Below are 56279 nucleotides of genomic sequence, written 5' to 3' on the forward strand. Positions count from 1 at the left end.
AACCTCAAGCCGTTCTCGTCCTCCGACTCGGCCGACAACGTGAAGGCCACCTACACCGTCAACGCCTCCAGCGAGGTCGCCAACGGCGCCTGGAAACTGCGGGCCCAGGACAGGGCCGCCCAGGACGCCGGCTACATCAGCGGCTTCAAGCTCACGTTCTGAGCCGAGTCCGCCGAAGAACTCCCGGGTGGGTCGGTGACCTCAAGCCCCGACCCACCCGGGGTCCCACTCACTTCGCCGCGTTCGCCGCGTCCACGAGCGCGTCCTGGGTGACCGCGCCGACGTAGACCTTGCCGTCGTCCGTCATCAGCGCGTTGACGAGCTTGGTCTTGAAGACCGTGCCCGAGCCGAACTCTCCGCTGACCTTGTCGCCCAGCGCGTCCAGGAAGCCCTTGACCTCCGCCGGGGCCTCGTCGGTCTTCGGCGCGGGGGCGCCGGTGTCCAGCGTCGCGATCGTCGTCCAGCCCTCGCCGATGACGTTCATGCCGCTGAAGTCCGCGAGGCCCTTCTCGAGCTCGTCGGCGGGCTTCCCGTGCTTCGCGGAGCCCCCGCCCTCCGTCACCTTCGCGCCCTTCGGCGCCTTGAAGTCGAAGGTCGAGGCGGCGGGCCTGCCGAAGTCGACCTTCGTGAAGCCCGCGTCCACGACGGGCTTCCCGCCGGCCGTCGACGCGAGCGTGAACTTCAGCGGGACGCCGTTCTCGGCGTCCACCGCCACCTTCACCGACTCGACCGTGGAGCCGCTCTGCTTCGGCTTGATCACCAGTTGGTACGCGTCCCGGCCGGCCACCTTCGCCGTGCCGCCCACCGTGATCGACGTCGTACCGTCGGCGGCCTTCAGGATCTCGTCCGCCATCTCCTTCGGGGTGCTCGGAAGCTTCTTCTCCTCCTTCGCCCCGCCGGTCTCGGTCTTCTCGTGGTGGACCTCGTTCGACTTGCTGTCGTACGCCCAGACGTCCGCGCCGTTGTGGATCAGGCTGTACTCGTCCGAACCGTCGAGGACGGTCAGCTTCTGGCGGTCCGGGCCGTCCGCCGCCACGCGCAGCGTGTGGGTGCCCGAGACCAGCTCGGTCAGCTTGTCCTGCGGGTCCGCCGAGGAGGTCCCCGGCCCGCCGCCGGCCAGGCCTTCCGCGAGGCCGGCGATCGACGGCAGCCCCAGGTCCGTGCTGATCTTGAACGTACCGGACACCGTCTGCGTGTCGGACGCGGCGATCTTCTCGACGAGCTCCTGGGCCGTGATCTCCGGCAGCTTCGGGTCTCCGGACGCCGCCAGGGCCGGCACGAGTCCGATGGTCGCCGCGGCCACTCCGGCCACCGCGACCGGGACGACGTAACGGCTCATCTTCCGGCTCGCGCGTCCGGTCGTGCGCTCGGTGGTCTCAGTGCTGTCGTTCGGTGCCATGGTCTGCCCTACCTCCGTGGTCGATGGCATCCATCTGACCAAAACGGCGGTACGGAAGCGTCAGACTCCGGGCGCAACCTCGCCTACTGCTACGGGATGACGGAACCCTGAGACGCACTAACCCGCGCGGTGGACCACCGCGTCGCACAGCTCCTCCAGCGCCGCCTTCGCGTACCCCGCGGGCAGCGGCGCCAGCATGGCCCGCGCCTCCTCGGCGTAGCGGACGGTGTCCCGCCGGGCCTGCTCGAGGGCCGGGTGGACGCGCAGCCGGCGCAGGGCCTCCGCGTGGCGTGCGTCGTCGGTGAGGTCGCTGTCGATGAGCTCGACCAGTTCGACGTCCTCGGGGCGCCCGTGCGCCGCCGCGGCGGCCCGCAGACGCAGCACGGGCAGGGTCGGGATGCCCTCGCGCAGGTCGGTGCCGGGGGTCTTGCCGGACTCGTGGGAGTCGGAGGCGATGTCCAGGACGTCGTCGGCGAGCTGGAAGGCGACGCCGAGCCGCTCGCCGTACTGGGTGAGGATGGCGACGGTGCTCTCGTCCGCGCCGGACATCATGGCGCCGAAGCGGCAGGAGACGGCGACCAGAGAGCCGGTCTTGCCGCCGAGGACGTCGAGGTAGTGGTCGACCGGGTCGCGGTCGCCCTGCGGCCCGGCGGTCTCCAGGATCTGGCCGGTGACCAGACGCTCGAACGCCTCCGACTGGATGCGCACGGCCTCCGGTCCCAGGTCCGCCAGGATGTGCGAGGCGCGGGCGAAGAGGAAGTCACCCGTCAGGACGGCGATCGAGTTGCCCCAGCGGGCGTTCGCGCTCGGGACACCGCGCCGCACGTCGGCCTCGTCCATGACGTCGTCGTGGTAGAGCGTGGCCAGGTGGGTGAGCTCGACCACGACGGCCGAGGGCACGACACCCGGCGCGTGCGGGTCGCCGAACTGGGCGGAGAGCATCACCAGGAGCGGCCGGAAACGCTTGCCGCCGGCCAGGACGAGATGCTGGGCGGCCTCCGTGATGAACGGGATCTCGCTCTTGGTGGCGTCGAGGAGACCTGCCTCCACAGCCGCCAATCCGGCCTGGACATCGGCCTCAAGAGCCTGGTCCCGCACGCTAAGACCGAACGGCCCGACGACGGTCACGAGGGGGTCTCCTGTCTGCTGACGCCTGCTGACGATCACACGGATTGTCGATGTGTCGCTCGATTCGCTCAAGTCAGCGTATCCGGTCGCGTTTCGATCACCATGGGCGCCTTCCCGCCACCCCCGGTATGTTCGTGATCAGCCGATACGACCAGAAGTAGGCCTTTTGTCCCGAACAGTGATCGATATCGATACCGGCGGCGAGCAGCCTCCGCCGGAGGACGAGCACGCCCCGCACCACGCACCCCGTCCACCGAGGCCCTGACATGCGCATCCGCACCGCGTTCCCGTACGAGACCACCCGCACCGACCTCCGCATCCCGCTGCCGGACGGCACCCGGCTGTACGCGCGCGTCTGGCGGCCGGTCACGGACGAGCCGGTACCGGCCCTGCTCGAATACCTGCCGCACCGCCTCACCGACTGGACGGCACCCCGCGACTGGCAGCGCCACCCCTGGTACGCGGGGCACGGCTACGCCTCCGTACGCGTCGACGTCCGCGGCCACGGCAACAGCGAGGGCCTGCCCGGCGACGCGTACGACGCGACCGAGCTCGCCGACGGCGTGGCGGTGGTCGACTGGCTCGCCGAGCAGCCCTGGTGCAGCGGCGAGGTCGGCATGTTCGGCATCTCCTGGGGCGGCTTCGACTCGCTCCGGATCGCCGCCCTCGCCCCCGAACCGCTCAAGGCGGTCGTCACCGTCTGCTCCACCGACGACCGCTACGACAACGACCTCCACTACATGGGCGGCTCGGTCCTCGCCGTCGGCATGCCCGCCTGGGCCGCCACCCTGCTCGCCTTCGTCTCCCGCCCGCCCGACCCGCTGTACGCGGGCGAGGAGTGGCGCGAGATGTGGCTGCGCCGCCTGGAGGCCGTGGACCCCTTCATCCACACCTGGCTCGCCCACCAGACCCGCGACGACTACTGGCGGCACGGCAGCGTCCGCGAGGACTACGGCGCCGTCCGGGCGGCCGTCCTGGCCGTGGGCGGCTGGCACGACCCGTACCGGGACACCGTGCTGCGGCTCGTCGAACACCTGCCCCCGGACCGGGTCCGCGGGATCATCGGGCCCTGGTCGCACCAGTACCCCGACCGGGGCCTGTCGCCGGGCCCGGCGATCGGCTTCCTCCAGGAGACCCTGCGCTGGTGGGACCACCATCTCAAGGGCGCCAGGAACGACGTCATGGCGGAACCGCTGCTCCGCTCCTGGATCAGCGAGTCCCATCCGCCCGCCACGGTGTACGAGGAGCTGCCGGGCCGCTGGGTCGCCGATCCCGCCTGGCCCTCGCCGCACGTCACCCCCGTGACGTACGCCTTCCAGGGCGAGCCGGTCCTGGTCGACTCGCCCCAGCGGACCGGCCTGGACGCGGGGCGCTTCCTCCCGTTCGGCGACGACGCCGACCTGCCGCCCGACCAGCGCGCCGAGGACGCCCACTCCGCCTGCTTCGACTTCGCCGTACCGGAGGACGGCGGGCCCGTCGAGATCCTGGGCCGGCCCCGGGTGAGCCTCTCGCTGCGCCCCGCGGCGGCGACCGGGCAGGTGATCGCCCGCCTCTGTGACATCGCCCCGGACGGCTCCTCGACCCTGGTCACCCGGGGGGCGCTCAACTTCTCCGCCCGCCACGGCCGCGACCGGGCGGTCCCGGCGCGGGCCGGCGAGAGCGAGGACCACGTCTTCGAGCTGAACGGCATCGGCCACGCCTTCCCGCCCGGCCACCGCGTCCGCCTCGCCGTCTCCTCCACGTACTGGCCGTGGATCTGGCCCCGGCCGGACGCGGGGGGCTTCACGCTCGACCCGGCCGCCTCGCACCTGACCCTCCCGGTCCGCCGGCCCACGGCCGGCGCGGTGAAGTGGGACGAGCCGGAGCAGTCCGCGCCACTGGGCGTCAGCGTCCCGGCGACGCTGGAGGAGCCCCGCCCGGCGCGGCTCGTGGTGCGTGACGTCGCCAAGGGCGAGTGGCGGCTGGAGGTCGACCCCCGGTACGGAGGTACGCGGGTCTATCCGGACGGCCTGGAACTCGGCGAGGACGCCCTGGAGACGTACACGATCGAGGAGAGCGGCCCGCTGAGCGCCCGTACCCGTTCGGACTGGTCGATCCGGCTGCACCGTCCGGATCTGGCGTGGGACGTCACGGTCGACACGCGTTCGGAGATCTCGTGCGACGCGGAGGTATTCCGCACGTCGAACGAAGTGGTGTGCAAGGAGGGCGGCGAAGTCCTCTTCCACCGCACTTGGGAGAAGCGGATTCCGCGAACAGCGGGGTGAAGTCCCGGTGCACGGAAGGGAAAGGGCCCGCATTCCTGAACGGAATGCGGGCCCTTTCTCAGACTGCGCGTCAGGCGTTCGAACCGGCCTTACGGCGACGGACGACGAACATCGCGCCGGCACCCAGGACGAGGGCCGCGCCACCCGCGAGGGCGATCTGCGGAATGACGTCGCTGGAACCGGTCTTGGCGAGCGAACCGTTGGTGGCGGTGTTGCCGTTGCCGCCGCCGGTCACCGGGGTGGTGGAGGTGCCGCCCTGCTCGGTGGTGTTGCCGTTGCCGCCACCGGTGGTGCCACCGGTGCCGGTGCCGGGCTTCGACTTGGCGACGATGTCGAACTCGATCGAGCCGGCCTCCTGCATCCAGCCGCAGGACCCGTCCTTGTTCTCGTAGCCGCCCGCGGCGAACAGGATGCCGTCGCCGGCCGGGGACTTGGCGTCGACCGTGAGGCGCAGCTTGATGTCGGCGTGGCCACCGGGCTTCACGGCGCCGGCGAGGGCGCCGGTCTCGTCGTCGAAGTCCTGCCACTTCGGGTTGGCCGCGGTGGACCAGCTCAGGTCGAGGTACTTGTCGAGGTCCTTGGCATCCGTCGAGTCCATGTTGAAGGCCTCGGCGTAGGCGCCCACCTCGTCCAGCGACTTGGCGGTGCCGTTGGTGATGCGCAGGGTGAAGACGGCGCTCGTACCGGCGACGACCTTCTTCGGGCCGGTGAGGCCGGCCTTCAGCTTGGACTCCTCCACGCAGTCGTCGCCGGGCTCCTCGCCCTCCTCGGCCTCGGCCTCGGCGAGCGCCTTCTCGGCGGCCTTGAGGGCCTTGAGGGCGTCCTCCTTGGCCTTGTCGGCGACGCTGACCTTCCGGACGGCGGCGACGCGCGCGTCGTCGATGGCCTCGGCCGCGTCCTTCACCTTGGCGTCGGCGGCGGTCTTGGCGGCGGCGGCCTCCTCGGCCGTCTTCTTCGCCTCGTCGAGGGCCTTCTGGGCCTCTTCCTTGGCCGTCTCGTCGGTGGCGGCGTCCAGCTTGGCCTGCGCCTCGACGACCGCGGCGTCGGCGGCGGTCTTCTTGGCGGCGGCCTCGTCGGCGGCCGTCTTGGCGGCGGCCTTGGCGACCTGCAGCGGGTGGTCGGCCTTGTCCAGGGCCTCGAGCGTCTTCTTGACCTCGACCTGGGCATTGGCGGCGGCGACGACGGCCTCGTCGTACGCCTTCTGCGCGGCGGCGACCTCGAGCTTCAGCTGCTCGATCGACGGCTTCTGGTTCTGCGTCTGGGCCCCGGCCGGCTTCGTGTCCGCGAAGGCGGGAGCGGCGGAGAGGAACACGACAGGCGTGGTCACGGCGGCGGCCACGGCGGTCGCGAGCATGCGGCGGATCTTCAAGGCGGACCTTTTCTGGTCGAGAAGATGAAAAGAGTTGTGGGAGTCGCGCCTGCGGATACGTCACGCGGCTCGACGCCGACGCGATCGTATGGCCCGCATAAGGCCACGGAATAGGTGGAATGCAGAGCCCGCACGGGCACAGGAGCTTCACAGGGTGAGCAAATGCCGCGAACACGGACAGTTGTGCACGGAGGCCTCAGTTTTTGTGTGATGCATGTCATCCCCATCCGGAACCGGGGCGCACGGCCTTTACCGCTACGCGCCGGCGCCGGTCCCGCGGCGGCGGGCGACGACCATGGCACCGGCACCGAGCGCGACGGCCGCGGCACCCGCGAGCGCGATCCGCGCTACGGCGTCGCTGGAGCCGGTCTTGGCGAGCGTGCCCCCGGTCGTGGTGCGGTTGCCCGTCACCGGAGTGGTGGGGTGCCGCCCTGCTGCGTGGTGCCGGTGTCGCCCCCACCGCCGGAGCCGGTGCCGTCGCCGCCGTTCGTCACGCGCAGCGTGAAGGGGACGGTGGGGGCGAGCGCCTGCGGGCACCTCACGCGGCGCTTCGTCCCGGCGATCGTATGACCCGAACAACCGGGCCGATCAGGGAACTTGATGCCCCGCTCGCCCCACAGGACCCTCACAGGAGGTACGAATCCTCCGAACATGGACAGTTGCCCACGGAGGGCACACTTCCTGTGTGACCCATGTCATCCGCGCCGCGCGGCCCGCCCCGTAACGTGTCCCCCACACCCGTGGAAAGCGAGGCAAGCACCGATGCCCGAGCAGTCCCCGCTCGACCTGGCCGAGGGCGATCCCTTCGGCCCGCACAACCTTCCGTACGGCGTCTTCTCCACCGCCGGCGAGCCCGACCGGCGGAGGGTCGGCGTCCGCATCGGCGGGCATGTCCTCGACGCGGGTGCCGCCGCGCACGCGCTCGGTTCGCCCTATGCCGCCCTGCTCGCGCAGCCCAGCCTCAACCCGCTGCTCGCCGCCGGGCGCACCGCCTGGCGTGATGTGCGCCGGGCGCTGACCGCCTGGGTCACGGTGCCCGCCCACCGGTCCGACATAGAGCCGCTGCTGCACCCGCTGGACTCCGTCACGCTGCACCTGCCGTACGAGGTCGCGGACTACGTCGACTTCTACGCGAGCGAGCACCACGCCACCAACGTGGGCCGGATCTTCCGCCCCGACGGCGACGCGCTCACCCCTAACTGGAAGCACCTTCCGATCGGTTACCACGGCCGCGCGGGCACGGTCGTCGTCTCCGGCACCGATGTCGTACGCCCCGCCGGGCAGCGCAAGGCGCCCACCGACCCGGCGCCGGTCTTCGGCCCCTCGGTGAAGCTGGACATCGAGGCGGAGGTCGGCTTCGTCGTCGGCACCCCCTCCGCCCTCGGCACGCCGGTCGCGCTCGGCGACTTCCGCGAGCACGTCTTCGGTCTCACGCTGCTCAACGACTGGTCGGCGCGTGACATCCAGGCGTGGGAGTACGTCCCGCTCGGCCCGTTCCTCGGCAAGTCGTTCACGACGTCCGTCTCGGCCTGGGTGACCCCGCTGGAGGCCCTGGACGCGGCCCGCGTCCGCCCGCCCGCCCGGGACCAGGACCTGCTGCCGTACCTCGACGACTCCACCGAGGAGGAGCCCGGCGGCTTCGATCTGCGGATCACGGTCCGGATCAACGGCGAGGTGGTCTCCGAGCCGCCGTTCTCGACGATGTACTGGACGGCCGCCCAGCAGCTCGCCCATATGACGGTCAACGGCGCCTCGCTGCGAACCGGTGACCTGTACGGCTCCGGTACGGTCTCGGGCCCCGAGGTGCACCAGCGCGGTTCGCTCCTGGAACTGACCTGGAACGGCCGCGACCCCCTCGAACTGCCCTCCGGGAAGCGGACGTTCCTGGAGGACGGCGACGAGGTCACCCTGACCGCCTGGGCTCCGGGGCCGGACGGCACCCAGGTCGCGCTCGGCGAGGTGACGGGCCGGATCGTGGCCGCGCCGGGCGTCTGAGCGGGGCCGTCCCGAATGGGTCACCCGGCGTGCGGTGACCCGGCCGGGCGGCCCATGCTGCTCTGTGGGAACAGGGGAGAGCCCGCTCGCATCCGGCGCCCCGAGGGGCGCGCGTCCCTTCCAAGGAGCAACGCAATGCCCGTACGACCCCGCGGCCGTTCCGCCAGGGCCGCCGTCGGTCTGGCCGCCCTCACCTCGATAACCCTGGGGGCAGCCCCCGCCGCGGCCTCCGACCCCGCACCCGATGCGACACACGGTGGCAACCCCTTCGAAGGGGACCTGGCGAGGGCCTACGACGCCACGGTGAAGTACAAGTCGGAACAGGCTGCCCTGGACGACGGCTACATCCGGACGGACGAGTGCGTGTTCTCGGACGAGGGCGGCATGGGCTACCACTACGTCAAGCCCGCGCACGTCGGCTCGATCGACCCGGCCAAGCCCGCGGCTCTGCTGTACGCGGACGACCACAAGGCTGACGAGAACGGCCACGAGACCGGCAAGCCCAACGGGCAGGAGACCGCCAAGCCCAACGGGCAGGAGACCGCCAAGCCGAACGGCCCCGAGAACGCCCGGATGAACGGCCAGGACAAGGGCCACGAGAAGGGCGAGCGGAAGCTGGTCGCGCTCGAGTGGGTCGTTCCCAACACCGGCCAGCCCCGGCCACAGATCTTCGGCCGCGGCTTCGACGACCCGGAAGTCATCCCCGGCGTGGGCGACGTGTACACCCTGCACGCCTGGCTCTTCAAGAAGAACCCGAAGGGTGTGTTCGTCCCGTACAACCCGCGGGTGAAGTGCTCCGACGAGGCGAAGCCGACGGCGTAGACACGCCGCAGGGCCCGGCCCCCGCCTTCGCGGGGGACCGGGCCCTGAGCGGTGTCGTACCGGCTAGCGGACGAACACGCCGGCCTGGCTCGCCAGGTCCAGGAAGTACTGCGGGGCGACGCCGAGCACCAGCGTCACCGCCACACCGACCGTGATCGCGACCGTCGTGAAGCCCGACGGCACGGCGACCGTCGGGCCGTCGGTCTTCGGCTCGCTGAAGAACATCAGCACGATCACCCGGATGTAGAAGAACGCGGCGACCGCCGACGAGACCACGCCGACCACGACCAGCGCGCCCGCGCCGCCCTCCGCCGCCGCCTTGAAGACCGCGAACTTCCCGGCGAATCCGGAGGTCAGCGGGATGCCGGCGAAGGCGAGCAGGAAGACCGCGAAGACCGCCGCCACGAGCGGCGAACGGCGCCCGAGACCCGCCCACTTGGACAGGTGCGTCGCCTCGCCGCCCGCGTCGCGCACCAGGGTGACCACGGCGAAGGCGCCGATCGTCACGAAGGAGTAGGCGCCGAGGTAGAACAGGACGGACGAGACACCCGTGGGCGTGGCCGCGATGACACCGGCCAGGATGAACCCGGCGTGGGCGATCGAGGAGTACGCGAGGAGCCGCTTGATGTCGGTCTGGGTGATCGCGACGATCGCGCCGCCCAGCATGGTGACGATGGCCACGCCCCACATGACCGGCCGCCAGTCCCACGTGAGGCCGGGCAGCACCACGTACAGCAGACGCAGCATCGCACCGAACGCGGCGACCTTCGTCGCGGCTGCCATGAAGCCGGTGACGGGGGTCGGCGCGCCCTGGTAGACGTCCGGGGTCCACATGTGGAACGGAACGGCGCCGACCTTGAACAGCAGCCCCATGAGGACCATGGCGAAACCGATGAGCAGCAGGATGTCGTTGCCCATGGTGGCGGCGAGCGCCGGGTCGACCGCGGCGACCGAGCCGTCGACGACGTTCGCGATGGTGGCGTACGAGACGGAGCCCGCGTAGCCGTACAGCAGGGCGATGCCGAAGAGCAGGAACGCCGAGGAGAAGGCGCCCAGGAGGAAGTACTTGACCGCGGCCTCCTGCGACATCAGCCGCTTGCGGCGGGCGATGGCGCACAGGAGGTAGAGCGGGAGGGAGAAGACCTCCAGGGCGATGAAGAGCGTCAGCAGGTCGTTGGCGGCCGGGAAGACCAGCATGCCGGCGACCGCGAACAGCGCCAGCGGGAACACCTCGGTGGTGGTGAACCCGGCCTTGACCGCCGCCCGTTCCTGGTCGCTGCCGGGGACGGCGGCGGCCTCGGCCGCGAAGGAGTCGACCTTGTGGCCGTGGTCGGCCGGGTCGAGCCTGCGCTCGGCGAAGGTGAAGACCGCGACGATCGAGGCGAGGAGAATGGTGCCCTGCAGGAAGAGCGCCGGGCCGTCGACGGCGATGGCCCCCATGGCGGCGATGTGCGCCTTGGTGGAGCCGTACCCGCCGGCCGCCAGGCCGACGATGGCGGCGAAGGCGACGACCAGGGCCAGGACGCTGAGGAACACCTGGCTGTAGTAGCGGCCCTTGCGGGGCACGAAGGCCTCGACGAGGACGCTGAGGACCGCGGCGCCGACCACGATGAGTACGGGTGAGAGCTGGACGTACTCGATGTGGGGTGCCGGGATCTTGTTCAACGGCTCGGCGGCCGTCGTCCACAGGCTGTGGACAGCTGGCGCGACGGCAGATGCGCTCACTTGGCCGCCTCCACTTCGGGTGCAGGGTCCTTCTGCTGGACGTCGGACATGGTGTGGGTGACGGCCGGGTTGACGATGTCGGTCAGCGGCTTCGGGAACACCCCGAGGAAGATCAACAGGGCGATCAGCGGCGCCACGACGGCCAGTTCGCGCACCCGCAGGTCCGGCATGGTGCGGACCTCCTCCTTGACCGGGCCCGTCATCGTCCGCTGGTAGAGGACGAGGGTGTAGAGCGCGGCGAGGACGATGCCGGTGGTGGCGATGATGCCGGCCACCGGGTAGCGGGCGAACGTGCCGACGAGGACCAGGAACTCACTGACGAAGGGCGCGAGGCCCGGCAGCGAGAGGGTGGCCAGGCCACCGATCAGGAAGGTGCCGGCGAGCACCGGGGCGACCTTCTGCACACCGCCGTAGTCGGCGATGAGCCGCGAACCGCGCCGGGAGATCAGGAAGCCGGCCACCAGCATCAGCGCGGCCGTCGAGAGCCCGTGGTTGACCATGTAGAGCGTGGCACCGCTCTGGCCCTGGCTGGTCATCGCGAAGATGCCCATGATGATGAAGCCGAAGTGGGAGATCGAGGCGTACGCGACCAGGCGCTTGATGTCCCGCTGGCCGACGGCGAGCAGCGCGCCGTACACGATGCTGATCAGGGCGAGCGCGATGATCACCGGGGTCGCCCACTTCGACGCCTCGGGGAAGAGCCCGAGGCAGAAGCGGAGCATCGCGAAAGTGCCGACCTTGTCGACCACGGCGGTGATGAGGACGGCGACCGGGGCGGTCGCCTCCCCCATCGCGTTCGGCAGCCAGGTGTGCAGCGGCCACAGCGGCGCCTTCACCGCGAACGCGAAGAAGAAGCCGAGGAAGAGCAGCCGCTCGGTGTTGGTCGCCATCTCCAGTTGCCCGCTCGCCCGCGCCTCGGCGATCTCCGTCAGGGAGAAGTTCCCGGCGACGACGTACAGGCCGATGACGGCGGCGAGCATGATCAGCCCGCCGACCAGGTTGTACAGCAGGAACTTGACCGCCGCGTACGAGCGTTGGGCCGCGGCATTCTCGTCGGAGCCCGCGTGCGCCCGGTCGCCGAAGCCGCCGATGAGGAAGTACATCGGGATGAGCATGGCTTCGAACAGGATGTAGAAGAGGAAGACGTCGGTGGCCTCGAAGGAGAGGATCACCATCGCCTCGACCATCAGGATCAGGGCGAAGAAGCCCTGCGTCGGCCGCCAGCGCGAGGACTTCGTCTCCAGGGGGTCGGCGTCGTGCCAGCCGGCCAGGATGACGAAGGGGATCAGCAGCGCGGTGAGCGCGATCAGCGCCACCCCGATGCCGTCGACGCCCAGTTCGTAGCGGACCCCGAAGTCCTTGATCCAGGAGTGCGATTCGACGAGCTGGTAGCGGTCACCGCCCGGCTCGAAGCGGACGAGCACGATCGCGGCGAGCACGAGCGTGACGAGCGAGACGGTCAGCGCCAGCCACTTGGCGGCGGTGCGGCGGGTGGCGGGAACGGCGGCGGTGAGGATCGCACCGACCGCCGGCACCGCCGCCGTCGCCGTCAGGAGCGGGAAGCCCGCGTTCACGATGGGGGACATCGGTTACACCGCCCTCATCAGCAGGGTCGCGGCGATCAGCACCGCAGTACCTCCGAACATGGAGACCGCATAGGAGCGGGCGTAGCCGTTCTGCAGCTTGCGCAGCCGGCCGGACAGTCCACCGACCGAGGCCGCGGTGCCGTTGACCACGCCGTCGACGAGGCTGTGGTCGACGTAGACCAGCGAGCGGGTGAGGTGCTCGCCACCGCGGACGAGGACGACGTGGTTGAAGTCGTCCTGGAGCAGGTCGCGGCGGGCGGCCCGGGTGAGCAGCGAGCCGCGCGGGGCGACCACCGGGACGGGCCTGCGCCCGTACTGGAGGTAGGCGATCGCGACACCGATCACCATGACGGCGACCGTGGCGGAGGTGATGGCTCCGGCGCTGATCGGCGGGTGTCCGTGCTCGAACTTCGTCACGGGCTCCAACCACTTCACGAAGCGGTCGCCGATTCCGAACAGGGCGCCCGCGCCGACCGATCCCACGGCCAGCAGGATCATCGGGATCGTCATCGACTTCGGGGACTCGTGCGGGTGCGGCATGTCGCCGGGCTTCGCCTCGGCTCCGGGCTCGATGCCCGGGGCGGTCGCCGGGTCGGGCGCCGGCTGCCAGCGCTTCTCACCGAAGAACGTCATGATCATCACGCGGGTCATGTAGTACGCGGTGATGGCCGCGCCGAGCAGGGCGACCCCGCCGAGGATCCAGCCCTCGGTGCCGCCCTTGGCGAAGGCGGCCTCGATGATCTTGTCCTTGGAGAAGAAGCCGGACAGACCCGGGAAGCCGATGATCGCGAGATAGCCGAGACCGAAGGTGGCGAAGGTGACGGGCATGTACTTCCGCAGCCCGCCGTACTTGCGCATGTCCACCTCGTCGTTCATGCCGTGCATGACCGAACCGGCGCCGAGGAAGAGCCCGGCCTTGAAGAAGCCGTGCGTCACCAGGTGCATGATCGCGAAGGCGTAGCCGATGGGGCCGAGGCCCGCCGCCAGGATCATGTAGCCGATCTGCGACATCGTCGAGCCGGCCAGCGCCTTCTTGATGTCGTCCTTGGCGCAACCGACGATCGCACCGAACAGGAGCGTGACCGCGCCGACCACGGTGACCGCGAGCTGCGCGTCCGGGGCGGCGTTGAAGATGTCGGCCGAGCGGACGATGAGATAGACACCGGCGGTGACCATCGTGGCCGCGTGGATGAGGGCCGAGACCGGGGTCGGGCCCTCCATCGCGTCCCCGAGCCAGGACTGCAGCGGCACCTGGGCCGACTTGCCGCAGGCGGCGAGGAGGAGCATCAGCCCGATCGCGGTCAGCGTGCCCTCGGAGGTCTCCCCCACCGACGAGAGCACCGGCCCGAAGGCGAAGGTCCCGAAGGTGGTGAACATCAGCATGATGGCGATCGACAGACCCATGTCGCCGACCCGGTTGACCAGGAACGCCTTCTTCGCCGCGGTCGCCGCGGTGGGCTTGTGCTGCCAGAAGCCGATCAGGAGGTACGAGGCGAGGCCGACGCCCTCCCAGCCGAAGTACAGCAGCAGGTAGTTGTCGGCGAGGACGAGCAGCAGCATCGCCGCGAGGAAGAGGTTCAGATAGCCGAAGAAGCGGCGGCGGCGCTCGTCGTGCTCCATGTACCCGATGGAGTACACGTGGATGAGCGAGCCGACGCCGGTGATCAGCAGCACGAAGGTCATCGACAGCTGGTCGAGCTGGAAGGCGATGTCCGCCTGGAAGCCCTCGACCGGGACCCAGCTGAACAGCCGCTGGTGCAGGGCCCGGTCCTCGGCGCCCTTGCCCAGCATGTCGGTGAACAGGACGGCACCGATGACGAAGGAGGCGGCCGCGAGGAGCGTGCCGAGCCAGTGCCCGGCCTTGTCCAGGCGCCGCCCGCCGCACAGCAGGACGACCGCTCCCAGCAGGGGCGCCGCGACCAGCAGCGCAATCAGATTCTGCACGTTTCAGCCCCTTACAGCTTCATCAGGCTGGCGTCGTCGACCGAGGCCGAGTGGCGGGAACGGAAGAGCGACACGATGATCGCGAGCCCGACCACGACCTCCGCGGCGGCGACGACCATCGTGAAGAAGGCGATGATCTGGCCGTCGAGATTGCCGTGCATACGGGAGAAGGCGACGAACGCGAGGTTGCAGGCGTTGAGCATCAGCTCGACGCACATGAAGACCACGATCGCGTTGCGCCGGATCAGCACCCCGGCCGCGCCGATGGTGAACAACAGGGCGGCGAGATAGAGATAGTTGACGGGATTCACCGCGTGGCCTCCTCATCGTCCCGGTCCCGGTCCCGGCCCAGCCGCTCCTCGGCGCGCTGCTCGAGCGCCTTGAGGTCGGCCAGCGCCTCGGTGGACACGTCGCGGATCTGGCCGCGCTTGCGCAGGGTCTGCATCACGGTCAGCTCGGCGGGGGTGCCGTCCGGCAGCAGACCGGCGATGTCCACGGCGTTGTGCCGGGCGTAGACGCCGGGCGCCGGCAGCGGCGGTACGTGCTTGCCCTCGCGCACCCGCTGTTCGGCGAGCTCCCGCTGGGTGCGGGCCTTCTCGGTGCGCTCCCGGTGGGTGAGGACCATCGCGCCGACGGCCGCGGTGATGAGCAGCGCGCCGGTGATCTCGAAGGCGAAGACGTACTTGGTGAAGATGAGGGCGGCGATGCCCTCGACGTTTCCGCCGTGGGCGCTGTTGGCCGGGCCGAGTCCGTTGAACTCCGTCAGCGAGGCCCGGCCGATTCCGGCGATCAGCAGGACGCCGAAGCCGAGCCCGCAGGCGACGGCCCACCAACGCTGCCCCTTGATGGTCTCCTTCAGCGAGTCCGCGGCCGTGACACCGACCAGCATGACGACGAAGAGGAAGAGCATCATGATCGCGCCGGTGTAGACGACGATCTGGACGATGCCGAGGAAGTAGGCGCCGTTGGCGAGGTAGAAGACCGCCAGGACGATCATCGTGCCGGCCAGGCAGAGGGCGCTGTGCACGGCCTTCTTCATCAGGATGGTGCACAGGGCGCCGATGACGGCGACGGTGCCGAGGACCCAGAACTGGAGGGCCTCGCCGCCGGAGGTGGTGTACGCCGCCAGGGTCGTGGCCGCGAGGTCGGCGCTCATGCGTCCACCTCTTCCGGCTCGCCCTTCTCCCCCTTGGACGTGGCGACCTGCCGGACCGTGCCGGGCGCGGCCCCGGTGACCAGACCCCGGTAGTAGTCCTGCTCGTCCGTGCCGGGGAAGATGGCGTGCGGGGTGTCGACCATGCCCTCCTCCAGCCCGGCGAGCAGCTGCTCCTTGGTGTAGATGAGGTTCTCGCGGGAGGAGTCGGCCAGTTCGAACTCGTTGGTCATCGTCAGCGCCCGGGTCGGGCAGGCCTCGATGCACAGGCCGCACAGGATGCAGCGGGCGTAGTTGATCTGGTAGACCGCGCCGTACCGCTCGCCCGGGGAGTAGCGCTCCTCGTCCGTGTTGTCGGCGCCCTCCACATAGATGGCGTCGGCGGGGCAGGCCCAGGCGCACAGCTCGCAGCCCACGCACTTCTCAAGACCGTCCGGATGACGGTTGAGCTGGTGCCGGCCGTGGAAGCGCGGCGCCGTCGTCTTCTGCTGCTCCGGGTACTGCTCGGTCAGCCGCTTCTTGAACATGGCCTTGAAGGTCACGCCGAAGCCGGCCACCGGATTCTGGAAATCAGACACCGTCCGTCTCCTTTCCATCACTCGCAGTAGCAGTATCGGGGGCACCACTGACAACCAGCCCCGCCTCGTGGCGGGACCGGCGCCGGGGCACCGGCGGCAGGGACTGTCCTGGCTTGGGCGGTACGGGGAATCCGCCGGCCATCGGGTCGAACGCGGCCTCGGGGCCGTCCTTCTCCTCCGCGCCCTTCGCCCTCTTGTCGCGGAACATGTCGGCGATGAAGGAGAGGAGCAGCACGGCGAGGACGGCGCCCGCGACATAGAGCACGATCGTCTGGAAGTCGTAGTTCGCGTTCCGCAGCGCCCGGACGGTGGCGACCAGCATCAGCCAGACCACCGAGACGGGGATGAGGACCTTCCAGCCGAGCTTCATCAGCTGGTCGTAGCGGACGCGAGGCAGCGTGCCGCGCAGCCAGATGAAGAAGAACAGCAGCAGCTGCACCTTGAGGACGAACCAGAGCATCGGCCACCAGCCGTGGTTCGCGCCCTCCCAGAAGGTGGAGATCGGGTACGGGGCCCGCCAGCCGCCCAGGAAGAGCGTCACCGACACGGCCGAGACCGTCACCATGTTCACGTACTCGGCGAGCATGAACATCGCGAACTTGATGGAGCTGTACTCGGTGTTGAAGCCGCCGACCAGGTCGCCCTCGGACTCCGGCATGTCGAACGGGGCTCGGTTGGTCTCGCCGACCATCGTGACCACGTAGATGATGAAGGAGACCGGCAGCAGGATGATGAACCAGCGGTCCGCCTGCGCCTCCACGATCGCCGAGGTCGACATCGACCCGGAGTAGAGGAAGACGGAGGCGAACGCGGCGCCCATCGCGATCTCGTAGGAGATCATCTGCGCGCAGGAGCGCAGACCGCCGAGGAGCGGGTACGTGGAGCCCGACGACCAGCCGGCGAGGACGATGCCGTAGATGCCGACGGACGCGATGGCCAGGACGTACAGCATGGCGATCGGCAGGTCGGTGAGCTGCATCGTGGTGCGGTGGCCGAAGATCGAGACCTCGTTGCCGGCCGGGCCGAAGGGGATCACGGCGATCGCCATGAACGCCGGGGCCGCGGCGATGATCGGCGCGAGGATGTAGACGACCTTGTCGGCACGCTTGACGACGACGTCCTCCTTCAGCATCAGCTTGATGCCGTCCGCGAGGGACTGGAGGAGGCCCCAGGGGCCGTGCCGGTTGGGGCCGACGCGCAGCTGCATCCAGGCGACGACCTTGCGCTCCCACACGATGGAGAAGAGCACGGTGATCATCAGGAAGGCGAAGCAGAAGACGGCCTTGATCAGCACCAGCCACCAGGGGTCGGTGCCGAACATGGACAGGTCCTCGGCAGCGAGCGGCGTGGTCATGCCTGCACCTCCGTGGAAGCCGCGGGACCGATGCGGACCAGGTCGCCCGGGTGGGCGCCGGTGTCGGAGAGGACGCCGCCGCCGGTCGAGTTGAGCGGCAGCCAGACCACCCGGTCGGGCATCTCGGTGACCTGGAGCGGCAGCCGGACGGTGCCCGCCGGTCCGGTCACGGCGAGGACGTCGCCGTCCTTGACGCCGGTCTCGGCCGCGGTGGCAGCCGAGAGCCGGGCGGGTGCCGCGTGACGAGTGCCGGCGAGGGCCGTGTCGCCCTCCTGGAGCCTGCCCAGGTCGAGCAGGAGCCGGTGGCCGGCGAGGACGGCCTCGCCCTCGCCCGGCCGGGACGCGGCCTGCGCGGGCTCGACGGGGTCGGAGGCCCGCTCGCCGGTCCAGCCGCCGAGCCGGTCCATCTCCCGTCGCACGGAGCGCAGATCGGGCAGCGCCAGATGCGCGTCGAGGGCGTCGGCGAGCATGTGGAGCACGCGCGCGTCGGCGGGGGCCAGACGCCGGGTCATCTGCTCGGGCTTGAGCGCGGCCTCGAAGAGGCGCGCCCTGCCCTCCCAGTTGAGGAAGGTGCCGGCCTTCTCGGCGACGGCGGCGACCGGGAGGACCACGTCGGCCCGCTCGGTGACCTCGCTCGGCCGCAGCTCCAGGGAGACCACGAAGGCCGCGTCGAGGGCTTCACGCGCGCGTGCCGGGTCGGGCAGGTCGCGGACCTCGACGCCGCCGACGAGCAGCGCGCCCAGTTCACCGGTGGCGGCGGCCTCCACGATCTGGCCGGTGTCGCGGCCGTAGCCGTGCGGGAGTTCGCGTACGCCCCAGGCGACCGCGACCTCCTCACGCGCGCGGGGGTCGGTCGCGGGGCGGCCGCCGGGCAGCAGCGTGGGGATCGCGCCGGCTTCGAGCGCGCCGCGCTCGCCCGCCCGGCGCGGGATCCACACCAGCCGGGCGCCGGTCGCCGTCGCGGCCCGGACCGCCGCGGTGAGCGCGCCCGGCACGGCGGCCAGGCGTTCGCCGACCACGATGACCGCGCCGTCCCGCCGCAGCGCCTCGGCCGCCTCCGTACCGGCCGTGTCGAGGCCGACCCTGGAGGTGAGGGCGTCCAGCCACTCGGTCTCGGTGCCGGGCGCGGCCGGCAGCAGCGTGCCGCCCGCCTTCACCAGGCCCCGGGTCGCGTAGGAGGCGAGCGCGTAGGTCTTCTGGCCCTTCTTCCGCCACGCCTTGCGCAGCCGCAGGAAGACCCCGGGGGCCTCCTCCTCGGCCTCGATGCCGACGAGCAGTACGGCCGGAGCGGCTTCCAGCGAGGTGTACGTGACCCCGCTGCCGTCCAGGTCCCGTCCGCGCCCGGCGACGGTGGAGGCGAGGAAGTCGGCCTCCTCGCTGGAGTGGACGCGGGCCCGGAAGTCGACGTCGTTGGTGTCGAGGGCGACCCGGGCGAACTTGGCGTAGGCGTAGGCGTCCTCGACGGTCAGCCGCCCGCCGGCCAGGACGCCGGTACGGCCGCGCACGAGCCCGCGGGCGGCCGCCTCCAGGGCCTCGGGCCAGGATGCCGGTTCGAGCACTCCCTCGCCGTTGCGGACCAGCGGGGTGGTGATCCGGTCACGCTGCTGCGCGTACCGGAACGCGAACCGTCCCTTGTCGCACACCCACTCCTCGTTGACCTCCGGGTCCTCGGCGGCGAGCCGTCGCATGACCTTGCCGCGCCGGTGGTCGGTGCGCGTGGCGCAGCCGCCCGCGCAGTGCTCGCAGACGCTCGGCGAGGACACCAGGTCGAAGGGGCGGGAGCGGAACCGGTACGCCGCCGAGGTGAGGGCGCCGACCGGGCAGATCTGGATGGTGTTGCCGGAGAAGTACGACTCGAAGGGGTCGCCCTCGCCGGTGCCGACCTGCTGGAGCGCGCCGCGCTCGATCAGTTCGATCATCGGGTCGCCGGCGACCTGGTTGGAGAAGCGGGTGCAGCGCGCGCACAGCACGCACCGTTCGCGGTCGAGCAGCACCTGGGTGGAGATCGGCACCGGCTTCTCGTAGGTCCGCTTCTTCCCGTCGAAGCGGGAGTCGGCCCTGCCGTGGGACATCGCCTGGTTCTGCAGCGGGCACTCGCCGCCCTTGTCGCAGACGGGGCAGTCCAGCGGGTGGTTGATGAGCAGCAGCTCCATCACGCCGTGCTGGGCCTTCTCGGCGACCGGGCTGGTCAGCTGCGACTTCACCACCATGCCGTCGGTGCAGGTGATGGTGCAGGAGGCCATCGGCTTGCGCTGGCCCTCGACCTCGACGATGCACTGCCGGCAGGCGCCGGCCGGGTCGAGGAGCGGGTGGTCGCAGAAGCGCGGGATCTCGATGCCGAGCTGTTCGGCGGCCCGGATGACCAGGGTCCCCTTGGGGACGGAGATCTCGGCGCCGTCGATGGTCAGCGTGACGAGATCCTCGGGCGGGACGGCGGCTTCGCCGCCTCCGGCCGGGTTCGACGTGGTCACCGTCATGCCGTCACCTCCTTGTGGTGGTCCGCCCAGGCGGTCGACTTGGCCGGGTCGAAGGGGCAGCCCCGGCCGGTGATGTGCTGCTCGTACTCCTCGCGGAAGTACTTCAGCGAGGAGAAGATCGGGGAGGCGGCGCCGTCGCCGAGGGCGCAGAACGACTTGCCGTTGATGTTGTCGGCGATGTCGTTGAGCTTGTCGAGGTCGGACATGACGCCCTTGCCGGCCTCGATGTCGCGAAGCAACTGCACCAGCCAGTACGTGCCCTCACGGCACGGGGTGCACTTGCCGCAGGACTCGTGGGCGTAGAACTCGGTCCACCGGGTCACCGCACGCACGACGCACGTGGTCTCGTCGAAGCACTGGAGCGCCTTGGTGCCGAGCATCGAGCCGGCCGCGCCCACGCCCTCGTAGTCCAGCGGCACGTCGAGGTGCTCGTCGGTGAACATCGGGGTGGAGGAGCCGCCCGGGGTCCAGAACTTCAGCCGGTGCCCGGGGCGCATCCCGCCGCTCATGTCGAGGAGCTGGCGCAGCGTGATGCCGAGCGGGGCCTCGTACTGGCCGGGCGAGGCGACGTGCCCGCTGAGCGAGTAGAGCGTGAAGCCGGGGGACTTCTCGCTGCCCATCGACTTGAACCAGTCCTTGCCCCGGTTGAGGATCGCGGGAACGGACGCGATGGACTCGACGTTGTTCACCACGGTGGGGCAGGCGTACAGACCGGCGACCGCGGGGAAGGGGGGACGCAGCCGGGGCTGGCCGCGCCGTCCTTCGAGGGAGTCGAGCAGGGCGGTCTCCTCGCCGCAGATGTAGGCGCCGGCTCCCGCGTGCACGGTGAGTTCGAGGTTCAGTCCGCTGCCGAGGATGTTCTCGCCGAGGTATCCGGCCTCGTAGGCCTCGCGCACGGCCTCGTGCAGCCGGCGCAGGACGGGGACGACCTCGCCGCGCAGATAGATGAAGGCGTGGTTCGACCGGATCGCGTAGCAGGCGATCACGATGCCCTCGATGAGCGAGTGCGGGTTGGCGAAGAGGAGCGGGATGTCCTTGCAGGTCCCCGGCTCGGACTCGTCGGCGTTGACGACGAGGTAGTGCGGCTTGCCGTCGCCCTGCGGAATGAACTGCCACTTCATTCCGGTGGGGAAGCCGGCGCCGCCGCGGCCGCGGAGGCCGGAGTCCTTGACGTACGCGATGAGGTCGTCGGGCGACATCGCGAGGGCCTTCTTCAGCCCTTCGTACCCCTCGTGCCTCTTGTACGTCTCCAGGGTCCAGGAGTTGGGCTGGTCCCAGAACGCCGAAAGGACGGGCGCGAGAAGCTTCTCGGGGCTGCTGTGGTCGATCTCGGCTGCCAAGGTCATCACTCCCCCTCCCCACTGGCCGTTTCGCCGCGCGGGTGGACGATCTTGTGGTGCGGATTCTCGCCCTTGGCCAGGCGCAGTCCGACGAGCGAGGCCGGGCCGGCCCCTCCGGTGGCCTCGACGGCACCCTCACGCTCGTCGGGGAAACCGGCCAGGATGCGGGCGGTCTCCTTGAACGTGCACAGCGGGGCGCCACGAGTCGGCTCGACCGGACGGCCGGCTCGCAGGTCGTCGACCATGCGCTTGGCCGACTCGGGCGTCTGGTTGTCGAAGAACTCCCAGTTGACCATCACCACGGGCGCGAAGTCGCAGGCCGCGTTGCACTCGATGTGCTCGAGGGTGATCTTGCCGTCGTCGGTCGTGCCCTCGTTGCCGACGCCGAGGTGCTGCTTCAGCTCCTCGAAGATCGCGTCGCCGCCCATGACCGCGCAGAGCGTGTTGGTGCAGACCCCGACCTGGTAGTCGCCGGACGGCCTGCGGCGGTACATCGAGTAGAAGGTGGCCACGGCGGTGACCTCGGCGGTGGTCAGGCCGAGGAGGTCGGCGCAGAACCGCATGCCGGTACGCGTGACGTGGCCCTCCTCCGACTGCACCAGGTGCAGCATCGGCAGGAGCGCGGAGCGGGACCCCGGGTAGCGGGCGATGATCTCCTTGGCGTCCGCCTCCAGCCGGGCGCGGACCTCGGCCGGGTAGTCGGGGGCGGGGAGCTGGGGCATCCCGAGACTGGTGTGTCCGTCCGTCATCGGTCGACGCCTCCCATCACGGGGTCGATGGAGGCGACGGCGACGATGACGTCGGCGACCTGGCCGCCCTCGCACATCGCCGCCATGGCCTGCAGGTTGGTGAAGGACGGGTCGCGGAAGTGGACCCGGTAGGGGCGGGTGCCGCCGTCGCTGACGACGTGCGCGCCCAGCTCGCCCTTGGGCGACTCGACGGCGGCGTAGGCCTGTCCGGCGGGGACCCGGAAGCCCTCGGTGACCAGCTTGAAGTGGTGGATCAGGGCCTCCATGGAGGTGCCCATGATCTTCTTGATGTGGTCGAGGGAGTTGCCGAGGCCGTCGGGGCCGAGCGCGAGCTGCGCGGGCCAGGCGATCTTCTTGTCGCCGACCATGACCGGGCCCGGCTCCAGGCGGTCCAGGCACTGCTCGACGATCCGCAGGGACTGCCGCATCTCTTCCAGGCGGATCAGGAAGCGCCCGTACGAGTCGCAGGAGTCGGCGGTCGGGATGTCGAACTCGTAGTTCTCGTAGCCGCAGTACGGGTCGGTCTTGCGCAGGTCGTGCGGGAGGCCCGCGGAGCGCAGGATCGGTCCGGTGGCGCCGAGCGCCATGCAGCCGGTGAGGTCGAGGTAGCCGACGTCCTGCATACGGGCCTTGAAGATGGGGTTGCCGGTGGCGAGCTTGTCGTACTCCGGCAGGTTCTTCTTCATGGTCTTCACGAACTCGCGCACGGCGTCGACCGCGCCGGGCGGGAGGTCCTGGGCGAGGCCGCCGGGGCGGATGAACGCGTGGTTCATGCGCAGGCCGGTGATCAGTTCGTACAGGTCCAGGATCATCTCGCGGTCCCGGAAGCCGTAGATCATGATCGTGGTCGCGCCGAGCTCCATGCCGCCGGTGGCGATGCACACCAGGTGCGAGGAGAGCCGGTTGAGCTCCATCAGCAGGACGCGGATGACGCTGGCCCGGTCCGGGATCTGGTCGGTGATGCCGAGCAGCTTCTCGACGCCCAGGCAGTACGCCGTCTCGTTGTAGAACGAGGTGAGGTAGTCCATGCGCGTGACGAAGGTGGTGCCCTGCGTCCAGGTCCGGTACTCGAGGTTCTTCTCGATGCCGGTGTGGAGGTAGCCGATGCCGCAGCGGGCCTCCGTGACGGTCTCGCCGTCGATCTCCAGGATCAGGCGGAGCACGCCGTGCGTGGACGGGTGCTGCGGACCCATGTTGACGACGATCCGTTCGTCGTCGGCCTTGGCGGCGGACTGGACGACCTCGTCCCAGTCGCCGCCGGTGACCGTGTAGACGGCCCCTTCGGTGGTCTCGCGCGGGGATGCAGATGGGGTGGTCACGAGTACGACCTCCGCTGGTCCGGAGCCGGGATCTGGGCGCCCTTGTACTCGACGGGGATTCCGCCGAGGGGGTAGTCCTTGCGCTGCGGGAAGCCCTGCCAGTCGTCCGGCATCATGATCCGGGTGAGGGCGGGGTGGCCGTCGAAGACGATGCCGAAGAAGTCGTACGTCTCGCGCTCGTGCCAGTCGTTGGTCGGGTAGACCTCGACGAGGGACGGGATGTGCGGGTCGGCGTCGGGGGCGGCGACCTCCAGGCGGATCAGCCGGCCGTGGGTGAGCGAGCGCAGGTGGTACACGGCGTGCAGCTCGCGGCCCTTGTCGCCGGGGTAGTGGACGCCGGAGACGCCCGTACAGAGCTCGAAGCGCAGGGCGGGGTCGTCGCGGAGGGTGCGGGCGACGCGCAGGAGATGCTCGCGGGCGATGTGGAAGGTCAGCTCGCCGCGGTCGACGACCGTCTTCTCGATGGCGTTCTCGGGGAGGAGTCCCTGCTCGTCGAGCGCGCCCTCGAGTTCGTCGGCGACCTCGTCGAACCATCCGCCGTAGGGGCGGGTGGCCGGGCCGGGCAGCCGGACGGAGCGGACGAGGCCGCCGTAGCCGCTGGTGTCGGCGCCGCTCTGGGCACCGAACATCCCGCGCTGGACGCGGACCTCCTCGCCGTGGTCCCCGCGCTGACCCGGCAGGTTCTGTGCGCTGAGCTCCTTGTCGGGGTTGGGTGTCTCGTCACTCAACGGAGCAGACCCTTCATCTCGATCGTCGGCAGCGCCTTGAGCGCCGCCTCCTCCGCCTCGCGGGCCGCTTCCTCCGCGTTCACGCCGAGCTTGGAGGTCTGGATCTTCTGGTGGAGCTTGAGGATCGCGTCCATCAGCATCTCCGGGCGCGGCGGGCAGCCCGGCAAATAGATGTCAACCGGAACAATGTGATCAACGCCCTGCACAATCGCGTAATTGTTGAACATTCCGCCCGAAGACGCGCACACCCCCATGGAGATGACCCACTTGGGGTTGGGCATCTGGTCATAGACCTGCCGCAGGACGGGCGCCATCTTCTGGCTGACCCGGCCGGCCACGATCATCAGGTCGGCCTGGCGCGGCGAGCCGCGGAAGACCTCCATGCCGAACCGCGCCAGGTCGTAGCGGCCGGCGCCGGTCGTCATCATCTCGATGGCGCAGCAGGCCAGGCCGAAGGTCGCCGGGAAGACGGACGACTTGCGCACCCAGCCCGCGGCCTGTTCGACCGTCGTCAGCAGGAATCCGCTCGGCAGCTTCTCTTCGAGTCCCATAGGTGCCCCTCAGCCCCTCAGTCCCATTCCAGGCCGCCGCGCCGCCACACATAGGCGTAGGCGACGAAGACGGTGAGCACGAAGAGCAGCATCTCCACGAGCCCGAAAAGCCCCAGGGCGTCGAAGGTGACGGCCCAGGGATAGAGGAAGACGATCTCGATGTCGAAAATGATGAAGAGCATCGCCGTCAGGTAGTACTTGATCGGGAAGCGGCCACCTCCGGCCGGAGTGGGCGTCGGTTCGATGCCGCACTCGTACGCCTCAAGCTTCGCCCTGTTGTACCGCTTTGGGCCGATTAGCGTGGCCATGACCACGGAGAAGATCGCAAACCCTGCCCCGAGGGCGCCGAGCACGAGGATGGGCGCGTACGCATTCACGCTCCTCGCTCCTTCCAGTCGTCCTTGACCGTTGGACCGCAGCGGGCATTCGTCTCGCCGCCTCGAAGATCGCGTACATGTGAGGCAGTTCACAAGCCCGTTTGCCACGCATCCTATGCCTGTCGCTCTGTGATCTGCGACACGGGGTACGACAAGGACTTTGTGATCTCCACCACGAGGCGAAGGATCATGAATTCGGATGAACGGTGATCTTCATACGAGAAGTAGCCAAGTGAGCACGAGACGTGACATCGACAGGGGTTCTCCCTGGTCGGAGCCGCCTTGCCCTATCAAACGATGGTGACTACAGGCAAATTCGCGATGGACTCGCACGGGTGATAGAGGGCTCACCCCACCCGGCCGGGGGGTCGCGAGGAGCGAAGTGGACGCGCGGGAACGCTCCCGAACGTCCCGCGGGGCCCCGAAGTTGGCCTCTTGTGACCTGCGTCACGTTCCCTACGGCCCGTCAAGTGTGGGGCTTGGCCAACCTCGTAAAGAGGTGGTAAGCGCCGGTCAATTCGGACGTTTCGCGGAAAACCCGTGATCAAGGGCCTGATGACGGGTGCCCGAATTGCCCGTTACGGCGTCAATAAGGGTGCCACGGAGGCGGATTGGACGGTTCCGGTCGTAACTGTGGCGCAACACACGTTTCTTGATGGGAACCGTGAACCCCTGATAGCGGTTGTACTCATGTCCCACACCGCTCACATACCCAGCCACCGGAAGCCCCGCCGCAGCGCTTCCAAGCTCGCGCTCCGTGCCGGAGTTGCCGGTGGCGTCCTCAGCACCATCGCGGTGGCCGGTGCTGCCGGGCCGGCGAATGCCGAGCCGGTGACCGAGACCATCGAGATGCCCACCCTGGGCGCGCTCGACGCCGAACTGGCGAGCGCCGTCTCCGCCTCGGCCGAGGCGTCCCAGCAGGAGGCCCTCGACCTGAGCCTGCGCGCCCAGGAGGACGCCGCCTACAAGAAGGCCGCCCAGGAGGCCAAGAAGGCCAAGGCCGAGGCCGACCGCAAGGCCGAGGCCGAGCGCGCGGAGAAGGCCCGTGAGGAGGCCCGCGAGCGCGCCTCCCGCACCGCGGAGCGCACCACGCTCTCCGCGTCCGCCTCCTCGGACTCCTCCGGCCGCAGCTCGTTCAGCGGCGAGACCCAGGTGGCCTCCGGCTCCGCCGCCGCGATCGTCGCCTTCGCCCGCGCCCAGGTCGGCGACGCCTACGTCTCCGGCGGCACCGGCCCCAACTCCTGGGACTGCTCCGGTCTCGTCCAGGCCGCGTACCGCCAGGCCGGCATCGACCTGCCCCGGGTCTCCAGCTCGCAGTCGAGCATGGGCACCTCCGTCTCGCTGAGCAACCTCCAGCCCGGCGACATCCTGTACTGGGGCAGCCGCAGCGGCTCGTACCACGTGGCCATCTACGTGGGCGGCGGCATGTACGTCGGCGCGCAGAACCCGTCGACCGGTGTGGTCGAGCGCTCGCTGGACTGGGACACCCCGTCCGGCGCCGTGCGCATCCTCTGATCCCCGCTTCGATTCCCGCGTCTCAGCGGTGAAGGGCCGTCACTCCTCGGGGGAGCGACGGCCCTTCGGTATGTCCACCCATGGGGGATTACTTCCGGAATGCCTCGATGATCCTGGCGTAGCTGTCCCCGCCGTGTCCCGCCTCGACCGCGCCGCGCATCAGCTCCAGGTGCAGCCGGGGCAGCCGCCCGTCGACGCCCCGCGCCTCCCCCGCGTGCAGCAGATGCCCGATCGCCGCCACCTGGACGTCGATGGTGGCGTCCGCGCCCGGGTACTCGCCCGCGTCGATCTGCTCCGCGTACCCGCTCATGAACCAGGAGACGGTCCCCAGCCAGCGGGTGGCGACCGCCGTGAAGTCCCGGGCCGTCACCCCGTCGGCGCCCGTGAGGGCGGTGGCGTGCAGCCAGCCGCCGAACACCGACCACATGAGCCCGAGCAGTCCGGCGTCGTAGAGCGAGGCGAGTCCGGCGTCCGTGCCGAGGTCGACCGGGTCGCCGAGCACCGCGAGGGTCGCCCGGTGGCGGGCGAGGAGCTCGGGCCCGCCCGCGTACAGGATCATGTTGGCGCTGTCCCCGACCCCCGGCGGAGTCGTCATGATCCCGCCGTCCAGATAGCCGATGCCGTGGCCGGCCGCCCACTCCGCCTCCGCCCGGGCCTGCTCGGGAGAGCCGGTCGTGAGATTGACGAGGGTCTTGCCCCGCAGGGTTCCGGCCACCGGGCCGAGCAGACCGCGTACGGCGGCGTAGTCGAGGACGCAGACCACGACCAGGTCGCTCGCGGCGACCGCCTCGGCGACCGTGGCGGCGCGCACGGCGCCCTTGTCGGCCAGGGCGTCGGCCTTGGCCGGGGTGCGGTTCCAGACGGTGGTGGGGTGGCCGGCGGCCAGGAGGGCGGCGGCGAGGGCGGCGCCCATCTGACCGAGGCCGAGGACGGTGACAGGGGTGCGCTCTTCGTTCGTGTCGTTCATGTCTTCACCGTTCCAGCGGCGGAATCCGGCCGACAGTGGCAGGACTGACGTCATCCGCACCATTCCCGCCATAGGCTCACGGGATGACCGCCGGAACCGTGGCCCTCGCCGTCGTCCCCGACCACCGCGTCGGCGTGACCCTGTGGGAGCTGTACGAACTCTCCATCGCCGCCACGGTCTTCGGCATCCCGCACCCCGACCTCGCCGACCCCTGGTACGACCTGCGGCTGTGCGGGCCGGGCGGGGAGAGCGGGCCGGGCGGGCTCCTGTCGCTCCGCGCGACACACGGCCTCGACGGGCTCGTCGGCGCGGACACGGTCATCGTGCCGTCCGTCCCCGACGCCGTCGTGGAGGGCGGCGAGGAGGTCCCCGGCGAGCTGGTCGAGGCGCTGCGCGCGGCCGCCGGAGCCGGCGCGCGGATGGTGTCCCTGTGCACCGGCGCCTTCGCCCTCGCCGCCGCCGGTCTGCTCGACGGCCGCCGGGCCACCGCACACTGGCAGCACACCGGGCAGCTCGCCGCCCGCCATCCCTCCGTCGTGGTCGACGACTCGGTGCTCTACACCGACGAGGGAACGGTCTTGACCAGCGCCGGGGCCACCGCCGCGCTCGACCTCTGCCTGCATCTCGTACGGAAGGACCTCGGCGCCGCGGTCGCGGGCCAGCTCGCCCGCCGCCTGGTCGTGCCCGCCCACCGCGCCGGCGGTCAGGCCCAGTTCATCGAGGCCCCCGTGCCGCCGAGCGACGACGACGGGCTCGGCGCCGTCCTCCAGTGGGCGACCGAGCGTCTCTCCGAGCCGCTGACCGTCGACGCGCTGGCCCGCCGGGCCCGGATGTCGCCGCGCACCTTCCACCGCAGGGTGCGGGAGACCTGCGGGACCACGCCGTTGCAGTGGCTGCTCCAGCAACGCGTGGCCCGCGCCCAGAGCCTGCTGGAATCCACCGACCTGCCCGTGGAACAGGTCGGCGACCGCAGCGGCCTGGGCACGGCGGCGAACCTGCGGCGGCACTTCCTGCGTACGGTCGGGGTCTCGCCGAGCGACTACCGCCGCGCGTTCAGGCCTTCGGGGCCACCTTCGAGAGGCCGTTGATGATGCGGTCCATCGCGTCGCCGCCCGTCGGGTCGGTGAGGTTGGCCAGCATCTTCAGCGTGAACTTCATCAGGACCGGGTGGGTCAGGCCCCGCTGCGTCGCGATCTTCATGATCTTCGGGTTGCCGATGATCTTCACGAACGCGCGGCCCAGGGTGTAGTACCCGCCGTAGGTGTCCTTGAGGATCTTCGGGTAGTTGTGCAGCGCCAGCTCGCGCTGGGCCGGGGTGGCCCGGGCGTGGGCCTGGACGATGACATCGGCCGCGATCTGGCCGGACTCCATGGCGTACGCGATGCCCTCGCCGTTGAACGGGTTGACCAGGCCGCCCGCGTCACCGACGAGCAGCAGGCCCTTGGTGTAGTGCGGCTGGCGGTTGAAGGCCATCGGCAGGGCGGCGCCGCGGATCGGCGTCGTCATGTTCTCCGGGGTGAACCCCCAGTCCTCCGGCATCGAGGCGCACCACGCCTTGAGGACCTCGCGCCAGTCCAGCTCCTTGAAGGCGGAGGAGGAGTTGAGGATGCCGAGGCCGACGTTGGAGGTGCCGTCGCCCATGCCGAAGATCCAGCCGTAGCCGGGCAGCAGCCGGTCCTGCGGACCGCGCCGGTCCCACAGCTCCAGCCAGGACTCCAGATAGTCGTCGTCGTGCCGGGGGCTGGTGAAGTACGTCCGTACGGCCACACCCATCGGCCGGTCCTCGCGCCGGTGCAACCCCATGGCGAGGGAGAGCCGGGTGGAGTTGCCGTCGGCGGCGACGACGAGCGGCGCGTGGAACGTGACCTCGCGCTTCTCCTCGCCGAGCTTCGCGTGCACGCCGGTGATCCGGCCGGTGCGGTCGTCGACGACCGGGGCGCCGACGTTGCACCGCTCGTACAGCCGCGCGCCGGCCTTCTGCGCCTGCCGGGCGAGCTGCTCGTCGAAGTCGTCCCGCTTGCGGACGAGTCCGTAGTCCGGGTACGAGGCGAGGTCCGGCCAGTCGAGCTGCAGCCGCGAGCCGCCGCCGATGATCCTCAGGCCCTTGTTGCGCAGCCAGCCGGCCTCTTCGGAGATGTCGATGCCCATGGCGACGAGCTGCTTGGTGGCGCGCGGGGTCAGCCCGTCGCCGCAGACCTTCTCGCGGGGGAAGGCGGTCTTCTCCAGGAGCAGGACGTCGAGTCCGGCCTTGGCCAGGTAGTACGCGGTCGTCGAACCGGCCGGGCCTGCCCCGACGACGATCACGTCTGCACTGTGCTCGGAGAGGGACTCGGTCACGGCGGGGTCTCCCGAAGACTAGGGCGGCAGGGGGCGGTACGGACGTACCGGGGCAGTCTATGGGGGCCCGTCGCGCACTGTCCGGAGGGCCACCCCCCCGTAGGAGCCGGAGGACCACCCTCCGTAGGAGATCATCGGCCGTGACCATCTCTCGTACACACATACGGCGCGGATCGCTGATCACAGCGGTCCTCGCCCTCATCAGCTCCGCGTTCCTCGTCCTGCCCGCGAACGCCGACCCCGTCCCCTTCGAGGACTGTCCGCAGGGCCGGTTCTGTCTCTACGACGGCAGCGGGGGCTCCGGCACCCGCACGGACGTCGCCGAGGGCGCCAAGGACGAGCAGTACGCCGGCACCGTCCTGTCCGTGAAGAACAACACCCGCATGTGGGCCTGCGTCTACACCGCGAACCAGTACGGCGGCTCCCTCCAGACCGTCAAGCCGGGCAACGCCGACGCATACGTCACCGACGGCGTCCGGTGGGTCGTCAGCTCGTACAAGCTGGTGCCCACCCGCGCCCTGTGCTTCACCGGCTACGAGCGCTGCGAGAACGGCGACGTCTGCACCTTCGCGGAGCGCGGCGGGCGCGGCGCGATGACCGTCCACGTCCCGGCCGTCGACCCCGCCACCCGGAACCTCGGCAACAGCTACGGCGCCGAGGTCGCCCCCAAGTCCGTGTGGAACCGGACCGGCAAGCACCTGTGCTTCTACCTCCAGCCGGATTACACCGGCACCTGGACCGGGGACGACAAGAAGACGTACGGCGCGTACGTCGTGCTCCGCGGCGACAGCATCACCATCCCCGGCACCCTCGCGGGCGAGTTCCGCTCCCACGAGCTCGTCAACGGAACCTCGGAGTGCCAGTGACCACGTACCTCCGCCCCGCCGTCGCCGTCGCCGCCGCGCTGACCGCGGCGCTCGCCCTGACCGCCCCGGCCACCGCCACCACCCCCACGGCTTCCCCCACCGCGCAGGAGCCGTCGAGCCCGCTCGGCGCGGACTGGGTGAAGAACGCGGAGGTCGACCAGAGCGTCCCCGGCGTCACCCGCACCACGTGGACCGAGCAGAACCTCGACAACCGCACCAGACCCCGCATCCTCCAGATCGTCGAGATCGACCCGAACACCGCCCCCGTCGGCCTGGAGAGTACCGTCGGCGCGGGCGACGGCCTGGCCGAGACGGTCGCCGAGCAGCTCGCCGGAGTCAGCTCGGTACCCACCCGGCACCCCGTCGCCGGCGTCAACGGCGGCCTGTTCAAGTCGGAGGACAAGCACCCCGACCATGTCCTGCCCGCCGGCACCCCGCCCAAGACCCTGCAGCACATGGGGGTCTCGGCCACCGACGGCGTCCTGCACAGCTCCAGCTGCTGGGGACGCGGTCTCGGCACCTCGGGCGCCGTGATCCAGTACGGCGTCCCCTACATCACCAAGCTCCGCACGGACCTCAGCCTGACCCTGGCCGACGGGACGACGGCGCGTCTCGACGACATCAACCGGGACCCGGGCCGGGCCCGCGGCTGCGCCCGTGACGCCGACGACAAGCTCGTCGCCGAGGAGATCACCGGCGAGCGGGGCGTCTACACCGACCCGGACGAGATCGTCCTGTTCACCGGCGACTACAGGTTCCCGGTCCCGAAGCCCGGCCTGGACCCGACGGTCACCACCGAGGACGACCCGGGCTTCGAGGTCGTCCTCGACTCCACGGGCACGGTGACGGCGGCCCGCGAGGGCCGCGGCGGCGAGACCCCCGGCAACCCCGATCCCGAACCGCAGGTCACGGTGCCGTCCGGCGGCCGGATCCTGCAGGGCGTCGGCACGGGCGCCGCCTGGCTGCGCACCCACCTCACCCCGGGCACCAAGGTCACGGTCGGCCAGAAGCTCGTCGACACGCGGCTCGGCCGGGAGATCCCGCTGGACCCGTCCGTCGACGTCGTCGGCTCCTTCCACCAGGTCCTGCGCGACGGCGACATCCCGGCGGAACTGCCCGACACCTGCAACCAGACGGGTCCCGGCAAGGCACCCGGCACCGTGAACTGCACCGACTCGCGGACGGCCCTCGGCACCAACGTTTACGGCCGCCCCGTGCTCGTCACCCTCACCGGGCAGGTCCAGCCGGACGACACGACCACCCACGAGGACGGCGCGTCCCTGCGCACCTTCGCCTCGCTCCTGGACTCCAAGGAGCTCGGCCTGATCGACGCGCTCAACCTGGACGGCGGCGGCTCGGCGACGCTGATGACCGGCACGACGATCCACACCCCGCCGACGGACCGGGTGAACGGCGTGTACGTGCACCGGGACGTCGCCGACTCCGTGTACGCGGGAATCAGCGGCTACGGCATGTACGCGAAGTAGCCCCTGCCAGGCCTACTCGGTCTTGAACCCCCGGTGAAGGGCCACGATCCCTCCGGTCAGGTTCCGCCAGGCCACCTGGGACCAGCCGGCCTTCCGCAGCAGCTGCGCGAGGGTCGGCTGGTCGGGCCAGGACTGGATGGACTCGGCGAGGTAGACGTACGCGTCCGGGTTGGAGGAGACCGCGCGGGCCACGGAGGGCAGGGCGCGCATCAGGTACTCCTCGTACACCGTGCGGAACGGAGCCCAGGTGGGGTGCGAGAACTCGCAGATCACCACCCGGCCGCCGGGCTTGGTCACCCGGTACAGCTCGCGCAGCGCCGCCTCGGTGTCCTGGATGTTGCGCAGCCCGAAGGAGATCGTCACCGCGTCGAAGACGTCGTCGCGGAACGGGAGTCGCATGCCGTCGCCGGCGGTGAAGGGCATCCAGGGGTGCCGCTTCTTGCCGACCTGGAGCATGCCGAGGGAGAAGTCGCAGGGCACGACGTACGCCCCGGCCCGGGCGAACGGCTGCGAGGAGGTCGCCGTCCCGGCGGCCAGGTCCAGGATCCGCTGAGCGGGCCGGGCGTCGACCGCCTTGGCGACCTCCTTGCGCCAGCGCCGGTCCTGCCCCAGCGAGAGCACGTCGTTGGTCAGGTCGTAGTTCGCCGCCACGTCGTCGAACATCGAGGCGACTTCGTGCGGCTGCTTGTCCAGGGATGCTCGGGTCACTGGCGTTCGGCCTCGCAGAATCGGGGTACGGGCGGGCGCCCCCATTGTCTCAGGCGGACGGCGCGGTCCACGTGCGGGGCATGCCGGTGCGCGGCGCGGGGTGTGGGGTGTGGGGTGCCGTGGGGGCCGGGGGCGGTACCGGCGGGACGCCAGGGGCAAGGGCGCGGCGGCGCGTCGGGGCCGGGGGTGGTGCGGGGCGGCTGCCGGAACCGGCGGGACGCCAGGGGCAAGGGCGCGGCGGCGCGTGGGAGGCGGGGACCGTCAGGCGATGTGCTCAGCGGGCGCGGCAGAGCAGGCGGCCGGGGTGCGGTGCGGTCAGCGGGCGCGGTAGAGCAGGCGGCCGCCGAGTACGGTCGCGACGCAGGTGGACGCGCCCCGGGTCACCAAGTCGGCCTCGTCCGCGACGTCGAAGACGGCCAGGTCGGCGAGGCCACCCACCGTCAGCGGGCCGTGCACGGTGCCGGGCAGGTCGTACCCCTCGACGAAGGGGTCGAGGTCGGGTCCGTCCCAGACGGGCGGGGCGAGCACCGGCGCCTTCGGCACCTCCCGCAGTCCCGCCCTCGCCACGGCCTGCCGCACCTCGGCCGGCCCGGCTCCGAGGCCGACATGCGTGGTGCCGTGCGCCAGCATCCGCTGGATGCCACGCCGCACGCTGCCCGCCATCCGGCCGGCATCCGGTGCGAGCGCGGCGAACGCCGGTCCCGAGACCGGTGCGGTGCCCAGCTCGTCCGCCTCGCGCGGATCGGGGTGGTACACCCTGGTCAGCAACCACAGCCCGTGCCACTGGCGAAGCCCCGGCGTCAGGACGCCCGGCCAGCGGCGTATCCGCGCGTCGGGATGGGCCGCCGCCACCTCCTCGTACGGACCGATCGCGGCGATCTCCGTGCCCCGCACGGCGACGGCGCCGCCCGGCACGGGTGCGCGCCCGCCGCCGGGCAGGACCAGGTCCGCCGCGTGAATCGTCAGCACGAAGGCGTCAGTTGGCGTTCAGGAGCTTCAGCTCCGGGTGCGCCGTGCCGCCCTCGAGCGCCGTGGAGGAGATGTGCGAGACGACCCGCTCGTCGACGGGGTCGTTCGCCGGGTCGTCGTGGACGAGGAGGTGCTCGTACGTCGTGGCGCGCTGCGCCGGGACCCGGCCCGCCTTGCGGATCAGGTCGATGATCTCCATGCGGTTCGAGCGGTGCTTGGCACCGGCCGAGGAGACGACGTTCTCCTCCAGCATGATCGAGCCCAGGTCGTCCGCGCCGTAGTGCAGCGACAGCTGGCCGGCCTCCTTGCCGACGGTCAGCCAGGAGCCCTGGATGTGGGCGATGTTGTCCATGAAGAGCCGCGCGACCGCGATCATCCGCAGGTACTCGAAGATCGTCGCCTGCGTACGGCCCTTGAGGTGGTTGTTCTCGGGCTGGTACGTGTACGGGATGAAGGCCCGGAAGCCGCCCGTCCGGTCCTGCACGTCACGGATCATCCGCAGGTGCTCGATCCGCTCGGCGTTCGTCTCGCCGGTGCCCATGAGCATCGTGGACGTGGACTCGACGCCCAGGTTGTGCGCGATCTCCATGATCTCCAGCCACCGCTCGCCGCTCTCCTTGAGCGGGGCGATCGCCTTGCGCGGCCGGGCCGGCAGCAGCTCGGCGCCCGCGCCGGCGAAGGAGTCGAGGCCGGCCGCGTGGATGCGCTGGATGGCCTCCTCGACCGACACCTTGGAGATCCGGGCCATGTGCTCGACCTCGGACGCGCCGAGGGAGTGGATGACCAGCTCCGGGAACTCCTTCTTGATGGCGGAGAAGTGCTGCTCGTAGTACTCGACGCCGTAGTCCGGGTGGTGCCCGCCCTGGAACATGATCTGCGTGCCGCCCAGCTCCACGGTCTCCGCGCAGCGGCGCAGGATGTCGTCGAGGTCGCGGGTCCAGCCCTTGGCGGTGTCCTTCGGCGGGGCGTAGAACGCGCAGAACTTGCACGCCGTGACACACACGTTGGTGTAGTTGATGTTCCGCTCGATGATGTACGTCGCGATGTGCTCCGTACCGGCGTACCGACGGCGGCGTACGGCGTCGGCGGCCGAACCCAGCGCGTGCAGCGGCGCCGAGCGGTACAGGTCGAGCGCCTCCTCGGGGGTGATCCGGCCACCCTCGGCGGCGCGGTCGAGGACGGACTGAAGGTCGGCCTTCTCGGTCACCGGGTGAGTCCCTTCGGAGGGTTGGAATCTGAAGGTGGGGCGCGTAGCGCCTCGGTTGGGGTGGTGGTGGGAGACGGGTGGGCGGACCGAACCAGCCTACGCCAGCGTTTCTCACGTCTTCCGCAGGGTGCCGGTCGGGCGGCCCGCGGCCTCCTCGTGGGATCGGTAGGCGAGGGTGCCGTCGGCATTGAGGGTGAGGGTGAAGGAGGAGGTGCCGCTAGTGCAGAGGCCGGCGGTGCCGGGGCGGTCGGGGTCGGTGCGGTCGGCGATGCGGAGTTCGCCGGCGGTGGCGGAGGTGAGCTTGCCGATGCCGTGACACTTCACGGTGGTGCCGAGCACGCTGATGACGTGGCTGGTGCGGACGACGTCCTCGCCGGGCCTCCCCTTGCCGATGACGGCGGTGAAGTCGCCGTGCGGGGAGCCGTTGCGCTCGGTGGTGGGGCCGGTCCAGGTCCCGAGGAAGGCGGGGGGCACGGAGCCCGCGGGAGCGGTGGCGGCGGGCGGGCTCGCGCTGGGGGTGTTCCCCGTCTTGTCGGCGTTGGTGTCACTGCGGCCGCCGGGCATCAGGTCGAAGAGGTACCCGGCGCCCAGGGTGACGCCGACGAGCGCGGCGGTGACGGTGATGGCGGCACTGCAACTGACCCGCCGCCCGGCGACGAAGGACAAGGAGAGGTTCCGCCCGGTCCGTGTGCCCGGCGCGGAAGCGTCGCGGGGGCCGGCGCCCGTGGTCGTCCCCGACTCGCCCGCCGGGCCGGAGCGGTCCCCCGGGCTGGTGGGGGACGCGCTCGGGAGTCCGGGGCCGGGGCCGGGCGCGGCGGGCCAGAGGCCCGGAGTCGGCTCCACCGGCGGGCCGAAGGCCCCCGGCGGCGCCACCGACGGTGCGGTGAACGGCACCGGTCCCGAGGCGTACGGATCGTCCGCGCGGGCGTCGACCGCGTCGGGAGACGGCCCCGCCGGACCGGGTCCGGGGCTGGAGACGTACCCGTCGGAAGACGGCACCGCCGTGTCCGGCCCGGGGCCCGACACGGAAGACGGCCCCGCCGCGCCGGAGCCGACCGCGCCCGAAGACCACCCCGCCGTGTCCGGCCCGGGACGCGAGCCGTGCGGCGCCGTGCCCGAGACCTGTGGGCCCGTCACCGGGGGCAGGGTCGTGCCTCCCGCGTCGGCCGGTTCCGCGTCCGCGTCCAGTTCCAGGAGGCGGACGGCCGTACGGCTCACCTCCTCCACCAAGGGCGCCGGCAGCCAGCCGGTCGCCACCAGGGCCGCCGGGCCCGTCGGGGCGAGGCGGGTCGCCACGGCGGCCGGGGTCGGGCGGGACGCGGGGTCCTTGGCCAGGCAGCCCGCCACCAGCTCCCGCAGCTCCCCCAGCGGGCCCAGCTCCGGCTCCTCGTGGACGACCTTGTAGAGGAGGGCCGCCGAGGTGTCACCGCGGAAGGGCGGGGTGCCGGTCGCCGCGTACGCGAGGACCGCGCCGAGCGAGAAGACGTCGGCGGCGGCCGTGGCGGCCCGGCCGAGGACCTGCTCGGGCGCCATGTAGCCGGGCGAGCCGATGGAGGCGCCGGTCGCGGTGAGGGACGCCGTCCCGTCGGTGGCGCGCGCGATGCCGAAGTCGATGAGCCGTGGCCCGTCGAGGGTGAGCAGCACGTTCGAAGGCTTCACGTCGCGGTGGACGAGCCCCAGCGCGTGGACGCCCGCCAGCGCCTCGGCGAGCCCGGCGCCCAGGGCCCGTACCGCCCGCTCGGGCAGCGGGCCGACGCGCGCCACGGCCCGGTCGAGGGTCGGGCCGGCCACGTAGCCGGTCGCCACCCACGGCACGGCGGCCTCCGGGTCGGCGTCCAGAACGGGCGCCGTCCACCGGCCACCGACCGTCCGCGCCGCCTCGACCTCGCGCCGGAACCGGGCCCTGAACTGGTCGTCCAGCGCGAAGTGCGGGTGCACGATCTTCACGGCGACGGTCCGGCCGCCCTCGTTGCGGGCGAGGTAGACGCGCCCCATGCCGCCGGATCCGAGTCTGCCGAGGATTCGGTAGCCGCCGATGGTCCTCGGTTCCCCTGCTTCGAGCGGCTGCATGTCTCCCCTTCTAGCAGCGCGGAGCCCTTCGTGGGCCGGATCACGACGATTCGGAACGGTACCGAGTCAACCGATCACCTCTCCCGCCCCTCCTTCCTTCCGTAATCACCCGTCGTGTCCCGAAGCACCCGGAGCCCCACCATGAAACGCCTGCCGACGCGCGCGTCGAAGCGCCTGCCCAGGATCGTCGCCGCCGCCCTCACCCTCGGTTCCGCGGCCGCTCTGGTCACCGGCTGTTCCGACGAGGGCGCGCCGCTCACCTTCGACACCCCGAGGGCGACGGCCACGGTCGAGGAGCCGGAGCGAACCCCGCGGCAGGCGCCCCGCGCGAGCGGCCCCGAAACGCTTCTCCCCACCGGTCCGGCGGCGAGTTTCACCACCGCCAACACCCTTGAGGACGGCACCAAGATCGGTGTCACCACGCTCCCGGGCGCGAAGTCCGGGTTCACGGGCAAGGTGTGGGTGTGGGCGCCGAAGCAGTATTTCGACCCCAAGTACGCCGACAGCGGCTTCCCCGTGCTCGTCGCCCTGCCGGGCGGAAAGGGTTATCCGACGAATTACTGGATGGGTACGGACCTCAAACTCCAGTCCAGCATCAGCCGGTGGTCGGAGGAGGGGAGGAGCCTTCCGTTCATCGTCGTGATGCCGGTTCTCAACCCGGACGACAAGTACTACTACGACGGCAGCGATATTCCGGGACAGCCGAAAATCGGCACCTGGCTGACCGAGGACGTGCCGGATTTCGTACGAGCCAATTTCCGTACGTTCAAGTCCCGTGACGGCTGGGCCTTCATGGGCTCGTCCTCGGGCGGCTTCGTCGGGCTGAAGTCCGTTCTCCAGCACCCGGACAAGTTCAAGGCCGTGATCGCGTCCGGGCCGGACACCGTCCCCGACTCGCCGCTGTGGGCCGGGCACGAGGCCGAGCGGCAGGCGAACAACCCGGAGAAGCTCGCCAAGGCGCTCGGCGCGAAGCCGGACACCAAGGCGAACGAGACGTTCCTGGCGTTCCAGATCGGCACCAAGGAGTCCGGCATGGCCCGGCTCAAGGCGTTCATGAAGAACTACACCAAGGGGCCGGTGAAGACCCGCCTCCAGGTCATCCAGGGCGGCGGGCACAACGCCAAGACCTACATGCGGGGCATGGAGGAGGGCTCGATCGCCTGGATCAGCAAGCACATGCAGGGCCCGATACCCGCACCGTGAGGGCCGGGGGCACCCCTAGCGGGCGGCGCCGAGCAGCTCCACCCGTACGTCCGCCGGGAAGCCGGTCGTCGGGCCGGTCCGGCGGGCGAACTCACGGACACCGGCCAGTTGCTCGGGTCCGAAGCGGAAGTCCAGCGTCCGGAAGTACCGCTCCAGGAGCTCCGCGTCGAAGGACTCCCAGCGGGCCGCCTGCTCGGCGACCTTCGTGACCTCGACCAGCGAGAGATCGCGCGAGGCCAGGAACGCCTCGTGCACCTCGCGGACCGTCCCCGGCTCGCGGGCGAGATAGTCCTTGCGCACCGCCCACACCGCGAAGACGAACGGAAGGCCCGTCCACTCCTTCCACATCAGCCCCAGGTCATGGACCTGGAGGCCGAGCCGGGGGGCGTCGTGCAGCGAGGCCCGCAGGGCGGCGTCGCCGATCAGGACGGCGGCGTCCGCCTCCAGCATCATCTGCCCCAGGTCGGGCGGGCACGTGTAGTAGTCGGGCTGTACGCCGTACCGCTCGGCGAGCAGCAGCTGCGCCAGGCGTACGGAGGTGCGGGAGGTGGACCCGAGCGCGACCCGCGCCCCGTCCAGCCGCTCCAGCGGACGCTGGGAGACGATCACGCAGGACATCACGGGACCGTCGCACCCCACGGCGATGTCCGGCAGCGCGACGAGATCGTCCGCGTTGCGGAGGTATTCGACGAGGGTGACGGGGCCGATGTCGAGGTCACCGCGCACCAGCCGCTCGCTGAGCTTCTCCGGGGTGTCCTTCGTCAGGTCCAGGTCGAGAAGCGTTCCGGTGCGGGCCAGGCCCCAGTAGAGGGGCAGGCAGTTCAGGAACTGGATGTGTCCGACGCGGGGCCGGCTGCGCTGGTGGTCGTCGGTTGCATTGTCCACAACGCGAGGCTAGCCCCGTCTCGTACGGTGGACATCGCCGGGGCGGGGCCTCGGCGCGTCAGTACAGGGGAAACCCTTCAAACATGCGAGTGACGTGATCTTTCCCTCTAGTGCGAGGCGCACCCTGCGTGCTACGCTCGTCGCAAGTTGCAGTTTGGTTTCCCTTGCAGTACAGAGCCTGCGGAGCATGTGACCCGCAGGCTTTTGTAGTTTTCAGACTTCTTTGCAGGTTCTGGAGCAGGGCAACCCTTTGGCCCAAGGAGGGCTTATGGCTACCGGAACCGTCAAGTGGTTCAACGCTGAAAAGGGCTTCGGCTTCATCGCCCAGGACGGCGGCGGCCCGGATGTCTTCGTCCACTACTCCGCGATCAACGCCTCTGGCTTCCGCTCCCTCGAGGAGAACCAGATGGTGAACTTCGACGTCACGCAGGGTCCGAAGGGCCCGCAGGCGGAGAACGTCACCCCGGCCTAAGTTGCCCGGGTCGGCGATCGCGCACGGCTAGAGAAGTACCCAAGGAGCCCCGCTCCGCGCCTTCGGGCACGAGCGGGGCTCCTGCCTTTTACGCTGGACACATGACCGAACGCAAACCGCCCGGCGTCAGCTTCGAGTCATTCGTGGACAAGCAGATCCGCGAGGCCGAGGAGCGGGGCGAATTCCGGCGGCTGGCCGGCTTCGGACGGCCCCTCGACGACGACCGCGCTCCCTACGACGAGCTGTGGTGGATCAAGGGCAAGATGCACCGCGAGGGCGCGTCCGTCCTGCCCCCCTCGCTCGCCCTCCGCAAGGAGGCCGAGAACGCGGCGGAGGCGGTCGGCCGGGCCGTCTCGGAGACCCAGGTCCGCCGCATCCTCACCGAGATCAACAAGAAGATCACCGAGGCGCTGAAGCGCCCACCGGCGGGGCCGCCGCTGCACCTGAAGCCGTTCGACGTCGAGGCGACGGTCGAGAAGTGGCGGGCGGAACGCGGAGGGCCTGCCGGGTGACCGGTGAGGCCGCTGCGGGCTGCGGGAGGCGGGCTGCGGGCTGCGGGCTGCTGCAGTGTCCTTCCCGGCCGCCGAGAAGGCGGCCGACCGCTCCGCCGACCGCTCCGGCCGACGTACCGGCCTCCTCGCTCCGGACCGCGGGCCGCTCGCCCTTTCGTGCGAGCAGCCCGCAAGATCTCGTTCATGACCAAGATCTCGTCCATGACGACGACCGACGACACACGATTCCTTCTCGGTGGCGATCTCCCGGTGGCCCGGATGGGCTTCGGCGCCATGCGGCTGCCGGCCCGGGGATGGGAGGGCCCGGCGAACGACCCGGAGACGGCGGTGAAGGTGCTGCGGCGCGCCGTCGAGCTGGGCGTGAACCACATCGACACCGCGTGGTTCTACTTCCACGAGGACATCGCCGCCAACGACCTGATCCGCAAGGCCCTCCACCCCTACGCCGACGACCTGGTGATCGCGGCCAAGGTCGGCCCGGGGCGGAACCCGGACGGCAGCTGGATGGATCCGGCCGACCCGCGCAAGCTCCAGGACGACGTCCACCGCTCGCTGCGCGAACTCGGACGGGACCATCTGGACCTGGTCTATCTGCGACTGCTGCCGTCCCAGCGGGCCACGGGCCCGACGGCCGAGCTGTTCGGCGCGCTCGCCGAGCTGCGCGAGCAGGGCCTGATACGGCACCTCGGCATCAGCAACGTGACCACCGCCCACCTCGACCAGGCCCTGCGGACGGCCCCCGTCGCCGCCGTGCAGAACCTGTACGCGGTCACCCACCGCCCCGAGCCGGCGGTCCTCGACGCCTGCACCGAGCGGGGCATCGCCTACGTGCCGTTCTTCTCCCTCGACCCGCTCGGCCGTCCGGAGCCCGTCGACACGCTCGCCCGGATCGCCGCACGGCACGACGCCTCCACCGCGCAGGTGAAACTGGCCTGGCTCCTGGCCCAGTCCCCGGCCGTTCTGCCCATCCCCGGCACCTCATCGGTGGCCCACTTGGAGGAGAACATCGCGGCGGCCGGCCTCCGCCTCGACGACGAGGCCCTGGCCGAGCTGAACGCGCTGACGGATGACCCGATCGACGAGGAGTGACTGACGTGAAGAGTGCCGACCTGCTGCTGGATCTGTTCGGACGCGTCAAGGACGCGGTGTACGAGGCCGTCGAGGGTCTGGCGGAGGAGGAGCTGGCGGTCAGGGTCGACGAGGACGCGAACTCGATCGCCTGGCTCGTCTGGCACCTGACCCGGATCCAGGACGACCACATCGCCGGAGCCTTCGGCACCGAACAGGTGTGGACCGCCGACGGCTGGGCGTCCCGCTTCGGCCTCCCGTTCCCGAAGAACGCCACCGGCTACGGCCACTCCAGCAAGCAGGTCGGCCAGGTCCGCACCCCGGCGGAGCTGCTGCTCGGCTACTACGACGCCGTGCACGAGCGGTCCCTCGAACACCTCCGGTCCGTGACCAACGCGGACCTGGACCGGGTCGTCGACGAGTCCTGGGACCCGCCGGTCACCCTGGGCGTCCGCCTGGTGAGCGTGATCGCGGAGGAGAACCAGCACGCGGGGCAGGCGGCCTACGTACGGGGGCTGGTGGAGCGCCGGACCTCGTAAGCCCGGCCGGCACCGCGGACCGTACGGCGACGCTCACGGCACCCACCCACCGTCCGGGACCGGGAGCGTCGCCCAGACCGTCTTGCCGACGCAGCGAGCCTTGACGCCCCACGCGGTGGCCAGGGCCGAGACCAGCAGCAGCCCGTAACCGCCCTCGTCCGGTACGGAGACGGGCTCGGGCTCCCGCTCGCCGCGGGCGTCGGAGACCTCGACCCGGAGGTGGTCGGCGGCCAGGACCAGGCGCACCTCGAAGTCGCGGCCCGGGACGCGGCCGTGGGTGACCGCGTTGTTGGCCAGCTCGGCGACGACCAGTTCGGCCGCCTCGGTGGTGGCGACCCCCCACTCATGGAGCTGCTGCACGGCGAGGAGACGGGCGAGGCGGGCGCCACGGCGGGTGGCGGAGAGGCGCTGCGCGAACTCACCGGTTGGGGTGGAGATTTCGGACTTCATGGGGTCGAGCCTGGCGCCTCGGCCGTACGCTGACCAGCGACGACGGCACGACGCTGAGTAGTGGTACGAGCACGCCCAGAAGGCGGTACGGATGTCGGGGAACCGGGAGGAACGGCCGGAACGGCCGTCCGAAGTCGACGGTACGGCGCACCTGTTCAGTGCGCTCGGGAAGATCATCAAGGCCCTGCGGAGGAACGCGGGCCTGAGCCAGGCGGAGCTGGCGGAGGCCACGCACTGTAGCGAGGACCTGGTCTCGTCGGTAGAACGCGGGGTGCGAACACCCCAACCGGACTTCCTGCTGCGGGCGGACCGGGCGCTGGGGGCCGGGGGTGTGCTCGCGGCGGCGGTGGACGACGTCCGGGAGGCGCTGGCGCGGGCGAGGACGCGGCACCCGGACTGGTTCCGGGACTTCGCGAAGGCGGAGGCGGAGGCGTTGGCGCTGCACTACTACGAGGTGCAGGCGGTGCCGGGCCTGCTGCAGACACCGGCTTATGCCCGGGCGGTGTTCCGCCACCGCCGCCCGTTGTACGACGAGGAGACCATCGAGAAGCGGGTGGCCGACCGCCTGGCACGCCAGGTGATCCTCGAAAAATGGCCTGCCCCCACGATCAGCTTCGTGATCGAGGAAGCCGCATTGCGCCGCCCCATGGGTGGGCGGGACGCGTTTGGGGAACAACTGCGTCGCATCATCGAGATCGCCAAGCTCCGCACGGTCCACCTTCAGTTGATGCCGACCGAGCGGGAGGAACATCCCTCCCTAGGTGGTTCGTTCACGCTGCTGACCCCTCGCGGGCGCCGGGAAGTCGCGTACACCGAGATCTACGGGCACGCCCGTCTGATCACCGACCCGGAAGAGGTGCGCATGTACACCGAGCGCTATGGGATCATCCGGGCGCAGGCACTCACGCCCCACGAGTCCCTGGCCGCAATCGAGAAGATGCTGGGAGAGCGATGAACACCACCGAGCTGGCCTGGTTCAAGAGCAGCTACAGCGACGGCGAAGGCGGCAACTGCATCGAAGTCGCCTATCACTGGCGCAAGTCCAGCTACAGCAGCTCGGAAGGCGGCAACTGCGTCGAGGTCGCCGCCCACCCCACCACCGTCCACGTCCGCGACTCCAAGAACCCGCACGGACCCCAGCTCGCCGTCGCACCCTCCGCCTGGGCGGCGTTCGTGGCCGTAGCGTCCGCTGCGTGACCAGTAGGAACTTCGTACTCTTCGACGTCGACGGCACCCTCATGGACGCCGTCGCCAACCAGCGGCGCGTCTGGCGCACCTGGGCCGCGCGGTACGGGCTCGACGGGGACGAGGTGTACGCCGTCGCGCTCCGCACCCGCCCCGTCGAGACCTTCGCCGCCGTCGTGCCGGAGCGCGATCCGGCCGAGTGCCTGGCGTTGCTCCACGAGCTGGAGGACGAGGACGTACGCACGGGCTCGTACGCGGCCTTCGACGGGGCGGCGGAGCTGCTCGCCGCCCTGCCGGACGGCCGGTGGGCCCTGGTGACGTCGAACTACGAACACCGGGTGCGGGGCCGGTTCGAGCGGACCGGGCTGCCGCTGCCCCACCTCGTCGTGGACGCGGCGTCCGTCTCCGAGGGCAAGCCGTCCCCGGCTCCGTACCTCCTCGCCGCCGAGAAGCTCGGCGCCTCGCCCGCCGACTGTCTGGTGATCGAGGACGCGCCCTCCGGCGTCCGCTCCGGGCTCGACGCCGGGATGACCGTCTGGACGGTGAACACGCCCCTCCCGGCCGAGGGATCCCACCGCCACTTCACGACCTTGTCCGCAGCGGCCCCCGAGATCCTGGCCTTCGCCGCGTCGGCGAGTGAGGCGCCCTACGGGGTGACGACCGCGCCGTCGTAGACGTTGCCCGGGGTGGCGACCGCCGTGATCGCCCGGGCGAGAAGCGTGGACGGCTCCTTGCCCTGGCTGTCGATGTCCGTGTTGATCATGATGACGAGGGTGGCCTTCTGCGAGGGCAGATAGACGGTGACGGTCTCGTAGCCCGGGATCGAGCCGTTGTGCCCGAGCCATCCGTTGGTCTCGAAGATCCCGAGGCCGTAGGTGGTGCCGGGGAAGCCGGTCGGCAGCGTCTTGAGCCGCTGTGCCTGGGTCTTGGGGCTGAGCAGTTCCCCGGTGGCGAGGATCTTGGCCCAGCGGTGCAGGTCGTGCAGGTTGGAGATCATCGCCCCGGCCGCCCACGCCCAGCTCGGGTTCCACTCCGTGGCGTCCGCGACCGCACCGCTCAGGGTCTGGTCGGTGTAGCCCCGCGCGTGCGGCTCGGGGAACTCGGCGCCCTTCGGGAAGAGCGTGTGGCGCAGCTGAGCCGGGCGGAGCACCCGCTTGTGGATGAAGTCGGCGAGCTTGTGCCCGCTGACCTTCTCGATCACCAGGCCGAGCAGGACGAGGTTGGAGTTGGAGTACTGGAACCGCTGACCGGGCGCGAAGGTGTTCGGGTGCCTGAAGCCGTACGCGAGCGATTCCCACGGGGTGAAGGTGCGCCGGGGGTCGCTCAACAGGTCGCGGGTGAAGTCCGGGTCCGAGGTGTACGGGAACAGTCCGCTGCGCATCTCGGCGAGGTGGCGCAGCGTGATCCGGTGTCCGTTCGGCACGCCGAGGATGTACTTCGAGATCGGGTCGTCCAGCCGGACGCGGCGGTCGTCCACGAGCTGGAGCAGCGCGGTGACCGTGAAGGTCTTGGTCTCGCTGCCGATCCGGACGAAGGTGTCGGCGAACATCGGCTTGCGGGTGGCGGTGTCGGCGACGCCGGACGCGCGGACGTAGCATCCCTTGCCCGGCATCCACAGTCCGACGACCGCACCCGGGATCCCCGCCTGCCGGCGGACGTCCTCGATCGTCTTGTCCAGCCGGGCGGTCAGCTCGGGGCTGAACCCGTCCCGATGGCAGTCGTCCTCGTCGTACCGGTCGGTGCTCGCGGCGGTCGCGGCGTGGACGTTCGTGGCGGGGGCCGCCGTCATCGGGATCAGTACGGCCGCCGCGAGCAGTGCTGCGGCGAACAGTCGGCGGTGGGGGGTACGTCGTCGCACGTCGGGGTGCCTTTCCAGGTCACGGGCTCGGAGGCGGCATGACCACCGGTACCCGTTACGGAGATCCCCGCCCGGCGCACATCGGCGAGTCCACTCGTTCGGAGCCGCGATGGTGACCGACCCCTGATCACGACCGTCGCGGTCTGAACACCGGGACCTGGAGTTCACCCTCCGCCCGGAACGTGACCTCCAGGTCCATCCCGACGCGCAATTCCCCCTCCGCGCAGTCCACCACCTCGGTCATCATCCGCGGGCCCTCCGCCAGGTCCACCACCGCCGCCACGTACGGGACCCGTCCGCCGAACGGCGGGAGGTCGTTCCGGTGGACGACGGACCAGGTGTAGAGCGTCGCGCGGCCGGTCGCCGTCTCCCACTCCACGTCGTCGCTCCAGCAGAAGGGGCAGAACTCGCGGGGGTAGTGGTGCGCCCGGCCGCAGGCGGCGCACCTTCTCAGCAGCAGGCGGCCCTCGGCGGCCGCGTCCCAGTAGGCGCGGGTGAAGGCGTCCACGTCCGGCGTGGCGGCGGTCATCGGAAGAGTCCGATCGCGTGGTCGAGGGACCAGGTCTGCCAGGACATGGCGAAGAGGGCGACCAGGGAGATCAGCGCCATCATCGCGTTCTGTCCCTGCTCGGCCCAGTCGTGGATCATCAGGACGAGGTAGAGGAGGTTGAGGAGCAGGCCGCCGGCCAGCGCCACGGGTGTCAGGAATCCGAGGACCAGGCCGAGGCCGAGGGCGAGTTCGGCGTGGACGACGACGTACGCCGTCAGCTTCGGGCGTGGGGCGACGACCTTGTCGAAGCCCGTCCGCACCGCCCGCCAGCGGTGCTCGGCCGCCACGTCCGCCGCCCAGGCGATGCCCGTGCCGCGCTCGAACCAGCCCTTCCTGTCCTTGTGGCGCCAGCTCTCCAGCCACCACAGGCCGAGGCCGATCCGGAGGACGGCGAGCCATTCCGCGCCGGTGAGCCAGATGGTCTGCATCTCTTCCGGACTCCTCCGCGACGACATATCTGACGGTACGTCAGTTCAGCGGACTTCACACCGTCCGCGCAAGCCCCTTGCACGCGTGACCATTTCGCAACCGAACCCCCTCTTGACCGAGACCCAACAAGTGAGCACGTCATTACGCTCAGCGTTCATGGACCACACCCTCCACGACCGACCCGGCCACCCTGTGTACGTCATCGGGGGCGGCCCCGGCGGGCTCGCCGTCGCCGCCGCCCTCCGCCGGCGGGGGGTGCGAGCCGTCGTCCTGGAGAAGTCGGACGCCGTCGGGGCCTCGTGGCGCTCCCACTACGACCGACTGCGGCTGCACACCACCCGTCGGCTCTCCGCGCTGCCGGGTCTCGCGATGCCCCGCTCCTTCGGCCGGTGGGTCGCCCGCGCGGACGTCGTGCGGTACCTGGAGAAGTACGCCGACTTCCATGAGCTGGAGATCGTGACGGGTGTGGAGGTCTCCCGCGTCGAGCGCGCCGAGGACGGGGAGAACTGGCTCCTGCACGCCACCGGCGGGCGCCGGCTCACCGGCAGGGCCGTGGTCGTGGCCACCGGGTACAACCACACCCCGCGCCTGCCCGACTGGCCGGGCCTCCCCTCGTACACCGGGGAACTCGCGCACGCGAGCGCGTACCGCGACCCCTCGCCCTACGCGGGCCGGGACGTGCTCGTCGTCGGCGCGGGGAACACCGGCGCGGAGATCGCGGCCGATCTCGCCGAGGGCGGGGCGGGGCGGGTGCGGCTCGCGGTGCGCACGGTGCCGCACATCGTGCGCCGCTCCACGGCGGGCTGGCCCGCGCAGCGCACGGGCATCCTGGTGCGGCGGCTGCCGGTGCGCCTGGTGGACGGGGCGGGTGCGCTGATGTGCCGGATCGCCGTACCGGACCTGTCGGAGCACGGCCTTCCGCGCCCGGACACGGGGTTGTACTCGCGGGTGCGCGAGGGGGCGATCCCAGTGCAGGACGTGGGCCTGATCGACGCCGTACGCTCCGGGAAGGTGGAGGTGGTCGCCGCGGTGGAGTCCTTCGAGGGGGACAAGGTCGTGCTCGCGGACGGGTCCCGGATCGGCCCGGACGCCGTGATCGCCGCGACCGGGTACCGCCGGGCCCTGGAACCCCTCGTCGGCCACCTGGGCGTGCTCGACGACCGGGGGCGGCCGGTGACCCACGGCGCCCGGACGTCCCGCCAGGCGCCGGGGCTCCACTTCACCGGGTTCACCAATCCGATCAGCGGGATGCTCCGGGAGATGGCGATCGACGCGGAGAAGATCGCGAAGCGGCTCGCCCGCTAGGGGTGTCTCGTCGATCAGGCCGGATCAGCGTGCGTGCCAGGCGTCGCGAGCCCGGCAAGATCGCTGCGCCTGGGGCCGAGGGGCAGCACGCGGAAGTACACCGACCTCATCGATGACCTGGCCGGTCTGCGCGGACTCGAGTTCATCGAGCGGCGGAAGCTGCTCGACCGCCGTCCGTCGAAGGCGCGGAAGATCACCGGCGGCCAGAGCGGCGCCCCCGCGCGGATCCTCGCCGGCTTCGCGTGGGGCACGGACGCGGACCGGAACGGGCGCTCCTGGATGCCGCAGGGCGTGACCACCAGTTACGACGCCTACGGCGCGGACCACCGGAACGCCGACCCCGAGGGCGCCGGGCGGAAGTGGCTGCTCGTCTCCTGGTACCTGGGCAAACCGGCCAGGGACGCCCGGGTCACGTTCGTCGACATCACGAACATGGACGACATCCGGTACCGGCACGTCAAACTGGTGGAGCCGTACCGGCGCGGGGGACGCACGGTGTACCGGCCCGTCACCTCCCACACGGGAGGGCTGGCCTGGTACCGCAACAAGCTGTTCGTCCCCGACACCCAGCGCGGCCTGCGGATGTTCGCCATGGACCAGCTGATGCGCCACACCTGGAACGGGGGCAGGTCGACGACGTACCTGCTGCCCCAGAGCGCGGCCTACGACAACAGCGGCACGGGGCTGACGTACTCGGCGGTGTCCCTGGACCGCACGAACGGCGAGAGCGAGATCTCGCTGGTGGTCAACGAGTTCCACCGCAAGAACGATCCGGACCCCCGGCCCAGGGGCGACGACCGCACGCCCCGCGTGGTGCGCTGGCGGCTCCTGCCCGACTCGGGGTGGATCGAGTCCGACGCCGCCGCCGAACGCGTCGTCGTCCCCGACGGCTGGAGTTCGCAGGGCGCCGCGCTGGTCGGCGGCACGTGCTACCTCTCGCAGAGCAGGGGGGACGAAACGCCCGGCTCCCTGCGGGCGTTCCCTCGGGGCAATCCCGCCCCGAGGGACGTCAGGCCTCTCGCGATCGGGTGCGAGGACCTGAGTTACGACGGTCAGCACGACGCCCTGTGGAGCCTGGGCGAGTACGCGCGCCTCCGCAGCGTCCACCTCGTGAGCCGATTCGCCTAGAGATCCGTCTGGTGATCCGTCCGGAGAGGGGACGTGCCCGGGGCGGAGATTCGCGCAGAGAGCCGTGACACGGACGGTTCCTGACATGCCGTCAGTTCTGTAATCTGACTGAGTGTCAGGTTGCAGAGGAGCGGACGATGCTTGGATCGACTCACGGCACCTTCACCACCGATCTCCGCGCCCGCGTGGTCGCCTGCGGAGAGCACCCCGGGACCCCGGGCACCGCCGTCCACGGCGTCACCGCCGTCGAGGGCGACCAGGACGTCAGCGGCCGGCCGCTGCACGCCCCCGTGCCCGATCTCGACCGGTTCTTCCGGCCCCGGTCCGTCGCCGTCGTCGGGGCCTCCGACGCCGAGGGGCGGCCCAACACCGGGATCACCCGGCAGCTCGTCGCCTGGGCCGAGCGGGTCGGCGCCGAGCTGGTGCCCGTGCACCCGACCCGTACCGCCGTCTTCGGGATTCCCTGCGTGCCGTCCGTCGGGGCGCTCGCCGCGACCCTCGCCGAGCCCGTCGACCTCGCCGTCCTGCTCGTCGCCGATCCGCTGCCCGTGATCGAGGAACTCGCCGAGGCGAAGGTGCGGTTCGCGGTCGCGTTCGCCTCCGGGTTCGCCGAGACCGGGCCTGAGGGCGCCGCCGCGCAGGAGCGGCTCGCCGAGGCGGTGCGGCGCTCCGGGATCCGGCTCCTGGGGCCCAACACCAACCTCAACGCCTTCGAGCGGTTCCGCGACGACCTCGACGGGCCGGCCATCGCGCTCATCACCCAGTCCGGACACCAGGGCCGGCCGGTCCACACCCTCCAGGAGCTCGGCATACGGCTCTCCCACTGGGCGCCCACCGGGAACGAGGCCGATCTGGAGACCGCCGACTTCATCTCGTACTTCTCCCAGCGGCCCGAGGTCGGGGCCATCGCCTGCTACGTCGAGGGGCTCAAGGACGGGCGGGCCTTCCTCCTCGCCGCCGACCGGGCCGCGCGCCAGGGGGTGCCGGTCGTGGCCGTGAAGGTCGGGCGCACCGAGACCGGGGCGCGGATGGCCGCCTCGCACACCGGCAAGCTGACCGGGGCGGACCAGGTGGTCGACGCGGCCATGCGGCAGTTCGGCGTGATCCGGGTCGACGGCCTCGACGAGCTCCAGGACACCGCCGCCCTCCTCGCCCGCGCCCGCAAGCCCGTCGCCGAAGGCGTCGTCGTGTACTCGATCTCGGGCGGCACCGGCGCGCACTTCTCCGACCTGGCCACGGCCGCCGGACTGCGGCTGCCGACCCTGTCGGAGGCCAAGCAGGCCGAGCTCCACCAGTGGATACCGGACCATCTCGGCGTGGCGAACCCCGTCGACAACGGCGGGCATCCGGTGGGCGACCTGCGTGGCCGGAAGATCATCGACGCGATCCTGGCCGACCCGTCCGTCGGCGTCCTCATCTGCCCGATCACCGGCCCGTTCCCGCCGATGAGCGACAAACTGGCCCAAGACCTGGTGGACGCGGCCGAGGCCACGGACAAGCTGGTGTGCGTCGTGTGGGGCTCGCCGGTGGGGACCGAGGCGGCCTACCGCGAGACGCTGCTCGGCTCCTCGCGCGTCGCCACCTTCCGCACCTTCTCCAACTGCATCGGGGCCGTGAAGTCCTACCTCGACCACCACCGCTTCACCACCGCCTACCGCTCCCCCTTCGACGAGGCCCCGCGCACCCCGTCCCCCTCCTTCCGCAAGGCGCGGGCGCTGATGCGGCCGGGCCGGCGGCTGAGCGAGCACGCGGCCAAGCAACTGCTGCGGGCGTACGGGATCCGGGTGCCGCGCGAGCAGTTGGTGACCAGCGCGGCGGCGGCGGTCCGGGCGGCCGGCCTGGTCGGCTATCCGGTGGTGATGAAGGCGTCCGGGGCGCAGCTCGCCCACAAGACCGAGCTGGGTCTGGTGAAGGTGGGGCTGACCTCGGCGAGCCAGGTCCGGGACGCGTACCGCGAGCTGACCGACATCGCCCGCTACGAGGGCGTCGACCTCGACGGCGTCCTGGTCTGCCAAATGGTCGGGCGCGGGGTCGAGATGGTGGTGGGCGTGACCCGCGACCCGCTCTTCGGGCCGACGGTCACCGTGGGCCTCGGGGGCGTCCTGGTCGAGGTCCTGCGGGACACGGCCGTACGCGTGCCGCCCTTCGGGGAGCGGCAGGCCCGGGACATGCTCGACGAGCTGCGCGGGCGGGCGCTGCTCGACGGCGTACGGGGGGCGCCGGCGGCGGACGTGGACGCGCTGGTGGAGGTGGTGCTGCGGGTGCAGCGGATGGCGCTGGAACTCGACGGCGACCTGGCCGAACTGGACATCAACCCGCTGATGGTGCTGCCGCGCGGGCAGGGGGCGGTGGCCCTGGACGCGCTCGCGGTGTGTCGCTGAGGAGGCTCCGAGTGGAAGACGTACCGCACGCCGTACTGCACGCCGTCGAGAACGGCGTCTCGTGGATCACGCTCAACCGTCCGGAGGCGATGAACGCCGTCACCCGGGACCAGCGGGAGCGGATCATCGCGCTGCTCGGGGACGCCTCCGCCGACCCGGGCGTACGGGCGGTGGTGCTGACGGCGACCGGGCGCGGGTTCTGCGCGGGCGCCGACCTGCGGGGGGCGCCCGCTTCCGGGGAGCGCGTGCCCGGTGATGTGGCGCGGACGATCCGGCTCGGAGCGCAGCGCCTGATCGGGGCCGTACTGGACTGCGAGAAGCCGGTGATCGCGGCGGTGAACGGGACGGCGGCGGGGATCGGGGCGCATCTGGCGTTCGCCTGTGATCTGGTGCTCGCGGCGGAGTCGGCGCGGTTCATCGAGGTGTTCGTGCGGCGGGGCCTGGTGCCGGACGGGGGCGGGGCGTATCTGCTGCCCCGGCTGGTCGGCCCGCAGCGGGCGAAGGAGCTGATGTTCTTCGGGGACGCGCTCCCGGCGGCGGACGCGCGGACCATGGGGCTGGTGAACCGGGTCGTCGCGGCGGAGGAGTTGGAGAAGACGGCGCGGGAGTGGGCCGAGCGGCTGGCGCGGGGGCCGACGCGGGCGCTGGCGCTCACCAAGCAGCTGGTGAACGCCTCCCTGGACGCGGACCGGGCGTCCGCCTTCGCGGCGGAGGCCGCGGCGCAGGAGATCAACATGGCGACGCGGGACGCGAACGAAGGCGTGGCGAGCTTCGTGGAGCGGCGTACTCCTCGGTACGAGGGCCGGTGAGGCCCGGCCACCCGCGTGCGGGTGGGCCTGCGGCGACGTAGGTTGTCCCCTCAACGTCTGTGACACGAGGGGAAGATGATGAGCGCTTTCGGTACGGATCCGGTCAGTCGACGGGGGCTCATACGGCTCGGCGGGGGCGCCGCCGCCGCCCTGGTGCTGGGCGGCGTCGCGGCCTCGCCGGCGCAGGCGCGGAGCCTGACCGGGGAAGCCGGCGTCACGGCACTGCCCGGGTCGCCGTCCTTCGACCTCAGTGACGGGTCGACCGCCGCGTTCATGCACAAGCAGGCCTGGTGCCCCACGGTGATGCAGTGCGCCGGCTACGACCACGTCAACAAGCACTGGTACGTCGCCCAGGTCATGTACAACCCGGGTGACGGGGTGTCCTACGCGACGCGCAAACGCGAGGGTGACATCGCCATCACCAAGCTGAGCGCGGACGGTTCGACCAAGCTCGGCCGGATGTATCTGCGCGGCTTCGGGCACGCCGCCCAGATCGGCATCGAGCCGACGGCGGCGGGCTCCGCTCCGTACATCTGGATCGAGTACGACTCGGAGCCGAACGCGGCCGGCGACACGGGCTTCGGCACCAAGCTGTGCCGCGTCAAGTACATGGGTCCGGCGGCCGACCAGCCGCCGCGGAGCTTCCACTGGGACGACCCGGAGGACCGCACGGCCATGAACTTCAAGGACCGTACGCCCGACCCGCTCAAGCTGCCGGGGGCCGGGACGACGCTGACCGCGCCGCGGCCGGTCGTCGACATGCAGCACCGCCGGCTGTTGGTGCGGTTCAACCGCAACGGGCAGCTGCAGTGCGCGGTCTGGGACCTGGACACGGCGGTCGCCGCCCCGCTGGGCGCGCCGCTGCACCACTTCGCGGACCTGCCCAGGCCGGTGCACTCCTCGCAGGGGTTCTGCCTCTACGGCTCGTACATGTACATGCTGGAGGGCGACGCGTACGCCAGTGGCGGGCCGACCGACACGACGGACGAGGGCACCACGTACATCACCAAGGTCGACCTGAACACGGGGGTCTCGGAGCGCGCTCTCACCCGCGCCCTGAAGAGCCTGGTCTACCGGGAGCCGGAGGGCATGAACATCATGCTCGTCCCCGACCCGGCCCGGCCCGGCGGTTACCTGCCCCGGCTGACGTTCGGCTTCGCCTCCGGGGAGTCGGGCGACCGCCGGGTGAACATCGCGTACAAGGACGCGCTGATCTGATCCGCGCGCGGCCGGGGGCGCCCGGGGATCCGGAGGGTCCAGGGGTCCGGAGGGTCCGGGGGTCTGGGGGTCCGGAGGGTTCCTATCTGACACTCCGTCAGTTTCAATGGTGAGGTGATGGGACACGCTGGGATGGCGGCCACCGCCGTCCGATACCTCAGGTCGGCCGGGGCGCCCACGGCCGTGGAGCACCGCCCGGGGCCACTGCTCCGGGCGGTACGGGACGACGAGCGGCTGCCCGTCGACCCGGCCGAGTTCCGGCGGGTGCTCGGCCACTTCGCGAGCGGGGTCACGGTCGTGACCGCCCAGGGCCCGGAGGGACCGGCGGGCTTCGCCTGCCAGTCCTTCGCCTCGCTGTCGCTGGACCCGCCGCTGGTCGCCTTCATGGTGGCGCGTACGTCGACGACCTGGCCGCACATCGCCCGGGCCGGCGCCTTCTGCGTGAACATCCTGGGGGCGGACCAGGGGGAGCTGTGCCTGGGCTTCGCGAGGAGCGGGGCCGACAAGTTCACGGGCGTGGCACACGCCCCGGCCCCCGTGACAGGCTCTCCCCGCCTGGACGGCGCCCCGGCCTGGATCGACTGCGTGATCGCCCAGGTGCACACGGGCGGGGACCACCTGATCGTGGTGGGGCGGGTGGAGGCCCTGGGGGCCGAGACGGAGGGCGCGCCGCTGCTCTTCCACCGGGGGCGGTTCGGGCGGTTCACGGCGTGACGATCGCATGGCGAGCGGCGACTGCACCCACGCGGCCCGGGTCCCGACGTCTCGCACGACGTGAACACCGGTCCTGGCCACTCCAAGGCCCACCCCTTCACTCTTTCGCGTAGTACACGCCGATCGGCATACGAACCCGAGTACGCTGCCCATAACGTCTGCGTTATGCCATGGGGAAGTGTCGAGGTCGAGCCGGAGGTAGAGAAGTGGTTCCTCGGGCTCAGCCACAACCACCGCGGTACCGTCGCGTTCTACGTCGACCTGCTCGCCGACCAGGGCGCGCACCTCGGCGAGCCGTACACCAAGCAGTTGTCCGGCAAGGTTCGGGAGCTGCGGTTCCACCTGGACGGCAACCCGGTCCGCGTCACCTACTGGATCGCATCCGGCCGGAGGATCATCCTCCTGACCGTGTTCCGGAAAACGCGGCAGCGGGAGACGGCCGAGGTCGAGCGGGCCGTGAAGGCGTGGGCGGAGTGTGTCGCGCAGGAGCACACAGTCGATGAGGGGTGATCGGATGAGCGACCGCGAGGACTGGGACGAGCTGCGAGACGAGGCCCTGGGCCACCCGGAGGCGCGGGCCTCCTACGAAGCCGCCCGGATTCGCTTCGAACTCGGCCGCGCGGTGCGCGAGCGCCGGGAGGAGCTGGGCATGACGCAGACCCAGCTCGCCCGCGCCGCCGGGCTCAAGCAGCCGGCGGTCGCCCGCTTCGAGTCAGGCGGCACCATGCCCACCCTGCCCCTCCTTGAACGTCTCGCCATCGCGCTCGGGATGCGTCTGCAGGTCGCATTCGAGCCCCTCGATCGAGCCGGCTGACCCCTGCCACGGTCTCAGGCAACGGCGCTCGGGGCGGTCGGGCTCTCTCGCCGCCGGATCACCAGTGCCATCAGGGCGGCCGCCGCGCACAAGCCGCCCGAGGCGTACCAGACGACGTCGTAGGAGCCGAAGACGTCCCGGGCCACACCGCCCGCGAAGGCGATCACGGCCGCGCCCACCTGGTGGGAGGCGAGGACCCAGCCGAAGACGATCGCGCTGTCGTCGCCGTAGTGCTCGCGGCACAGGGCGATCGTCGGCGGGACCGTCGCTACCCAGTCGAGGCCGTAGAAGACGATGAAGAAGACCATCGGCGGATGGACCGAGGGCGCGAGCAGCAGGGGCAGGAAGAGCAGGGACACGCCGCGCAGCGCGTAGTACACGGCCAGCAGGCGCCGGGACTCGAAGCGGTCGGTGAACCAGCCCGAGGCGATCGTGCCGACGACGTCGAAGACGCCGATGACGGCCAGGAGCGAGGCCGCCGCCGTGATCGGCATGCCGTGGTCATGGGCGGCGGGCACGAAGTGGGTCTTGACCAGGCCGTTCGTGGAGGCGCCACAGATCGCGAAGGTTCCGGCGAGCAGCCAGAACGGGCCGGTGCGGGCGGCCTTGAACAGTACGGTCACCGCCCGGCGGGCGGCGCCCGGCACCGGGGCCGGCTTCTCGGCGTACTCGCCGCCGTAGGGCGCGAGGCCGGCGTCCGCCGGGTGGTCGCGCAGCAGCAGCCAGACGAAGGGGACCACCGCGAGGGCCGCCAGGGCGACGGTCACCGAGGCCGGGCGCCAGCCGTGGTTCTCCACCAGCCAGCCCAGCAGCGGCAGGAAGACGAGCTGCCCGGAGGCGCCGGCGGCGGTGAGGATGCCGGTCACCAGGCCGCGCCGGGCGACGAACCACCGGTTGGTCACCGTCGCGGCGAACGCCAGCGCCATCGAGCCGCTGCCGAGACCGACGAGGACGCCCCAGAACAGCACGAGCTGCCAGGCCGCCGTCATCCACACGGTCAGCAGGGAGCCGAGGGCGATCACGCTCAGCGCGAGCGCGACGACCCGGCGGATGCCGAACCGGTCCATCAGCGCCGCGGCGAACGGCGCCGTCAGGCCGTACAGCGCGAGGTTCACCGAGACCGCGAACCCGATCGTGCCGCGCGACCAGGCGAAGTCGCGGTGCAGCGGTTCGATCAGAAGCCCGGGCAGCGAGGCGAAGGCCGCGGCGCCGATGATCGTGACGAAGGTGACGGCCGCGACGAACCAGGCACGGTGCACTCGCGGGGTGCGGCGGGGGACGGGCGGCGAGGGGGCGGTGGTGTCGGTTGTCTGGGTCACGTCACACAGCATCGTGAGTCGCGGCCGCCCCGACCACTGGCCCGGATGACAGCTTTCGCAAGGATCGGGCCAGAGACCGGGCCATGGGTCCGGACGGCGGGCCAAGGGCCGGGCCAGGGGTGGGGGGGCGGGCCAGGGACCGGGCCAGGGGTGGGGGCGGGCCAGGGACCGGGCCTGGGCTCGGCCCGAGGGCCGGCCCCGGGGCCCCGGCCGGGTGTCCGGGCCAGGAGCCTCACACCCTCGGCAGCGTCCTGATCGGCCGCACCACCAGCAACGCCACCACCACGAGCACGGCGATCCCCGCTCCCGCCAGCAGCACCTCCTCCGTCCCCACCGCCTCGGCCACCGGGCCCGCGAGCGTGCGGCCCGCGGCCATCATCAACAGCGAACCGGCCACGTCGTACGCGTGCATGCGGTTCAGCGCGTCCTGCGGCACATGCGTCTGGACCGAGGTCG

The 56279-nt window shown here is 71.0% G+C and carries 56 protein-coding genes (1 of these 56 running past the window's edge); 24 read left to right on the top strand and 32 right to left on the bottom strand.

All coding sequences use genetic code 11. The annotated features are described in order from the left end of the window. On the top strand, positions 1–162 hold a 162-nt coding region (locus ABZY12_RS26970), incomplete at its 5' end, for a proprotein convertase P-domain-containing protein (protein WP_356894807.1). A 67-nt stretch (positions 163–229) separates the two neighbouring features. Here the strand turns inward: ABZY12_RS26970 and ABZY12_RS26975 are convergent. Both ABZY12_RS26975 and ABZY12_RS26980 read right to left on the bottom strand, forming a co-directional pair. Then, entirely contained in the window at positions 230–1399 is a 1170-nt protein-coding gene (locus ABZY12_RS26975; RefSeq protein WP_356894685.1) for a sigma-E factor regulatory protein RseB domain-containing protein, read from the bottom strand. Positions 1400–1516: 117 nt separating this feature from the next. Continuing rightward, positions 1517–2527 (bottom strand): polyprenyl synthetase family protein, encoded by a 1011-nt coding sequence (locus ABZY12_RS26980; RefSeq protein WP_356894687.1) that lies wholly within the window; start codon positions 2525–2527, stop codon positions 1517–1519. A gap of 266 nt (positions 2528–2793) precedes the next feature. Between ABZY12_RS26980 and ABZY12_RS26985 the strand changes: the two genes are divergently transcribed. After that, positions 2794–4791 (top strand): CocE/NonD family hydrolase, encoded by a 1998-nt coding sequence (locus tag ABZY12_RS26985; RefSeq protein ID WP_356894689.1) that lies wholly within the window; start codon positions 2794–2796, stop codon positions 4789–4791. A 70-nt stretch (positions 4792–4861) separates the two neighbouring features. On the opposite strand, the gene ABZY12_RS26990 is transcribed toward ABZY12_RS26985, so the two are convergent. The 3 genes from ABZY12_RS26990 to ABZY12_RS27000 form a co-directional block, all read right to left on the bottom strand. After that, the gene (locus ABZY12_RS26990) at positions 4862–6145 is read right to left on the bottom strand and encodes an LPXTG cell wall anchor domain-containing protein (RefSeq protein WP_356894691.1); all 1284 of its coding nucleotides are present in this window, start codon (positions 6143–6145) and stop codon (positions 4862–4864) included. A 270-nt stretch (positions 6146–6415) separates the two neighbouring features. Next, on the bottom strand, positions 6416–6571 hold the full coding sequence (locus ABZY12_RS26995) for a hypothetical protein (protein WP_356894693.1): 156 nt from the start codon (positions 6569–6571) through the stop codon (positions 6416–6418). Next, positions 6568–6702, bottom strand: coding sequence for a hypothetical protein (locus tag ABZY12_RS27000; RefSeq protein ID WP_356894695.1), 135 nt, complete (start codon positions 6700–6702; stop codon positions 6568–6570). Before ABZY12_RS27000 ends, ABZY12_RS26995 begins: the two co-directional genes overlap by 4 nt. Positions 6703–6922: 220 nt before the next feature. On the opposite strand from ABZY12_RS27000, the gene fahA reads away from it, so the two are divergent. After that, positions 6923–8155 carry a fumarylacetoacetase gene (fahA, locus tag ABZY12_RS27005; protein WP_356894697.1) on the top strand — a complete coding sequence of 411 codons (1233 nt, stop codon included), beginning with the start codon at positions 6923–6925 and terminating at the stop codon, positions 8153–8155. A 135-nt stretch (positions 8156–8290) separates the two neighbouring features. Then, complete coding sequence (locus ABZY12_RS27010; protein ID WP_356894699.1) at positions 8291–8977, top strand: hypothetical protein; 687 nt, start codon at positions 8291–8293, stop codon at positions 8975–8977. A 63-nt stretch (positions 8978–9040) separates the two neighbouring features. On the opposite strand, the gene nuoN is transcribed toward ABZY12_RS27010, so the two are convergent. Genes nuoN through ABZY12_RS27080 form a run of 14 tightly spaced genes read right to left on the bottom strand, consistent with a single transcriptional unit; the run spans position 9041 to position 24858 of the window. Next, on the bottom strand, positions 9041–10702 hold the full coding sequence (gene nuoN, locus ABZY12_RS27015) for an NADH-quinone oxidoreductase subunit NuoN (RefSeq protein ID WP_356894701.1): 1662 nt from the start codon (positions 10700–10702) through the stop codon (positions 9041–9043). After that, positions 10699–12288 (bottom strand): NADH-quinone oxidoreductase subunit M, encoded by a 1590-nt coding sequence (locus tag ABZY12_RS27020; RefSeq protein ID WP_356894703.1) that lies wholly within the window; start codon positions 12286–12288, stop codon positions 10699–10701. The genes nuoN and ABZY12_RS27020 overlap by 4 nt, the downstream gene beginning before the upstream one ends. Before the next feature lie 3 nt (positions 12289–12291). After that, on the bottom strand, positions 12292–14232 hold the full coding sequence (gene nuoL, locus ABZY12_RS27025) for an NADH-quinone oxidoreductase subunit L (protein ID WP_356894705.1): 1941 nt from the start codon (positions 14230–14232) through the stop codon (positions 12292–12294). An 11-nt stretch (positions 14233–14243) separates the two neighbouring features. Further along, the gene (nuoK, locus tag ABZY12_RS27030; protein ID WP_069927518.1) at positions 14244–14543 is read right to left on the bottom strand and encodes an NADH-quinone oxidoreductase subunit NuoK; all 300 of its coding nucleotides are present in this window, start codon (positions 14541–14543) and stop codon (positions 14244–14246) included. Continuing rightward, positions 14540–15388 carry an NADH-quinone oxidoreductase subunit J gene (locus tag ABZY12_RS27035; RefSeq protein WP_356894707.1) on the bottom strand — a complete coding sequence of 283 codons (849 nt, stop codon included), beginning with the start codon at positions 15386–15388 and terminating at the stop codon, positions 14540–14542. Before ABZY12_RS27035 ends, nuoK begins: the two co-directional genes overlap by 4 nt. Beyond that, positions 15385–15963, bottom strand: a complete 579-nt coding sequence (gene nuoI, locus ABZY12_RS27040; protein WP_356894709.1) for an NADH-quinone oxidoreductase subunit NuoI — start codon at positions 15961–15963, stop codon at positions 15385–15387. Before nuoI ends, ABZY12_RS27035 begins: the two co-directional genes overlap by 4 nt. Beyond that, positions 15956–17317: an NADH-quinone oxidoreductase subunit NuoH gene (gene nuoH, locus ABZY12_RS27045; RefSeq protein ID WP_356894711.1), complete on the bottom strand. Its 1362-nt coding sequence runs from the start codon at positions 17315–17317 to the stop codon at positions 15956–15958. Before nuoH ends, nuoI begins: the two co-directional genes overlap by 8 nt. Continuing rightward, positions 17314–19794 (bottom strand): NADH-quinone oxidoreductase subunit G, encoded by a 2481-nt coding sequence (locus tag ABZY12_RS27050; protein ID WP_356894713.1) that lies wholly within the window; start codon positions 19792–19794, stop codon positions 17314–17316. Before ABZY12_RS27050 ends, nuoH begins: the two co-directional genes overlap by 4 nt. Beyond that, complete coding sequence (gene nuoF / locus ABZY12_RS27055; protein ID WP_356894715.1) at positions 19791–21140, bottom strand: NADH-quinone oxidoreductase subunit NuoF; 1350 nt, start codon at positions 21138–21140, stop codon at positions 19791–19793. The genes ABZY12_RS27050 and nuoF overlap by 4 nt, the downstream gene beginning before the upstream one ends. Further along, on the bottom strand, positions 21140–21883 hold the full coding sequence (nuoE, locus tag ABZY12_RS27060) for an NADH-quinone oxidoreductase subunit NuoE (RefSeq protein WP_356894717.1): 744 nt from the start codon (positions 21881–21883) through the stop codon (positions 21140–21142). The genes nuoF and nuoE overlap by 1 nt, the downstream gene beginning before the upstream one ends. Further along, entirely contained in the window at positions 21880–23202 is a 1323-nt protein-coding gene (locus tag ABZY12_RS27065) for an NADH-quinone oxidoreductase subunit D (RefSeq protein ID WP_356894719.1), read from the bottom strand. The genes nuoE and ABZY12_RS27065 overlap by 4 nt, the downstream gene beginning before the upstream one ends. Next, on the bottom strand, positions 23199–23930 hold the full coding sequence (locus tag ABZY12_RS27070; RefSeq protein WP_356894721.1) for an NADH-quinone oxidoreductase subunit C: 732 nt from the start codon (positions 23928–23930) through the stop codon (positions 23199–23201). Before ABZY12_RS27070 ends, ABZY12_RS27065 begins: the two co-directional genes overlap by 4 nt. Continuing rightward, positions 23927–24481 (bottom strand): NADH-quinone oxidoreductase subunit B, encoded by a 555-nt coding sequence (locus ABZY12_RS27075; RefSeq protein ID WP_010041554.1) that lies wholly within the window; start codon positions 24479–24481, stop codon positions 23927–23929. Before ABZY12_RS27075 ends, ABZY12_RS27070 begins: the two co-directional genes overlap by 4 nt. Positions 24482–24498: 17 nt before the next feature. Beyond that, positions 24499–24858 carry an NADH-quinone oxidoreductase subunit A gene (locus ABZY12_RS27080; RefSeq protein ID WP_007490928.1) on the bottom strand — a complete coding sequence of 120 codons (360 nt, stop codon included), beginning with the start codon at positions 24856–24858 and terminating at the stop codon, positions 24499–24501. A 690-nt stretch (positions 24859–25548) separates the two neighbouring features. On the opposite strand from ABZY12_RS27080, the gene ABZY12_RS27085 reads away from it, so the two are divergent. Then, complete coding sequence (locus tag ABZY12_RS27085) at positions 25549–26373, top strand: C40 family peptidase (protein WP_356894723.1); 825 nt, start codon at positions 25549–25551, stop codon at positions 26371–26373. 88 nt (positions 26374–26461) lie between these two features. Here ABZY12_RS27085 and ABZY12_RS27090 read toward each other — a convergent pair whose 3' ends face one another. After that, positions 26462–27394: an NAD(P)-binding domain-containing protein gene (locus ABZY12_RS27090; RefSeq protein WP_356894725.1), complete on the bottom strand. Its 933-nt coding sequence runs from the start codon at positions 27392–27394 to the stop codon at positions 26462–26464. A gap of 29 nt (positions 27395–27423) precedes the next feature. Here ABZY12_RS27090 and ABZY12_RS27095 point away from each other — a divergent pair, with 29 nt between their 5' ends. Beyond that, a complete protein-coding gene (locus ABZY12_RS27095; RefSeq protein WP_356894727.1) occupies positions 27424–28428 on the top strand; it encodes a helix-turn-helix domain-containing protein in 1005 nt (334 codons plus the stop codon). On the opposite strand, the gene ABZY12_RS27100 is transcribed toward ABZY12_RS27095, so the two are convergent. After that, positions 28394–29677 (bottom strand): geranylgeranyl reductase family protein, encoded by a 1284-nt coding sequence (locus ABZY12_RS27100; protein WP_356894729.1) that lies wholly within the window; start codon positions 29675–29677, stop codon positions 28394–28396. The genes ABZY12_RS27095 and ABZY12_RS27100 overlap by 35 nt on opposite strands. A 140-nt stretch (positions 29678–29817) precedes the next feature. On the opposite strand from ABZY12_RS27100, the gene ABZY12_RS27105 reads away from it, so the two are divergent. After that, positions 29818–30543, top strand: a complete 726-nt coding sequence (locus tag ABZY12_RS27105; RefSeq protein WP_356894731.1) for a peptidase inhibitor family I36 protein — start codon at positions 29818–29820, stop codon at positions 30541–30543. Further along, on the top strand, positions 30540–32030 hold the full coding sequence (locus tag ABZY12_RS27110; RefSeq protein WP_356894733.1) for a phosphodiester glycosidase family protein: 1491 nt from the start codon (positions 30540–30542) through the stop codon (positions 32028–32030). Before ABZY12_RS27105 ends, ABZY12_RS27110 begins: the two co-directional genes overlap by 4 nt. Before the next feature lie 12 nt (positions 32031–32042). On the opposite strand, the gene ABZY12_RS27115 is transcribed toward ABZY12_RS27110, so the two are convergent. From ABZY12_RS27115 to ABZY12_RS27130, 4 genes are all read right to left on the bottom strand, one after another. Continuing rightward, a complete protein-coding gene (locus tag ABZY12_RS27115; protein ID WP_356894735.1) occupies positions 32043–32738 on the bottom strand; it encodes a demethylmenaquinone methyltransferase in 696 nt (231 codons plus the stop codon). Positions 32739–33053: 315 nt separating this feature from the next. Then, positions 33054–33707: a hypothetical protein gene (locus ABZY12_RS27120; protein ID WP_356894737.1), complete on the bottom strand. Its 654-nt coding sequence runs from the start codon at positions 33705–33707 to the stop codon at positions 33054–33056. A gap of 7 nt (positions 33708–33714) precedes the next feature. Continuing rightward, the gene (gene mqnC, locus ABZY12_RS27125) at positions 33715–34914 is read right to left on the bottom strand and encodes a cyclic dehypoxanthinyl futalosine synthase (RefSeq protein ID WP_356894739.1); all 1200 of its coding nucleotides are present in this window, start codon (positions 34912–34914) and stop codon (positions 33715–33717) included. 111 nt (positions 34915–35025) lie between these two features. Continuing rightward, positions 35026–36984 (bottom strand): protein kinase, encoded by a 1959-nt coding sequence (locus tag ABZY12_RS27130; protein ID WP_356894741.1) that lies wholly within the window; start codon positions 36982–36984, stop codon positions 35026–35028. A gap of 141 nt (positions 36985–37125) precedes the next feature. Here ABZY12_RS27130 and ABZY12_RS27135 point away from each other — a divergent pair, with 141 nt between their 5' ends. After that, the gene (locus tag ABZY12_RS27135) at positions 37126–38187 is read left to right on the top strand and encodes an alpha/beta fold hydrolase (protein ID WP_356894743.1); all 1062 of its coding nucleotides are present in this window, start codon (positions 37126–37128) and stop codon (positions 38185–38187) included. A gap of 15 nt (positions 38188–38202) precedes the next feature. Here the strand turns inward: ABZY12_RS27135 and ABZY12_RS27140 are convergent, their stop codons facing one another. Next, positions 38203–39072 (bottom strand): menaquinone biosynthesis protein, encoded by an 870-nt coding sequence (locus tag ABZY12_RS27140; RefSeq protein ID WP_356894745.1) that lies wholly within the window; start codon positions 39070–39072, stop codon positions 38203–38205. 268 nt (positions 39073–39340) lie between these two features. Here ABZY12_RS27140 and ABZY12_RS27145 point away from each other — a divergent pair, with 268 nt between their 5' ends. The 4 genes from ABZY12_RS27145 (at position 39341) to ABZY12_RS27160 (ending at position 41663) form a co-directional block, all read left to right on the top strand. Beyond that, a complete protein-coding gene (locus tag ABZY12_RS27145) occupies positions 39341–39544 on the top strand; it encodes a cold-shock protein (protein WP_030162033.1) in 204 nt (67 codons plus the stop codon). A gap of 101 nt (positions 39545–39645) precedes the next feature. Further along, positions 39646–40056 carry a DUF1992 domain-containing protein gene (locus tag ABZY12_RS27150; protein ID WP_356894747.1) on the top strand — a complete coding sequence of 137 codons (411 nt, stop codon included), beginning with the start codon at positions 39646–39648 and terminating at the stop codon, positions 40054–40056. A 183-nt stretch (positions 40057–40239) separates the two neighbouring features. After that, on the top strand, positions 40240–41145 hold the full coding sequence (locus tag ABZY12_RS27155) for an oxidoreductase (RefSeq protein ID WP_356894749.1): 906 nt from the start codon (positions 40240–40242) through the stop codon (positions 41143–41145). A 5-nt stretch (positions 41146–41150) separates the two neighbouring features. After that, positions 41151–41663, top strand: a complete 513-nt coding sequence (locus ABZY12_RS27160) for a DUF664 domain-containing protein (protein WP_356894751.1) — start codon at positions 41151–41153, stop codon at positions 41661–41663. A gap of 33 nt (positions 41664–41696) precedes the next feature. Here ABZY12_RS27160 and ABZY12_RS27165 read toward each other — a convergent pair whose 3' ends face one another. Continuing rightward, entirely contained in the window at positions 41697–42113 is a 417-nt protein-coding gene (locus ABZY12_RS27165; RefSeq protein ID WP_356894753.1) for an ATP-binding protein, read from the bottom strand. Positions 42114–42204: 91 nt separating this feature from the next. On the opposite strand from ABZY12_RS27165, the gene ABZY12_RS27170 reads away from it, so the two are divergent. Genes ABZY12_RS27170 through ABZY12_RS27180 form a run of 3 tightly spaced genes read left to right on the top strand, consistent with a single transcriptional unit; the run spans position 42205 to position 43972 of the window. Continuing rightward, positions 42205–43068, top strand: coding sequence for a helix-turn-helix transcriptional regulator (locus tag ABZY12_RS27170; RefSeq protein ID WP_356894755.1), 864 nt, complete (start codon positions 42205–42207; stop codon positions 43066–43068). Next, the gene (locus ABZY12_RS27175; protein ID WP_356894757.1) at positions 43065–43310 is read left to right on the top strand and encodes a DUF397 domain-containing protein; all 246 of its coding nucleotides are present in this window, start codon (positions 43065–43067) and stop codon (positions 43308–43310) included. Before ABZY12_RS27170 ends, ABZY12_RS27175 begins: the two co-directional genes overlap by 4 nt. Beyond that, positions 43307–43972 (top strand): HAD-IA family hydrolase, encoded by a 666-nt coding sequence (locus ABZY12_RS27180; protein WP_356894759.1) that lies wholly within the window; start codon positions 43307–43309, stop codon positions 43970–43972. Before ABZY12_RS27175 ends, ABZY12_RS27180 begins: the two co-directional genes overlap by 4 nt. Here the strand turns inward: ABZY12_RS27180 and ABZY12_RS27185 are convergent. The 3 genes from ABZY12_RS27185 to ABZY12_RS27195 all read right to left on the bottom strand — a co-directional run bounded on the left by ABZY12_RS27185 (position 43945) and on the right by ABZY12_RS27195 (position 46134). Beyond that, positions 43945–45156, bottom strand: a complete 1212-nt coding sequence (locus ABZY12_RS27185) for a serine hydrolase domain-containing protein (protein WP_356894761.1) — start codon at positions 45154–45156, stop codon at positions 43945–43947. The two genes, ABZY12_RS27180 and ABZY12_RS27185, sit on opposite strands and share 28 nt — an antisense overlap. Before the next feature lie 127 nt (positions 45157–45283). Beyond that, on the bottom strand, positions 45284–45685 hold the full coding sequence (locus ABZY12_RS27190; protein ID WP_356894763.1) for a Zn-ribbon domain-containing OB-fold protein: 402 nt from the start codon (positions 45683–45685) through the stop codon (positions 45284–45286). Next, positions 45682–46134 carry a DoxX family protein gene (locus ABZY12_RS27195; RefSeq protein ID WP_356894765.1) on the bottom strand — a complete coding sequence of 151 codons (453 nt, stop codon included), beginning with the start codon at positions 46132–46134 and terminating at the stop codon, positions 45682–45684. The genes ABZY12_RS27190 and ABZY12_RS27195 overlap by 4 nt, the downstream gene beginning before the upstream one ends. Before the next feature lie 157 nt (positions 46135–46291). On the opposite strand from ABZY12_RS27195, the gene ABZY12_RS27200 reads away from it, so the two are divergent. The 8 genes from ABZY12_RS27200 (at position 46292) to ABZY12_RS27235 (ending at position 54504) form a co-directional block, all read left to right on the top strand. Further along, positions 46292–47440, top strand: a complete 1149-nt coding sequence (locus ABZY12_RS27200; RefSeq protein WP_356894767.1) for an NAD(P)/FAD-dependent oxidoreductase — start codon at positions 46292–46294, stop codon at positions 47438–47440. A 33-nt stretch (positions 47441–47473) separates the two neighbouring features. Next, positions 47474–48568 (top strand): hypothetical protein, encoded by a 1095-nt coding sequence (locus ABZY12_RS27205; protein ID WP_356894769.1) that lies wholly within the window; start codon positions 47474–47476, stop codon positions 48566–48568. A gap of 137 nt (positions 48569–48705) precedes the next feature. Continuing rightward, positions 48706–50949, top strand: a complete 2244-nt coding sequence (locus ABZY12_RS27210) for an acetate--CoA ligase family protein (RefSeq protein ID WP_356894771.1) — start codon at positions 48706–48708, stop codon at positions 50947–50949. 89 nt (positions 50950–51038) lie between these two features. Continuing rightward, entirely contained in the window at positions 51039–51758 is a 720-nt protein-coding gene (locus ABZY12_RS27215; RefSeq protein WP_356894809.1) for an enoyl-CoA hydratase-related protein, read from the top strand. Between the two features lie 78 nt (positions 51759–51836). Then, positions 51837–52976 (top strand): hypothetical protein, encoded by a 1140-nt coding sequence (locus ABZY12_RS27220; protein ID WP_356894773.1) that lies wholly within the window; start codon positions 51837–51839, stop codon positions 52974–52976. 132 nt (positions 52977–53108) lie between these two features. Continuing rightward, positions 53109–53690 (top strand): flavin reductase family protein, encoded by a 582-nt coding sequence (locus ABZY12_RS27225; RefSeq protein WP_356894811.1) that lies wholly within the window; start codon positions 53109–53111, stop codon positions 53688–53690. Positions 53691–53855: 165 nt separating this feature from the next. Further along, complete coding sequence (locus tag ABZY12_RS27230) at positions 53856–54200, top strand: type II toxin-antitoxin system RelE/ParE family toxin (RefSeq protein ID WP_356894775.1); 345 nt, start codon at positions 53856–53858, stop codon at positions 54198–54200. A 4-nt stretch (positions 54201–54204) separates the two neighbouring features. After that, on the top strand, positions 54205–54504 hold the full coding sequence (locus tag ABZY12_RS27235; protein WP_356894777.1) for a helix-turn-helix transcriptional regulator: 300 nt from the start codon (positions 54205–54207) through the stop codon (positions 54502–54504). 14 nt (positions 54505–54518) lie between these two features. Here the strand turns inward: ABZY12_RS27235 and ABZY12_RS27240 are convergent, their stop codons facing one another. Together ABZY12_RS27240 and ABZY12_RS27245 are read right to left on the bottom strand one after the other, a co-directional pair. After that, the gene (locus tag ABZY12_RS27240; protein ID WP_356894779.1) at positions 54519–55835 is read right to left on the bottom strand and encodes an MFS transporter; all 1317 of its coding nucleotides are present in this window, start codon (positions 55833–55835) and stop codon (positions 54519–54521) included. A gap of 220 nt (positions 55836–56055) precedes the next feature. Then, positions 56056–56279, bottom strand: partial view of an MFS transporter gene (locus tag ABZY12_RS27245; protein WP_356894813.1) — the final stretch only. 985 nt of this gene lie beyond the right edge of the window; only the last 224 of its 1209 coding nucleotides appear in the window; its start codon lies off the right edge, out of view — the gene reads right to left on this strand; the stop codon is at positions 56056–56058.

This window comes from Streptomyces sp. NPDC006551, from assembly GCF_040611675.1.
GTDB lineage: Bacteria > Actinomycetota > Actinomycetes > Streptomycetales > Streptomycetaceae > Streptomyces.

Bases quoted from the DNA above. Each gene is read 5' to 3' on its own strand.
- ABZY12_RS27230 (WP_356894775.1), top strand. From the start codon at position 53,856: ATGCCATGGGGAAGTGTCGAGGTCGAGCCGGAGGTAGAGAAGTGGTTC.
- ABZY12_RS27145 (WP_030162033.1), top strand. From the start codon at position 39,341: ATGGCTACCGGAACCGTCAAGTGGTTCAACGCTGAAAAGGGCTTCGGC.
- nuoE (WP_356894717.1), bottom strand. From the start codon at position 21,883: ATGACGGACGGACACACCAGTCTCGGGATGCCCCAGCTCCCCGCCCCC.
- fahA (WP_356894697.1), top strand. From the start codon at position 6,923: ATGCCCGAGCAGTCCCCGCTCGACCTGGCCGAGGGCGATCCCTTCGGC.
- ABZY12_RS27085 (WP_356894723.1), top strand. From the start codon at position 25,549: ATGTCCCACACCGCTCACATACCCAGCCACCGGAAGCCCCGCCGCAGC.
- ABZY12_RS26990 (WP_356894691.1), bottom strand. From the start codon at position 6,145: ATGCTCGCGACCGCCGTGGCCGCCGCCGTGACCACGCCTGTCGTGTTC.
- ABZY12_RS27130 (WP_356894741.1), bottom strand. From the start codon at position 36,984: ATGCAGCCGCTCGAAGCAGGGGAACCGAGGACCATCGGCGGCTACCGA.
- ABZY12_RS27095 (WP_356894727.1), top strand. From the start codon at position 27,424: ATGACCGCCGGAACCGTGGCCCTCGCCGTCGTCCCCGACCACCGCGTC.
- ABZY12_RS27220 (WP_356894773.1), top strand. From the start codon at position 51,837: ATGAGCGCTTTCGGTACGGATCCGGTCAGTCGACGGGGGCTCATACGG.
- ABZY12_RS27175 (WP_356894757.1), top strand. From the start codon at position 43,065: ATGAACACCACCGAGCTGGCCTGGTTCAAGAGCAGCTACAGCGACGGC.
- ABZY12_RS26975 (WP_356894685.1), bottom strand. From the start codon at position 1,399: ATGGCACCGAACGACAGCACTGAGACCACCGAGCGCACGACCGGACGC.
- ABZY12_RS27170 (WP_356894755.1), top strand. From the start codon at position 42,205: ATGTCGGGGAACCGGGAGGAACGGCCGGAACGGCCGTCCGAAGTCGAC.
- nuoH (WP_356894711.1), bottom strand. From the start codon at position 17,317: ATGACCACGCCGCTCGCTGCCGAGGACCTGTCCATGTTCGGCACCGAC.
- ABZY12_RS27225 (WP_356894811.1), top strand. From the start codon at position 53,109: ATGGCGGCCACCGCCGTCCGATACCTCAGGTCGGCCGGGGCGCCCACG.
- ABZY12_RS27200 (WP_356894767.1), top strand. From the start codon at position 46,292: ATGGACCACACCCTCCACGACCGACCCGGCCACCCTGTGTACGTCATC.
- ABZY12_RS27195 (WP_356894765.1), bottom strand. From the start codon at position 46,134: ATGCAGACCATCTGGCTCACCGGCGCGGAATGGCTCGCCGTCCTCCGG.
- ABZY12_RS27215 (WP_356894809.1), top strand. From the start codon at position 51,039: ATGAACGCCGTCACCCGGGACCAGCGGGAGCGGATCATCGCGCTGCTC.
- ABZY12_RS27090 (WP_356894725.1), bottom strand. From the start codon at position 27,394: ATGACGTCAGTCCTGCCACTGTCGGCCGGATTCCGCCGCTGGAACGGT.
- ABZY12_RS27235 (WP_356894777.1), top strand. From the start codon at position 54,205: ATGAGCGACCGCGAGGACTGGGACGAGCTGCGAGACGAGGCCCTGGGC.
- ABZY12_RS27075 (WP_010041554.1), bottom strand. From the start codon at position 24,481: ATGGGACTCGAAGAGAAGCTGCCGAGCGGATTCCTGCTGACGACGGTC.
- ABZY12_RS27155 (WP_356894749.1), top strand. From the start codon at position 40,240: ATGACCAAGATCTCGTCCATGACGACGACCGACGACACACGATTCCTT.
- ABZY12_RS27035 (WP_356894707.1), bottom strand. From the start codon at position 15,388: ATGAGCGCCGACCTCGCGGCCACGACCCTGGCGGCGTACACCACCTCC.
- ABZY12_RS27150 (WP_356894747.1), top strand. From the start codon at position 39,646: ATGACCGAACGCAAACCGCCCGGCGTCAGCTTCGAGTCATTCGTGGAC.
- nuoF (WP_356894715.1), bottom strand. From the start codon at position 21,140: ATGACCTTGGCAGCCGAGATCGACCACAGCAGCCCCGAGAAGCTTCTC.
- ABZY12_RS27020 (WP_356894703.1), bottom strand. From the start codon at position 12,288: ATGTCCCCCATCGTGAACGCGGGCTTCCCGCTCCTGACGGCGACGGCG.
- ABZY12_RS26985 (WP_356894689.1), top strand. From the start codon at position 2,794: ATGCGCATCCGCACCGCGTTCCCGTACGAGACCACCCGCACCGACCTC.
- ABZY12_RS27050 (WP_356894713.1), bottom strand. From the start codon at position 19,794: ATGACGGTGACCACGTCGAACCCGGCCGGAGGCGGCGAAGCCGCCGTC.
- ABZY12_RS27010 (WP_356894699.1), top strand. From the start codon at position 8,291: ATGCCCGTACGACCCCGCGGCCGTTCCGCCAGGGCCGCCGTCGGTCTG.
- ABZY12_RS27210 (WP_356894771.1), top strand. From the start codon at position 48,706: ATGCTTGGATCGACTCACGGCACCTTCACCACCGATCTCCGCGCCCGC.
- ABZY12_RS27240 (WP_356894779.1), bottom strand. From the start codon at position 55,835: ATGCTGTGTGACGTGACCCAGACAACCGACACCACCGCCCCCTCGCCG.
- ABZY12_RS27190 (WP_356894763.1), bottom strand. From the start codon at position 45,685: ATGACCGCCGCCACGCCGGACGTGGACGCCTTCACCCGCGCCTACTGG.
- ABZY12_RS27135 (WP_356894743.1), top strand. From the start codon at position 37,126: ATGAAACGCCTGCCGACGCGCGCGTCGAAGCGCCTGCCCAGGATCGTC.
- ABZY12_RS27165 (WP_356894753.1), bottom strand. From the start codon at position 42,113: ATGAAGTCCGAAATCTCCACCCCAACCGGTGAGTTCGCGCAGCGCCTC.